Annotated in this window: 63 protein-coding genes (1 of these 63 only partly in view); 28 read left to right on the top strand and 35 right to left on the bottom strand. The window is 69.7% G+C overall.

All coding sequences use genetic code 11. The features are described 5' to 3' along the window. The first annotated feature begins 221 nt into the window (after nt 1-221). Nucleotides 222-1,166 (top strand): hypothetical protein, encoded by a 945-nt coding sequence (locus tag BN1701_RS02795; protein WP_054045181.1) that lies wholly within the window; start codon nt 222-224, stop codon nt 1,164-1,166. A 6-nt stretch (nt 1,167-1,172) separates the two neighbouring features. Here the strand turns inward: BN1701_RS02795 and BN1701_RS02790 are convergent, their stop codons facing one another. The 6 genes from BN1701_RS02790 to BN1701_RS02765 all read right to left on the bottom strand — a co-directional run bounded on the left by BN1701_RS02790 (nt 1,173) and on the right by BN1701_RS02765 (nt 6,886). After that, nucleotides 1,173-2,579, bottom strand: coding sequence for a glycine--tRNA ligase (locus tag BN1701_RS02790; protein WP_054045179.1), 1,407 nt, complete (start codon nt 2,577-2,579; stop codon nt 1,173-1,175). A 187-nt stretch (nt 2,580-2,766) separates the two neighbouring features. Then, nucleotides 2,767-3,501 carry a DUF1775 domain-containing protein gene (locus BN1701_RS02785; protein WP_054045177.1) on the bottom strand — a complete coding sequence of 245 codons (735 nt, stop codon included), beginning with the start codon at nt 3,499-3,501 and terminating at the stop codon, nt 2,767-2,769. A gap of 29 nt (nt 3,502-3,530) precedes the next feature. After that, nucleotides 3,531-5,072 (bottom strand): cytochrome D1 domain-containing protein, encoded by a 1,542-nt coding sequence (locus tag BN1701_RS02780; protein ID WP_054045174.1) that lies wholly within the window; start codon nt 5,070-5,072, stop codon nt 3,531-3,533. 82 nt (nt 5,073-5,154) lie between these two features. Next, the gene (locus BN1701_RS02775) at nt 5,155-5,805 is read right to left on the bottom strand and encodes a hypothetical protein (protein WP_054045172.1); all 651 of its coding nucleotides are present in this window, start codon (nt 5,803-5,805) and stop codon (nt 5,155-5,157) included. Next, entirely contained in the window at nt 5,790-6,371 is a 582-nt protein-coding gene (locus BN1701_RS02770; RefSeq protein WP_231949463.1) for a sigma-70 family RNA polymerase sigma factor, read from the bottom strand. Before BN1701_RS02770 ends, BN1701_RS02775 begins: the two co-directional genes overlap by 16 nt. Nucleotides 6,372-6,511: 140 nt before the next feature. Continuing rightward, entirely contained in the window at nt 6,512-6,886 is a 375-nt protein-coding gene (locus tag BN1701_RS02765; RefSeq protein WP_054045167.1) for an antibiotic biosynthesis monooxygenase, read from the bottom strand. Between the two features lie 67 nt (nt 6,887-6,953). On the opposite strand from BN1701_RS02765, the gene BN1701_RS02760 reads away from it, so the two are divergent. From BN1701_RS02760 to BN1701_RS02750, 3 genes are all read left to right on the top strand, one after another. Further along, nucleotides 6,954-7,226, top strand: a complete 273-nt coding sequence (locus BN1701_RS02760) for a hypothetical protein (RefSeq protein WP_231949462.1) — start codon at nt 6,954-6,956, stop codon at nt 7,224-7,226. Between the two features lie 122 nt (nt 7,227-7,348). Beyond that, on the top strand, nt 7,349-7,744 hold the full coding sequence (locus BN1701_RS02755; protein WP_054045165.1) for a metalloregulator ArsR/SmtB family transcription factor: 396 nt from the start codon (nt 7,349-7,351) through the stop codon (nt 7,742-7,744). Then, entirely contained in the window at nt 7,741-8,151 is a 411-nt protein-coding gene (locus BN1701_RS02750) for a Fur family transcriptional regulator (RefSeq protein ID WP_054045164.1), read from the top strand. Before BN1701_RS02755 ends, BN1701_RS02750 begins: the two co-directional genes overlap by 4 nt. Before the next feature lie 37 nt (nt 8,152-8,188). Here the strand turns inward: BN1701_RS02750 and BN1701_RS02745 are convergent, their stop codons facing one another. The 4 genes from BN1701_RS02745 to BN1701_RS02730 all read right to left on the bottom strand — a co-directional run bounded on the left by BN1701_RS02745 (nt 8,189) and on the right by BN1701_RS02730 (nt 11,485). Next, complete coding sequence (locus BN1701_RS02745) at nt 8,189-9,013, bottom strand: TIGR03943 family protein (protein ID WP_054045162.1); 825 nt, start codon at nt 9,011-9,013, stop codon at nt 8,189-8,191. Further along, nucleotides 9,013-10,128 (bottom strand): permease, encoded by a 1,116-nt coding sequence (locus BN1701_RS02740; protein ID WP_082859623.1) that lies wholly within the window; start codon nt 10,126-10,128, stop codon nt 9,013-9,015. The genes BN1701_RS02745 and BN1701_RS02740 overlap by 1 nt, the downstream gene beginning before the upstream one ends. A gap of 65 nt (nt 10,129-10,193) precedes the next feature. Next, nucleotides 10,194-10,643, bottom strand: a complete 450-nt coding sequence (locus BN1701_RS02735; protein ID WP_054045160.1) for a hypothetical protein — start codon at nt 10,641-10,643, stop codon at nt 10,194-10,196. Beyond that, nucleotides 10,640-11,485 carry an isoprenyl transferase gene (locus BN1701_RS02730; protein ID WP_054055565.1) on the bottom strand — a complete coding sequence of 282 codons (846 nt, stop codon included), beginning with the start codon at nt 11,483-11,485 and terminating at the stop codon, nt 10,640-10,642. The genes BN1701_RS02735 and BN1701_RS02730 overlap by 4 nt, the downstream gene beginning before the upstream one ends. Before the next feature lie 91 nt (nt 11,486-11,576). Here BN1701_RS02730 and BN1701_RS02725 point away from each other — a divergent pair, with 91 nt between their 5' ends. Continuing rightward, on the top strand, nt 11,577-12,083 hold the full coding sequence (locus tag BN1701_RS02725; RefSeq protein WP_157367742.1) for a hypothetical protein: 507 nt from the start codon (nt 11,577-11,579) through the stop codon (nt 12,081-12,083). Here BN1701_RS02725 and recO read toward each other — a convergent pair. The 12 genes from recO to hrcA form a co-directional block, all read right to left on the bottom strand. Next, entirely contained in the window at nt 12,016-12,783 is a 768-nt protein-coding gene (gene recO / locus BN1701_RS02720) for a DNA repair protein RecO (protein ID WP_054045157.1), read from the bottom strand. The genes BN1701_RS02725 and recO overlap by 68 nt on opposite strands. A 31-nt stretch (nt 12,784-12,814) precedes the next feature. Further along, nucleotides 12,815-13,261, bottom strand: a complete 447-nt coding sequence (locus tag BN1701_RS02715; RefSeq protein ID WP_054045156.1) for an RDD family protein — start codon at nt 13,259-13,261, stop codon at nt 12,815-12,817. Beyond that, nucleotides 13,262-14,170 carry a GTPase Era gene (gene era / locus BN1701_RS02710; protein WP_054045153.1) on the bottom strand — a complete coding sequence of 303 codons (909 nt, stop codon included), beginning with the start codon at nt 14,168-14,170 and terminating at the stop codon, nt 13,262-13,264. It lies immediately after the preceding gene. A 4-nt stretch (nt 14,171-14,174) separates the two neighbouring features. Continuing rightward, entirely contained in the window at nt 14,175-14,510 is a 336-nt protein-coding gene (locus BN1701_RS02705; protein WP_054045151.1) for a hypothetical protein, read from the bottom strand. Continuing rightward, the gene (locus BN1701_RS02700; RefSeq protein WP_054045149.1) at nt 14,507-14,842 is read right to left on the bottom strand and encodes a hypothetical protein; all 336 of its coding nucleotides are present in this window, start codon (nt 14,840-14,842) and stop codon (nt 14,507-14,509) included. Before BN1701_RS02700 ends, BN1701_RS02705 begins: the two co-directional genes overlap by 4 nt. Beyond that, complete coding sequence (locus tag BN1701_RS02695) at nt 14,835-16,139, bottom strand: hemolysin family protein (protein ID WP_054045148.1); 1,305 nt, start codon at nt 16,137-16,139, stop codon at nt 14,835-14,837. Before BN1701_RS02695 ends, BN1701_RS02700 begins: the two co-directional genes overlap by 8 nt. 4 nt (nt 16,140-16,143) lie before the next feature. After that, nucleotides 16,144-16,689 (bottom strand): rRNA maturation RNase YbeY, encoded by a 546-nt coding sequence (ybeY, locus tag BN1701_RS02690; RefSeq protein WP_054045145.1) that lies wholly within the window; start codon nt 16,687-16,689, stop codon nt 16,144-16,146. 18 nt (nt 16,690-16,707) lie between these two features. Beyond that, nucleotides 16,708-17,766: a PhoH family protein gene (locus BN1701_RS02685; protein WP_054045143.1), complete on the bottom strand. Its 1,059-nt coding sequence runs from the start codon at nt 17,764-17,766 to the stop codon at nt 16,708-16,710. Between the two features lie 89 nt (nt 17,767-17,855). Continuing rightward, entirely contained in the window at nt 17,856-18,203 is a 348-nt protein-coding gene (locus BN1701_RS02680) for a histidine triad nucleotide-binding protein (RefSeq protein WP_054045141.1), read from the bottom strand. Between the two features lie 452 nt (nt 18,204-18,655). Further along, nucleotides 18,656-19,387, bottom strand: coding sequence for a 16S rRNA (uracil(1498)-N(3))-methyltransferase (locus BN1701_RS02675; RefSeq protein WP_054045138.1), 732 nt, complete (start codon nt 19,385-19,387; stop codon nt 18,656-18,658). Continuing rightward, a complete protein-coding gene (gene dnaJ, locus BN1701_RS02670) occupies nt 19,384-20,541 on the bottom strand; it encodes a molecular chaperone DnaJ (RefSeq protein ID WP_054045136.1) in 1,158 nt (385 codons plus the stop codon). Before dnaJ ends, BN1701_RS02675 begins: the two co-directional genes overlap by 4 nt. A 51-nt stretch (nt 20,542-20,592) precedes the next feature. Next, a complete protein-coding gene (hrcA, locus tag BN1701_RS02665) occupies nt 20,593-21,615 on the bottom strand; it encodes a heat-inducible transcriptional repressor HrcA (RefSeq protein WP_054045134.1) in 1,023 nt (340 codons plus the stop codon). A gap of 142 nt (nt 21,616-21,757) precedes the next feature. Here hrcA and BN1701_RS02660 point away from each other — a divergent pair, with 142 nt between their 5' ends. Both BN1701_RS02660 and BN1701_RS02655 read left to right on the top strand, forming a co-directional pair. After that, nucleotides 21,758-22,627 carry a bile acid:sodium symporter family protein gene (locus tag BN1701_RS02660; RefSeq protein WP_054045133.1) on the top strand — a complete coding sequence of 290 codons (870 nt, stop codon included), beginning with the start codon at nt 21,758-21,760 and terminating at the stop codon, nt 22,625-22,627. A gap of 132 nt (nt 22,628-22,759) precedes the next feature. Continuing rightward, nucleotides 22,760-23,083: a permease-like cell division protein FtsX gene (locus tag BN1701_RS02655; protein ID WP_157367741.1), complete on the top strand. Its 324-nt coding sequence runs from the start codon at nt 22,760-22,762 to the stop codon at nt 23,081-23,083. A 41-nt stretch (nt 23,084-23,124) separates the two neighbouring features. On the opposite strand, the gene BN1701_RS02650 is transcribed toward BN1701_RS02655, so the two are convergent. Further along, on the bottom strand, nt 23,125-24,333 hold the full coding sequence (locus BN1701_RS02650; RefSeq protein WP_054045129.1) for a cytochrome P450: 1,209 nt from the start codon (nt 24,331-24,333) through the stop codon (nt 23,125-23,127). A gap of 58 nt (nt 24,334-24,391) precedes the next feature. On the opposite strand from BN1701_RS02650, the gene BN1701_RS02645 reads away from it, so the two are divergent. Next, complete coding sequence (locus tag BN1701_RS02645; protein WP_054055564.1) at nt 24,392-25,042, top strand: TetR/AcrR family transcriptional regulator; 651 nt, start codon at nt 24,392-24,394, stop codon at nt 25,040-25,042. Here the strand turns inward: BN1701_RS02645 and hemW are convergent. After that, complete coding sequence (gene hemW, locus BN1701_RS02640) at nt 24,995-26,209, bottom strand: radical SAM family heme chaperone HemW (RefSeq protein ID WP_054045127.1); 1,215 nt, start codon at nt 26,207-26,209, stop codon at nt 24,995-24,997. The genes BN1701_RS02645 and hemW overlap by 48 nt on opposite strands. A 119-nt stretch (nt 26,210-26,328) precedes the next feature. On the opposite strand from hemW, the gene BN1701_RS38060 reads away from it, so the two are divergent. The 14 genes from BN1701_RS38060 to BN1701_RS02575 all read left to right on the top strand — a co-directional run bounded on the left by BN1701_RS38060 (nt 26,329) and on the right by BN1701_RS02575 (nt 40,733). Continuing rightward, nucleotides 26,329-26,415 (top strand): putative leader peptide, encoded by an 87-nt coding sequence (locus BN1701_RS38060; protein WP_369800664.1) that lies wholly within the window; start codon nt 26,329-26,331, stop codon nt 26,413-26,415. 114 nt (nt 26,416-26,529) lie between these two features. After that, nucleotides 26,530-28,221 carry a nitrite/sulfite reductase gene (locus BN1701_RS02635; RefSeq protein ID WP_054045125.1) on the top strand — a complete coding sequence of 564 codons (1,692 nt, stop codon included), beginning with the start codon at nt 26,530-26,532 and terminating at the stop codon, nt 28,219-28,221. Beyond that, complete coding sequence (locus BN1701_RS37070; protein WP_054045124.1) at nt 28,218-28,376, top strand: hypothetical protein; 159 nt, start codon at nt 28,218-28,220, stop codon at nt 28,374-28,376. The genes BN1701_RS02635 and BN1701_RS37070 overlap by 4 nt, the downstream gene beginning before the upstream one ends. Next, a complete protein-coding gene (locus BN1701_RS02625; protein ID WP_054045122.1) occupies nt 28,373-29,056 on the top strand; it encodes a phosphoadenylyl-sulfate reductase in 684 nt (227 codons plus the stop codon). The genes BN1701_RS37070 and BN1701_RS02625 overlap by 4 nt, the downstream gene beginning before the upstream one ends. Before the next feature lie 5 nt (nt 29,057-29,061). Next, a complete protein-coding gene (gene cysD, locus BN1701_RS02620; RefSeq protein ID WP_054045120.1) occupies nt 29,062-29,973 on the top strand; it encodes a sulfate adenylyltransferase subunit CysD in 912 nt (303 codons plus the stop codon). Next, nucleotides 29,973-31,295, top strand: a complete 1,323-nt coding sequence (locus tag BN1701_RS02615; RefSeq protein ID WP_054045119.1) for a sulfate adenylyltransferase subunit 1 — start codon at nt 29,973-29,975, stop codon at nt 31,293-31,295. Before cysD ends, BN1701_RS02615 begins: the two co-directional genes overlap by 1 nt. A 28-nt stretch (nt 31,296-31,323) precedes the next feature. After that, nucleotides 31,324-32,403, top strand: coding sequence for an ABC transporter substrate-binding protein (locus BN1701_RS02610; protein ID WP_369800476.1), 1,080 nt, complete (start codon nt 31,324-31,326; stop codon nt 32,401-32,403). Nucleotides 32,404-32,462: 59 nt separating this feature from the next. After that, complete coding sequence (locus tag BN1701_RS02605; protein ID WP_054045116.1) at nt 32,463-33,257, top strand: ABC transporter ATP-binding protein; 795 nt, start codon at nt 32,463-32,465, stop codon at nt 33,255-33,257. After that, nucleotides 33,244-34,128, top strand: coding sequence for an ABC transporter permease (locus BN1701_RS02600; protein WP_054045114.1), 885 nt, complete (start codon nt 33,244-33,246; stop codon nt 34,126-34,128). Before BN1701_RS02605 ends, BN1701_RS02600 begins: the two co-directional genes overlap by 14 nt. A gap of 10 nt (nt 34,129-34,138) precedes the next feature. After that, nucleotides 34,139-34,873 carry a sirohydrochlorin chelatase gene (locus tag BN1701_RS02595; RefSeq protein WP_054045112.1) on the top strand — a complete coding sequence of 245 codons (735 nt, stop codon included), beginning with the start codon at nt 34,139-34,141 and terminating at the stop codon, nt 34,871-34,873. Between the two features lie 259 nt (nt 34,874-35,132). After that, complete coding sequence (locus BN1701_RS02590) at nt 35,133-36,779, top strand: P-loop ATPase, Sll1717 family (protein ID WP_054045110.1); 1,647 nt, start codon at nt 35,133-35,135, stop codon at nt 36,777-36,779. A gap of 15 nt (nt 36,780-36,794) precedes the next feature. Further along, nucleotides 36,795-38,978 (top strand): hypothetical protein, encoded by a 2,184-nt coding sequence (locus tag BN1701_RS02585; protein ID WP_054045107.1) that lies wholly within the window; start codon nt 36,795-36,797, stop codon nt 38,976-38,978. 310 nt (nt 38,979-39,288) lie between these two features. Further along, the gene (locus tag BN1701_RS02580) at nt 39,289-39,912 is read left to right on the top strand and encodes a hypothetical protein (protein WP_054045105.1); all 624 of its coding nucleotides are present in this window, start codon (nt 39,289-39,291) and stop codon (nt 39,910-39,912) included. Nucleotides 39,913-39,959: 47 nt separating this feature from the next. After that, entirely contained in the window at nt 39,960-40,733 is a 774-nt protein-coding gene (locus tag BN1701_RS02575; RefSeq protein ID WP_054045103.1) for an enoyl-CoA hydratase-related protein, read from the top strand. Nucleotides 40,734-40,781: 48 nt separating this feature from the next. Here BN1701_RS02575 and BN1701_RS02570 read toward each other — a convergent pair whose 3' ends face one another. Further along, on the bottom strand, nt 40,782-41,408 hold the full coding sequence (locus BN1701_RS02570; RefSeq protein ID WP_054045102.1) for a DUF998 domain-containing protein: 627 nt from the start codon (nt 41,406-41,408) through the stop codon (nt 40,782-40,784). A gap of 143 nt (nt 41,409-41,551) precedes the next feature. Between BN1701_RS02570 and BN1701_RS02565 the strand changes: the two genes are divergently transcribed. Together BN1701_RS02565 and BN1701_RS02560 are read left to right on the top strand one after the other, a co-directional pair. Then, a complete protein-coding gene (locus BN1701_RS02565; RefSeq protein WP_054045099.1) occupies nt 41,552-41,881 on the top strand; it encodes a YciI family protein in 330 nt (109 codons plus the stop codon). After that, complete coding sequence (locus BN1701_RS02560) at nt 41,878-43,845, top strand: sigma-70 family RNA polymerase sigma factor (RefSeq protein ID WP_054045097.1); 1,968 nt, start codon at nt 41,878-41,880, stop codon at nt 43,843-43,845. The genes BN1701_RS02565 and BN1701_RS02560 overlap by 4 nt, the downstream gene beginning before the upstream one ends. Here the strand turns inward: BN1701_RS02560 and BN1701_RS02555 are convergent. From BN1701_RS02555 to BN1701_RS02545, 3 genes are read right to left on the bottom strand one after another with little or no spacing between them, the layout of a single operon-like run. After that, nucleotides 43,823-44,128, bottom strand: a complete 306-nt coding sequence (locus tag BN1701_RS02555) for a barstar family protein (protein WP_054045095.1) — start codon at nt 44,126-44,128, stop codon at nt 43,823-43,825. The two genes, BN1701_RS02560 and BN1701_RS02555, sit on opposite strands and share 23 nt — an antisense overlap. Next, a complete protein-coding gene (locus tag BN1701_RS02550) occupies nt 44,125-44,559 on the bottom strand; it encodes a ribonuclease domain-containing protein (protein WP_054045093.1) in 435 nt (144 codons plus the stop codon). The genes BN1701_RS02555 and BN1701_RS02550 overlap by 4 nt, the downstream gene beginning before the upstream one ends. 9 nt (nt 44,560-44,568) lie before the next feature. Beyond that, nucleotides 44,569-44,784: a hypothetical protein gene (locus BN1701_RS02545; RefSeq protein WP_054045092.1), complete on the bottom strand. Its 216-nt coding sequence runs from the start codon at nt 44,782-44,784 to the stop codon at nt 44,569-44,571. Nucleotides 44,785-44,850: 66 nt separating this feature from the next. Here BN1701_RS02545 and BN1701_RS02540 point away from each other — a divergent pair, with 66 nt between their 5' ends. Together BN1701_RS02540 and BN1701_RS02535 are read left to right on the top strand one after the other, a co-directional pair. Beyond that, a complete protein-coding gene (locus BN1701_RS02540) occupies nt 44,851-45,816 on the top strand; it encodes a quinone oxidoreductase (protein WP_054045090.1) in 966 nt (321 codons plus the stop codon). 67 nt (nt 45,817-45,883) lie between these two features. Further along, the gene (locus BN1701_RS02535) at nt 45,884-46,735 is read left to right on the top strand and encodes an alpha/beta fold hydrolase (protein WP_067520492.1); all 852 of its coding nucleotides are present in this window, start codon (nt 45,884-45,886) and stop codon (nt 46,733-46,735) included. On the opposite strand, the gene BN1701_RS02530 is transcribed toward BN1701_RS02535, so the two are convergent. The 3 genes from BN1701_RS02530 to BN1701_RS02520 form a co-directional block, all read right to left on the bottom strand. Continuing rightward, a complete protein-coding gene (locus tag BN1701_RS02530) occupies nt 46,732-47,796 on the bottom strand; it encodes an alpha/beta fold hydrolase (protein WP_054045087.1) in 1,065 nt (354 codons plus the stop codon). The genes BN1701_RS02535 and BN1701_RS02530 overlap by 4 nt on opposite strands. A 115-nt stretch (nt 47,797-47,911) precedes the next feature. Beyond that, complete coding sequence (locus BN1701_RS02525; protein ID WP_082859622.1) at nt 47,912-48,949, bottom strand: nitronate monooxygenase; 1,038 nt, start codon at nt 48,947-48,949, stop codon at nt 47,912-47,914. 9 nt (nt 48,950-48,958) lie between these two features. Further along, nucleotides 48,959-49,870, bottom strand: a complete 912-nt coding sequence (locus BN1701_RS02520; protein WP_054045086.1) for a TIGR04222 domain-containing membrane protein — start codon at nt 49,868-49,870, stop codon at nt 48,959-48,961. Between the two features lie 82 nt (nt 49,871-49,952). On the opposite strand from BN1701_RS02520, the gene BN1701_RS02515 reads away from it, so the two are divergent. Continuing rightward, a complete protein-coding gene (locus BN1701_RS02515) occupies nt 49,953-50,378 on the top strand; it encodes an HD domain-containing protein (RefSeq protein ID WP_054045083.1) in 426 nt (141 codons plus the stop codon). A gap of 35 nt (nt 50,379-50,413) precedes the next feature. On the opposite strand, the gene BN1701_RS02510 is transcribed toward BN1701_RS02515, so the two are convergent. Both BN1701_RS02510 and BN1701_RS02505 read right to left on the bottom strand, forming a co-directional pair. Next, entirely contained in the window at nt 50,414-52,186 is a 1,773-nt protein-coding gene (locus BN1701_RS02510; RefSeq protein WP_157367740.1) for a hypothetical protein, read from the bottom strand. 172 nt (nt 52,187-52,358) lie between these two features. Next, on the bottom strand, nt 52,359-52,733 hold the full coding sequence (locus tag BN1701_RS02505) for an MmcQ/YjbR family DNA-binding protein (protein ID WP_054055561.1): 375 nt from the start codon (nt 52,731-52,733) through the stop codon (nt 52,359-52,361). A gap of 44 nt (nt 52,734-52,777) precedes the next feature. On the opposite strand from BN1701_RS02505, the gene BN1701_RS02500 reads away from it, so the two are divergent. Further along, nucleotides 52,778-53,194, top strand: a complete 417-nt coding sequence (locus BN1701_RS02500) for a DUF3224 domain-containing protein (protein WP_054045078.1) — start codon at nt 52,778-52,780, stop codon at nt 53,192-53,194. Between the two features lie 106 nt (nt 53,195-53,300). On the opposite strand, the gene lepA is transcribed toward BN1701_RS02500, so the two are convergent. Together lepA and BN1701_RS02490 are read right to left on the bottom strand one after the other, a co-directional pair. Continuing rightward, nucleotides 53,301-55,148: a translation elongation factor 4 gene (lepA, locus tag BN1701_RS02495; RefSeq protein WP_054045076.1), complete on the bottom strand. Its 1,848-nt coding sequence runs from the start codon at nt 55,146-55,148 to the stop codon at nt 53,301-53,303. A gap of 106 nt (nt 55,149-55,254) precedes the next feature. Beyond that, nucleotides 55,255-55,514, bottom strand: the final stretch of a protein-coding gene (locus BN1701_RS02490) for a hypothetical protein (RefSeq protein ID WP_054045074.1). Its footprint extends 280 nt past the window's final position; the window shows 260 of its 540 coding nt (coding positions 281-540); its start codon lies off the right edge, out of view — the gene reads right to left on this strand; its stop codon occupies nt 55,255-55,257.

Genomic DNA, 55,514 nt, shown 5'->3' with positions numbered 1-55,514 from the left:
GCCGACGAACAGCCGTCGCACGGCACGCAGGATGGGGCGGGGCTGAGCGGGCACGTTCCGCATCCTTTCAGACGAGGCACCCGGGTCGGCCCGGGCCACTGTACCTCGACCCGCCGACGATCCGATGGTCCGGCGGCCGAGTTGTCCACAATGGCCCAATTCATCCACAGGCGGCGGGTGACCCCTGGCGATCGCCGCCGCGTCCCGGTTTGCTCGAAGCCATGGAAACCAACCAAGCGGTACTCGACCTGGAAAGCCTTCCGTCCGTGTTCCCCCACGGTGTCGCCCGCGCGGCCCAACTCAACGCGCTCGGGCTGACGCGGGGCGACATTCGCGAGCTCTGCGGCGAGAACGGCCCCTGGCAACAGCTTCAGCCCGATGTTGCCCTGCTGAGCGACAGCCCGCCCACCCGAGCCCAACGTCTCCAAGCCGCACTGCACCTCGCCGGTGCGAACGGCGTGGTCACCGGCCGCGAGGCGATGTGGCTGCACGACTTGTCGACGCCGTCGCAAGGCGCGATCCATCTGCTCGTGTCGAGCCACGGGCCGCGCCGGTCCGATGGCTCAGTGCGGATCGAGCCGACCATCCGCCCGCCGAACCCGTTGTGGCGAAACGGGTTTCCCGTCGCGCCGCTGGCGCGGGCGACGGTCGACGCGTGCCGGGCGACCGCGTCCCATACCGAGGTTCGCGTGCTCGTGCTCGACGCCATACACGTGGGCGCCGTGCCGGTGGAGTCGTTGCGGCACGAACTCGACCGCGGCCGCAAGCAAGGAACAACGCTGCTGCGGCAAGTCCTCGCCGATGTCGACCGCGGATTTCGCTTGGCGGGCGGTCACATCGCGCGAGAACTCGTCGCGCGGGCAGGCCTGCCGCCGCCGGAATGGGGCATCCGGCTGAGCACGCCCGACAAAGTCCATCTGGGCATCGTCGACGCCTGGTGGGACGACGTCGGAATGGCGTGGGACTTCGACGCTCACCGGCCGTGGGCGGCGCGCACGGCACAGTCGGTGTCCGACCGGGCGGACCGGATGACCGCGCACGGTGTGGTGGCCGTGCACACGACAGCTCAGCGCGCCCAGAAGGACGCCGCGGCAGTCGTGGAGGATCTGCGGAATGCCTATCGGTCGGCCTCCGCCCGACCACGGCCGGAGGTGGTGGCCTCCTGAGCGAACTCAGCAGCCGATGAGCTGCCCGGCCAGGTAGGACTCCAACTGGTCGAGTGAGACACGGTCCTGCGACATGGTGTCGCGTTCGCGGATCGTCACGGCATGGTCGTTGAGGGTGTCGAAGTCGACGGTGACGCAGAACGGGGTACCGATCTCGTCCTGCCTGCGGTACCGGCGACCGATGGCACCGGCGTCGTCGAAGTCGACGTTCCAGTGCTTTCGCAGTGCCGCGGCGACGTCGCGGGCCTTCGGCGAGAGGTCCGCGTTGCGGGACAGCGGGAGCACGGCGACCTTGACCGGGGCGAGCCTGCGGTCGAGCCGGAGCACGATCCGCTTGTCGATCCCGCCCTTGGCGTTGGGCGCCTCGTCCTCGACGTAGGCGTCGAGCAGGAACGCCATCATCGGGCGGCCGACACCCGCGGCGGGCTCGATGACGAACGGCCGGTAACGGGAGTTCGTGGCCTGGTCGAAGTAGGACAGGTCCACGCCGGAGTGGTTGGAGTGGGTGGTCAGGTCGAAGTCGGCGCGGTTGGCGATGCCCTCCAGCTCACCCCACTCCTGGCCGCCGAACTGGAAGCGGTACTCGATGTCCACGGTCCGCTTGGAGTAGTGCGACAGCTTCTCTTGCGGGTGCTCATAGACACGGAGGTTGTCCTTGGCGATACCAAGATCGGTGTACCAGCGCATCCGCTCATCGATCCAGTACTGGTGCCACTCGTCGTCCGTGCCGGGTTCGACGAAGAACTCCATCTCCATCTGTTCGAACTCGCGGGTGCGGAAGATGAAGTTGCCGGGGGTGATCTCGTTGCGGAACGACTTGCCGATCTGACCGATGCCGAACGGCGGCTTGCGACGGGAGGTGGTCTGCACGTTCAGGAAGTTGACGAAGATGCCCTGCGCGGTCTCGGGGCGCAGGTAGTGCACTCCCTCGTCGGTCTCCACCGGGCCGAGGTGGGTCTTGAGCATCATGTTGAACTCGCGCGGCTCGGTGTACTGACCGCGGGTGCCGCAGTTCGGGCACGGCACGTCGGACAGGTCGTACACCGGGTTCGCCGAGGCGGCGCCCGGCAGGTCCTTGCCGGTCCGGGCGGCGTACTCCTCGGCCAGCTGATCGGCCCGGAAACGCTTGTGACAGGAGGTGCACTCGACCAACGGATCATGGAAGGCGGTGACGTGTCCGGATGCGACCCATACCTGGCGCGGCAGGATCACCGACGAGTCGAGACCCACGACGTCGTCGCGGCCCTGCACCATGGTCTTCCACCACGCGCGCTTGATGTTGTCCTTGAGTTCGACGCCAAGGGGTCCGTAGTCCCAGGCCGACCTGGTGCCGCCGTAGATCTCGCCGCACGGGTAGACGAAGCCTCTGCGCTTGCAGAGGCTGACGACGGTGTCGATCCGGTCGGCTGGCACTGACCCTCCATGCGGGAACTCAAGGTCGCAGGCCGCCAGGGTAGTCCGCGACCTTCCCGGTACCCGATCGGGGAGTCACTGTGGGCGCTCGTTCGACCACTCGACGATCACCGCGCGTGGCGGGCGGCCCGCGTACTGGGCAGGCAACGGGCGGGATCAGCGAGCGCCGTCCGACCCGAGCGGGGCACTACGAGCGCGCCGCCATCCTGCTCCTACGCCGTCGGAGCAGGATGGCGGTGACCACACCAACGAGCACCACGCCGAGACCGATACCACCCAAGAGCCCAGCGGACAGTCCCGTCTGTCCGGCACCTGTCGAGTCTCCCGCCACGTTGGCTATGGACGGCGCGGTGGACCCGGCGCCCGGGTGGGCGGTGCCGGTGGCTGGAGGGTGCCCCGCGTTCCCGGTGGGCGGGGCGGCCTCGGGGTTGATGATGAGCACTGGCGCGGGGAAAGGTGGCTCCTCGCCGCCGGTTTGCGGCTGGTTCCACGCGGCGACGGTGCCGTTGGAGTAGGTCTGCTCGGTGTTGAAGGTGAGGGAGCGCTGGTCGGGAACGGGCCCGACCAGCACCGGGAAGGTCGCGCTCTCAGCGGGCTGGATCTCGTGTCCCGGCTCGGCCGTCCACACCAACCGGGCGCCCTGGTCGGCAGGCCCGGGGATGGTCTCCGCCGTCCATCCTTCCTTCAGCGGCACTTCGGTGACCTCGACCTCTGGCGGCACGACGACGGCGATCCGCACCGTTGTCGCGTCGGCCAGTTCGCTGGGGACACGGAACTGGAGGGTGGCGGGCTGTCCGGGGATCACGTCGGCGATGACCCGGACGTGCGCCGCGGCCGGCCCGGCCAGGAGCACGAACGCTCCAGCCGCACTCGCGGCGATGGCGGTCAGGCGGGTGACGTGCCGTCGAGTGCGGCTGGGCATGGGAAAGTCCTCTCAGTTCGGGGTCGGGGTCAGCAGCAGTCGCAGTAGGTGAGGTCGGCGGTCGTCACCGAGTGGCCGTGGCCGCCATCGATCCGCGCGGCGAAGGCGGCCTTGCGAACGGGTGTCACCGCGCCCTGGGCCTCGATGGCGACGCTCTTGCCGTTGAAGACGCCGAAGGACAGCGCCATCGGGGTCGCGCCCTTGTCGTTGGTGGGGAAGGAGAACACCGGGGTCCTGCGGCCGTGGGCGTCCACGGAGTACGCCTGGTAGACGGTGTTCGGGGTGAGGCGGCGGGCCTGGATCTGGATCATGTCCAGGCCGCCGACCGGGCGGATGGTGGCCTCCAGGACGCGGCCTTTGACCGGGTCCAGGGTGTCGCCCGCGGTGCCGTCAGGCAGCGTGGTGGGGACATTGCGTGCCTGCTGGTCGAGCCCCTGACGGCCGAGGTTGAGGGCGCTGCCGGGCTTCGCGGCCCGCGGGGCGTAGACGACGGCCTGCGGCTCCTGACCCGTCTTGACAGTGTCGATCACCTTGTTGGTGGCGGTGTCGATGACGTCCACCGCGTCGGACTTCTCCAGGCCGACGTACATGCGGGTGCCGTCGCCGCTGGCCCATGCCCCATGCGGGGCGTGCCCGTTGTTCTTGACCTTGGCGACGGGGACGGGGTTCGCCCCGGTCCGGCGGTAGACCCAGGTCTCGTCCAGCCCGCCCATCGTCAGGTAGACGTACTTCCCGGTGCGGGTGTCGGCGAACTGCGGGTGGTTGGTGTCAGGGCCGGTTTCGAGGACGGAGACGACCTTGTTGCCCACCAGGTCGACCACAGAGACCTTGCCTGCACGCTTGTGGGCCGCCCACAGCTCCTTGCCGTCCGGCGAGATCGACTGGTCGGAGGAGAACGTGTCACCGAGGCCGGTGATGCGGTCCTTGACCTGGCGAGCGCGCACGTCGATCACGGTGATCTCGGGCTTGCTGATGTGGTTGACGTACGCCCACCTGCCGTTCGGGCTCATCAGCACCTTCGATGGGCCCGCACCCACGTCGAGGTTGGCCACGACACCGCCGCGCTCGGCGTCGACGATCGTGACCGTGTCTCGGCCCCGGTTCGCGACCCAGAACTGCCTGCCGTCGGCGGTGAAGCTGCCCTCGTGGGCGGCGCGGCCGACGTCGGTGGAGTTGAGGACCTTGTTTGACTCCGTGTCCACGATGTCGACGGTGTTGCTGGTGACGCTCACCACCGCCAGCCGCTGACGGTTCGGCGAGAACGCTAAGCCGTGCACCCCGACGTCGCCGAGGTACTGCGGACTCAGCGTGCTGCCCACTCGCTGGTCACCCAGCGCGATTGTGCCCAAAGTGGTGTTGGTGGACGGGTCGACCACCGTGACGGTGTTGGAGGTCTGGTCAGCCGTGTAGAGGCGATCCTTGCCCGAGATCGGAATCGGGAACTGCGAGGACGCCGCGGACGCAGCGGCGGGGTCGGGACTGGCCTGCGCGATGGAGGTGATGGCCAGCCCTACGGCTCCCACCCCCAGCGTGGCCACCGACAGCCACGTGGCAAGGCGTGCGGAACGCATTCTTTCTCCCTTGTTTCGATGTTTTGGGCGCGACGAATCGCCTGATCGCCCACGGGAACGCCAGGAAGCGTGTGTCGGGCCCTCAGGTCGTTGGGGGCGGCGCCACCGGAACGTGGATCACCGTGGCGCCCTCTTCGTCCTCGACGATCAGGGCGGTGATGGCGTCCCGACGCATGCCGGTCACCATGCGGGTCGAGACCGGTTCACCGGTTGCCGCCCGCACGCTGCCACCCGGCGCCCGCGCGCCCGCCGAGTTGACGGTCATCAGGCGGTAGATCTGTCCCGGCTGGAGCCCGGACAGGGACACGGGGACCTCAGTGCCCCACGGATGACTGATCATCGGCCCCTGCCGGACCAGTGTGGCCGCCGTGGCAGGTGGTTGTTCCGGGCCTGCGACAAGTGGGGCGACCACCGCGGTCGCGGCGACGATGGCAGCGGCGGCGACCGCCACCGCGAAGCGCCGTCTGCGCCGGGGTCGGGCCGCCGCTTGGACCACATCCCGAATTCGGTCGTCGAGCTCCCGCGACGGCCACTCGCGTGCGACCGCCTCGACACGTGGGTCGGTCCGCCGCAGTGACCGGACCACATCGCCGAGCTCGGACGCCTCGCGGGAACAGTCCTGGCACTGGTCGAGGTGCCGGGACACCGCCGCGGGCAACGGCGTCCCGAGCAGCAGACGCTCGGCCAGCACCGGACGGAAGGCGAAGCACTCGTCCTTCATGGCGCCAGCCACCCGTTCTCCTCCAGGACCAACCGCAACGCGCGCATCCCGTAGTACAGCCGACTGCGCATGGTGGAAGCCGGGATTCCCAGTTCCTCGCCCAGTTCGGCACAGGTGCGACCACCGAAATACACCCCGACCACCGCTTCCCGATGCTGCGGGCTCAACCGCCCCAACGCCTCGCCGAGCTGGATCTGCTCAAGAAGCTGATCAACATGGTCAAGTGCCGAGGGCGTATCGGGCAGGGCAGCGGCCGACGGGCTACCGGCACCCACCCGGCGCCGCCGGATGGCGTCGACAATCCCGTTCCGGGTTATGGCGAACAGCCAAGTCCGCATGCTGCCCTGGTGCGCGTCGAAGCCGTGCCGCGACCGCCAGGCACGGACGAACGTCTCCTGCACCACGTCCTCGGCGAGCTGCCGGTCGTCCAGTGCCTTGAACGCGAACCCGAACAGTTCCCCGCCGTAGGTTTCGTAGGCGGTCTGGACCTCGCGTTCGGTCCGCAACCCGGCGGGCTCCGGGCCTCGCGCCGCGGACCGCCCACGCAGCCACCGAAGGGGACTTCCTGGGACAGCCACGGTCACTCATGTCCCGTTCCGCACCGAAAAGCCATGAATCCCCCACTCCCGCAGACGACGTGTTCATCAAGGGATACGCAGTTCCGGCCTGGGGTGTCGAAACGGGAGACCCGGATCACATCCGACTCGGCGTGAGGCCGCTAGCGGGGCGTCGTCGGGCCGCCCGCCTCGCCGAGGCGGACGGTCGCCGCGTCGGCGGCGAGCAGGCTGGTGTGGCGGCGGACGTCGCCGGGGGCGGCCTCGATGACGACCTCGTACGCGGCGGGCTCGGTGGTGTCGGCCTCGGCGAGAAACGGGATCACGTGCTCACGGACGTCGAACGGAGACAGCGACTTGCGATAAGCCGACACCGACTCGAACTCGACGGTCAGCACCCAGCTGTCGGCGGACTCGGTGGACCGGACGAGCAGGCCGCGGCGGCAGCCCGGCTGGGCCAGCAGCAGTTCCAGCGCACGCTGCGCGCGAGCGGTGAACGACTCGGGCTCGGTGGCGGTGAACCTGGCGATCAGCAGCACGGTCGGCGGCCTTTCCGGGGGTGGTGCGAGGATGCAGCACCGTAGCCCAACCGATCCGGGAGGCACCGTGGGGCAAGGTCGATCGTTCAGGGCACCGCTGCTCGCCGGTCGGGGGCCGTTGGCCCGGATCCATCCGCTGGTGGTGTTCCTCCTGGTGGCGGGGCTGTTCGCGGCCGGGGTTCTGGTCCGCGGCGTGCTGGGAGCGGCGCTGCTTGGGGTGCTGGCGGCGGGGGTGGCCGTGCTGCTCGCGGCGACCTGGCGAGTGCAGACGGCGAGTCAGCGGGTGGGGCGGGTTCTGGTCCTCGGGCTGTTGGTCGCGATCGCTGTCTCGGTTCTCTGAAACGGTCGATATCGGTGCGCTGAGCGGTGTTGCCGTCGGGAAATAGGTCGACCGCCTAGGATGTTGAACACGGTAACCATCACCCGGACGTCGAAGCGGCGCTTGGGGCCTATGAGAGGACGATGTCGATCGTGACCTCGGACGCCGCGTCGCACGAGCTGCGGGCAGCCGCCGAGCAGCACGAACACTCGCCTGACCGTCCCCTGGTGCTGCCCGTTCACCGGCGGCCCGCGACGACGCTGACCGCGGCGGGCGACCTGCTGCGGGCGTTGGCCGCGCCGGTCCGCATCGCGATCGTGCTGGAGTTGCGCGAGGCTGATCGGTGCGTGCACGAACTGGTGGAGGCGCTTGGCGTGGCTCAGCCGCTGATCAGCCAGCACCTGCGGGTGCTGAAGTCGGCAGGGGTGGTCTACGGCGAGCGGCACGGCCGTGAGGTGGTTTACCGACTGGTGGATGAGCACTTGTCCCACATCGTCGTCGACGCTGTGGCGCACGTGGAGGAGGGCGACCCGCGGTGACCGCGACCGACCGTTCGGCGACCGTTCCCGGCAAGCGCTCCACGCGGCAGCGCACGGCGGTGTCGCAGCTGCTCGACCAGCTCGACGACTTCCGCTCGGCCCAGGAACTGCATGAGGAGCTGCGCAAGCGGGGCGAGGGCATCGGCCTGACCACCGTGTATCGCACCCTGCAGTCGCTGGCCGACGCGGGCGAGATCGACGTGCTGCGCACCGACTCGGGTGAGGCGATCTACCGGCGGTGCTCGAGTCACCACCACCATCACCTGGTGTGCAGGTCGTGTGGGCACACCGTCGAGGTGGAGGGTCCCGCGGTGGAGCGGTGGGCAGACCGGGTCGCGGCCGAGAACGGGTTCTCCGAGGTCAGCCACACCGTGGAGATCTTCGGGACCTGCGCGAACTGCACCTGAGGTCCTCCGGCCCGCGTGGGGCCGGAGGACGCCAGGGTCACGCCTCGTACGGGTTCTCCGGCTGGGGGATCTGGACCATGCCGTCGACGGTCAACGACGGGACGTAGTCGGTGTCCTTCGTGGCCGTGCCTGGCTGGACCTGACCGGTCACCTCAAGCCAGGTGTCGTTGGCCAGTCCGCCTGCACCGGGGCCGTCGAGCTTGACCTTGACCGGGAACGCGTCGGCCGCGCAGCAGGCGATGGACAGGCGGGCCAGGTACCTGGTCTCGCCCTGAGCGACGACGAAGCCGGTCAGCTTGACGGTGCGGTTGTCGAGGGACTTGCCGGAGTCCCATGCCGCGCGGGCGGCGAAGTCGCTCATCGCGATGGAGACGACGTCGCCCTTGGGCAGGGGCGGGAAAAGCGACGATCCGTCGGTACCCGACGAGCGGCTGGCCGCGGCGCGGTTGTCGTTGCGCATGACCGAGTCGGCGCCGAGGGCGGGCGGGGCGATGAGGAAGATCGCCAGCACCGGCATCAGCAGCAGCCAGGCGCTACGGGCCGGGTGGTGGTGTTCACCGTCGTCGTCGTGATCATGACCGGCGTGCCCGGAATCGTCATGGCCCGCGGCGTGCCCGTCCGCGGCGAACTCGGCCGTCGAGTCGCCGTCGGTCGATGCCGTGGACACAGCCGCGGTCGGCTTGGCGGGCCACAGGTCGCGGGCGATGGAGACCGCCGCGAGGATGACCATGACCAGGCCGCCTCCGATAAGCCACGGCTGGTGGGCGGGCTTGACGTAGAGCAGGTAGGTGCTGGTGAAGGAGATCTTCAACAGCGCCCCGCCGACCAGGATCAGCAGGATGTTCTGGGTTTCCCGCCGCATCAGACACCCCCGAGGAAGATCAGGCCGGAGCCGACCGCGCACGCGATCGCCACGACCAGCGTGGCGGGCGCGAAGCGGATGGCGAACGAGCGGCCGAACGTGCCCGCCTGCAGGGCGAACAGCTTGACGTCGATGGCCGGTCCGACGACGAGGAACACCAATTTCGGCAGCAGCGGCATCCCCGAGATCGACGCCGCGACGAACGCGTCGGCCTCGCTGCACAGGGCAAGCACGACCGCGAGCGCGGCCATCACGATGACACCGAGGACGATCTGCTCGCCCAGGGTGTTGACCCATTCGCGGGGGATCGCCACGTTGAGGACGGCGGCGGTGAAGCCGCCGAGAACGAGGAAGCCGCCCGCGTCGACCAAGTCCGCGCGGGAGGTCTCGAAGAACACGCGCCAGCGGTTGCGGCCCTCGGCCTGCGGCGCGCGGCGCAGTGCGCGTTCGACGATCCACTCGGCCTTGCCGAAGCGGGCCCACAGCCAGCCCATGATGATCGCGGTGGCCAGCGAGGCCGCCAGGCGGGCCCAGACCATGCCGGGGTTGTTCGGGAACGCCACGTTGGTGGCGACCAGGACGATCGGGTTGACCGCGGGCGCGGCGAGCAGGAAGGCCAGCGCCACGGACTGCGGCACGCCCTGCTGCATCAGGCGCCGGGCGACCGGCACCGCGGCGCACTCACAGGTCGGCAGCGCGACCCCGGCGACGCCCGCGATGGGCACCGCGACGGCCTGCTTCTTGGGCAGCAGCCGGTTGAGCAGGGTCGCGGGGACGAACGCGGCGATCGCGCCGCTGATCAGGACGCCGAGGACGAGGAACGGCAGCGCCTGGACGCAGACGGCCACGAAGATGGTGGACCCGGTCTGGATGGCGGGGTTGTCGAACCAGGACGTGATCCACTGCTGGCCGACCAGCGCGACGACGAGCAGACCACACAGCACTTCCAGCGAGGTGATCCCACGCTTGGGCTCGTCCGCCTTGCCCTTGGGGGCGCGCTCGGCGACCGCCACGGCGCCGCCGAACGACGGGCTCGCGGGCGACTCGCCAGCCGCGCCGGGGTCGTCGGACGCGGGCGCCGCGGGCTGGTCGGCGGCCTTGGGTTCGTCACTCATCGGCGCCTGCCATGGGTCGGTACCGTCGAAGGGTCATCACGGGCGGAATGATGCCAGGATGCCCATCACGTTGGGGACCCGCCGCTTGAACTTTGTTCACCACCGTCTGTTCCCAACAGTTCGGCCCGCAACTGGGAAGCCGTCGACACGACCAGCATGAGCAAAGTGCCCAGGGCGGGGGCGGCGAGGCCCTCGGCCGGGAACGCATAGCGCAAGGTCACGTCCATCCCCCGCTCGGTGTGCACGACACCCAGGGTGCCGAACAGGCCCTGGCCCGCGCGCTCGGCCGCGGAGACCGCCAGCGTGCCGTCCTCGGGCAGGTCCCACGCCACGACACAGGTCAGGCTGAGCACCGTCAGGCCCTCGGCCAGCTGCATCGCCTGGACCGCGCACGGCACGTCGCCGTGGCGGAAGGTCAGGGCGCCGTCGTCGTCGACGCGGACATCGTGGTAGCTCTCCAGGGCCTCGCGGGCCCGGGTGAGCAGGTCGGCCTCGGTGACGGCCTCGCTGGTCATGCCTCTCCTTCAACGTTGAGCCGGGCGGCGACCTCGGCGGAGTCCTCGGCCGCGCCGAAGCGCCGGTCGCGGCGGGCATAGGTCTCGATGGCCTGCCACAGGTGCAGGCGGTCGAAGTCGGGCCACAGCACGTCCTGGAACACCAGTTCGGCGTACGCGGACTGCCAGAGCATGAAGTTCGACGTCCGCTCCTCCCCCGAGGGGCGGATGAACAGGTCGACGTCGGGCATTTCCGGCTGGTAGAGGTACTTGGCGACGGTGCGCTCGTCCACCTTGTCCGGGTTGATCTTGCCCGCGGCGGCCAGGCGGGCGATCTCGCGGGCGGCGTCGCCGATCTCGGCACGGCCGCCGTAGTTGATGCACATCGCCAGGTTGAGGACGTCGTTGCGCTTGGTGCGCTCCTCGGCTTCCTCCAGCGTGCCGATGACGCTGCGCCACAGCCGGGGCTTGCGGCCCGACCAGCGCACCCGCACGCCCAGCTCGTCGAGTTCGTCGGTGCGGTGGTGGATGACGTCACGGGAGAATCCCATGAGGAAGCGGACCTCCTCGGGGCTGCGCCGCCAGTTCTCGGTGGAGAACGCGTAGAGCGACAGCCACTTCACGCCCATCTCGATGCACCCGCGCGCCGCCTCGACGACCTGGGCCTCGCCGCGCTTGTGGCCCTCGATGCGGGTCAGGCCGCGCTGGTTGGCCCAGCGGCCGTTGCCGTCCATGACGATCGCGATGTGCTTGGGCACGAACTCGGCCGGGATCGCGGGTGGTCGGGCTCCCGACGGGTGTGGCTGCGGTGGCGACACCGGCCGCCCCGCGTCGAGCCTGCTGATCCGCCGCCGTCGCAGCACCGTCCACTCCTTCACGTCGTTCGATGACCCGAACGACCCTACTGACCCAATTGGAATGACACGCACCTCGGCCCTGTCGCACCCTGTACCGGTGAACGCGGAATCGGCGCGGGAGAACCTGCGCGAGACCATCGCACTGTGGCACGCCCACGAGCGGACCGCGTTCGACGTGGTCCTGGCGGCTTGTGACCTGCTCGCCGCCGGTGCGGGCGGCATGGCACTGTGCACCCTCGCCGCGGTATCGCCTGGAAATGCTGAGCAAGAGGTCAGGGAACTGCTGGCGGCCGCCGTTCGGGACGCGCGCCTTCCCTTCCACGAAGAAGGCTCCGCTGCGGCGCTCCGTGCGGCATTGGAGGCAAAGGCACGGCTGGTGTTGTCGGGCGAGATCGCACCCCATGTCCTGGTCTCGTGGGCATCGGAGACACTCCAGGAGATGCCGTGGGCGGTGGTGGACCGGCTGAACGATCTCGAATACGAGTACGACTTGGCCGACCACACCGGTCGCGGGCTCGACGAGGTCGCAGCCTTGGTCATGGCTGAGGCGCGGCAGGTGGTCGATCTTCCACTCGACGGCGTTCCACCAGCGGCAGCGACCTGAGCTGACGTTCCAGGTGCCATTGCAGCAGCGCGGCGACCAGTCCGCTGGCCTCGCGGCGGGAGGACTCCGTCGAGCGTTCCGCGGTGTCCCAGCCGCCGGTGGCCAGCGCGTCCATCAGGTTGAGCACCTCGAACGGCGGGCTCGCCGAGCCCGGCGGCTTGCACCGGGGGCAGACCGAGCCGCCCGCGTGGACGCTGAACGCGCGGTGCGGGCCCGGGTCGCCGCAGCGGGCGCACTCGGTGAGGGCGGGCGACCAGCCCGCGATAGCCATGGCGCGCAACAGGAACGCGTCGAGCACGAGGGACGCGTCGCGCTGTCCGTCGGCCAACGCCCGCAGGGCGCCCGCGACCAGCAGGTACAGGCGTAAGACCGGTTCGCCTTCCTCGGCGGACAGCCGGTCGGCGGTCTCCAGGACCGCGCAGCCCGCGGTGTACCGCTGGTAGTCGTTGACGATGCCCGCGCCGAACGCGTCGAGGGTCTGCACCTGGGTGATCACGTCGAGGGTGCGGCCGGTGTAGAACTGCACGTCGACGTGGGCGAACGGCTCGACCCGGGCGCCCAGGCGCGAGGTCGTGCGGCGCACGCCCTTGGCCACGGCGCGCACCTTGCCGTGCTTCTGGGTGATGAGGGTGATGATCCGGTCGGCCTCACCGAGTTTCTGCACGCGCAAGACCACACCGGTGTCGCGGTACAGGCTCACGGACGCATTCTCCCACCAGGGTCAGACAGTGTTAGCCGCCGACAGGCCGCAACACGACGATGGTGCCCGCGGCCAGGTCGTGCCAGCCCCGCCGCAGCCGCTCGTCGATCAGCAGAATGCTCAGGGTGGTCATCGGGACGGCCCAGAACACCAGCGTGCGCAGGAACGCGTCGCCCGGGCCAGGTGCGCCGCCGGTGGTCAAGTCGGCGATCTCGATCCGCAGCAGCGACTTGCCCGGGGTCGTCCCGCGGACCGCCACCAGCGTGAACTCGTAGGCGAACACCGCCAGCAGCGTGAACAGCAGCCGCATGACCCAGGATCCGTCCGGCCAGATCAGCACCGCGGCGAGCCACCCTGGCACACCGGCGACCACGGTGTCGATCACCCTGGCGGCGAACCGGCCCCCCGGGGTGGCGACGGCGACCTCGCCCAACTCGCCGACCTCGGTGTGTTCGAGGTCGGCGCGGTGTGCTGACATTCAGAACCCCAGACGGCGTAGTTGCTTCGGGTCGCGCTGCCAGTCCTTGGCGACCTTCACGTGCAGATCCAGGTATACACGGGTGCCCAGCAGCGCCTCGATGTGCTTGCGAGCGGTGGTCCCAACGTGCTTGAGGCGCTCGCCGCGGTGGCCGAGGATGATCCCCTTCTGGCTGGACCGCTCCACATATAGCAGCGCGTGGATCTCCAGCATGTCGTCGCGGCCCTCGCGCGGGACCATCTCCTCGATGGTGACCGCGATCGAGTGCGGCAGCTCGTCGCGCACACCCTCCAGCGCGGCCTCGCGGATCAGCTCGGCGACCAGGGTGGCCTCCGGCTCGTCGGTCAACTCGCCGCCCGGATAGAGCTGCGGGCCCTCGGGCAGCCGGTTGACCAGCAGGTCGGCCAGGGTGGCCACCTGGAATCCGTCGACCGCCGAGACCGGGATCAGCTCCGCGAACTCCATCACGTCCTGCAGGGCGAGCAGCTGCTGGACGACCTGTTCCGGCGCGACGAGGTCGGTCTTGGTGATCACGCCGACGACCGGGGTGCGCTTGGCGACCTTGGCCAGTTCGGCGGCGATGAACTTGTCACCTGGCCCGACCTTCTGGTCGGCCGGGACACAGAAGCCGACGACGTCCACTTCGGACCACGTCTCGCGCACGATGTCGTTGAGCCGCTGGCCCAGCAGCGTGCGCGGCCGGTGCAGGCCGGGAGTGTCGACGATGACGAGTTGGGCGTCCGGCCGGTGGACGATGCCGCGGATGGCGTGCCGGGTGGTCTGCGGCTTGCTGGACGTGATCGCGACCTTGCTGCCGACGAGCGCGTTGGTGAGTGTGGATTTACCCGCGTTGGGTCTGCCGACGAAACAGGCGAAACCGGACCTATGGCCTTCGGTGCTGCTGGTCACCGAGTCATTGTGCCTTCCGCAGTCCCGGTGCTGTGATTCGGTGCAGTTCAAGGGTGTCGGAAAGCGGCGCCACACCGGGCCCGCCCGCCTTGAGCCAGTCCTCGATGTCGGTGATCGCGTCGTCGCCGAGCACGAAGCCCAGCCAGACCGGCTTGACGCCCTTCGCCTGGACCACGACGACGTTGGAGGTCTCACACGTGTCGAGGCACTCGACCACCGTCACAGTGGCTCCGACCTCGGCGGCGACGGCCCGCAGCCGGGACAGGTGCTTGCCGTGGTTCACCGTCGGATGCTTCTTGACCGTCCCGCAGCAGCAGTCCCGACAGACCGTGATCCTCACCTGAGGACGTCGGCGACGGTGCCGGACGCGTCGGCCCGGTACACCGGCGCGTCGGGCGTCAGGTCGCGCACGGCGGCCAGGGAGTCGCCGTCGATTTCACCCGCGTCGGTGACAACGGCGGCGGCTTCGATGCCTTCGGCGCCGCTGGACACCGCGGCGGCGACGGCGGCCTGGAGCGCGGTCAGCTTGAGCGAGGGCAGCGCGACCGTGGCGGCGGCGTAGGTGCGGCCGTCGGTGTCGCGCACCGCGGCCCCCTCGGCGGCACCGGTCCTGGCCCGGCTCGACCGGGCCAGGGTCACGATCTTGGCGTCCTCGGGGTCCAGCTCAGCCACGCTCGGGGCTCCTCTCGTGTTCGTCGTCGGCGTCGGCGCGGCGGACGACCACGGAGGTGATGCGCACCCGGCCGCGGTTGTCCTTGCCGCCCTCGGCTCGGAACCGTAGCCCGGTGATCTCCGCTTCGGCACCGGGCAGTGGCACACGTCCCAGTCGCTGGGCGAGCAGGCCGCCGACGGTCTCCACGTCCTGCCCGTCGAGGAGCAGGCCGAACAGCGCGCCCAGGTCTTCCACCGGGAGCCGGGAGCTGACCCGGACGCCGCCGTCATCGAGGTGTTCGACCGGCGGGCGGTCGTCGGTGTCGGACTCGTCGGTGATCTCGCCGACGATCTCCTCCAGGATGTCCTCGATCGTGAGCAGGCCCGCGGTACCGCCGTATTCGTCCACCAGGACCGCGAGGTGGTTCTTCGACAGCTGCATCTCGCGCAGCAGGTCGTCGACGCGCTTGGTGTCGGGCACGAACGTGGCGGTGCCCATCAGCTCGGTCACCGCCTGGGTGTCGGCCTCGGCGTCGACCCAGGCGCGGACCAGGTCTTTGAGGTTGACCACGCCGACGACGTCGTCCACGCTCTCGCCGATCACCGGCAGGCGGGTGTAGCCGGTGCGCAGCGACAGCATCAGCGCCTGCCGGACCGTCTTCGCCTGCTCGATCCACACCATCTCGGTGCGCGGCACCATGACCTCGCGCGCGATCGTGCCGCGCAGCTCGAACACCGAGTGGATCATCTCGCGCTCGTCGGCGTCGACCACGCCACGTTCCTCGGCGAGGTCGACCAGTTCGCGCAGCTCGACCTCCGAGGAGAACGGGCCCTCGCGGAAGCCCTTGCCGGGCGTGATCGCGTTACCGACCAGGATCAAGACCTTCGACAGCGGTCCGAGCACCGTGCCCAGAGCGCGAACCGGACCGGCGGCGATCAGGCCGACGCCATACGGGTGCTGTCGGCCGATGGTGCGCGGGCCGACGCCGACGAGGACGTAGGACACCACGATCATGCCCAGCGCCGCGACGAGGCCCGCGACCCAGCCGGACGTGATCGATCGGAGGCAGACGACGGCGACGAGCACTGTTGCGGCGAGCTCGCAGCTCAGCCGCAGCAGGAGCAGCAGGTTGATGTGCCGGGGCCGGTCGTTGACCACGGCGAGGAGCTGACGGGAGCCCGTCCGGCCCGCGCGCAGGAGACCCTCGACCCTGGCCTTGGACACCGCCGACAGCGCGGCGTCCGCGGCGGCGAAGCAGCCCGCCGCGAGGATCAGCAGTACGGCGATGACAAGGAGACCGGCGGAATCCGCTGACACGGGCTCAGTTTTCCTTGTCGGTCTCGCCCAGACCGACGGTGCCGAGCAGCTTGTCGTCCTCGACGCGCTGCGCCGCGCGGCGCTTGGCCTCCGAGCTCGCGGCGCGGAAGTCGGCGAGGATGCGCTTCTGCAGGGTGAACATCTCGCGTTCCTCCGCGGGCTCGGCGTGGTCGTAGCCGAGCAGGTGGAGCACGCCGTGCACGGTCAGCAGGTGCAGTTCGTCGATGAGGCTGTGGCCCGCCTTGCGCGCCTGGTCCTTGGCGAAGGCCGGGCACAGCACGATGTCGCCCAGCAGCGCCGGACCCGCCTCGGGCGCGTCGGGTCTGCGGGCGGACTCCAGCTCGTCCATGGGGAAGGCCATGACGTCGGTCGGTCCGGGCAGGTCCATCCAGCGCTCGTGCAGGTCGGACATCACGTCCAGCTCGACGAGCAGCACCGACAGCTCGGCGAGCTTGCTGACGTTCATCCGATCCAGGGCGAAGCGGGCCGCCGCGACGATGGACGCCTCGTCGACCGCCACCCCGGACTCGTTGGCGATCTCGATACTCACGAAGTCATTGTCTCCGGTTCAGCGCCCGGGCCTGCGACCACCCGCGCGAACCGGGCCGCGGTGGGTCTGCTCGGCGGCGTCCTGCGCGTCCTGCCAGCGCTCGTAGGCGTCGACGATATCGCCGACGAGCCGGTGGCGCACGACGTCCTGGCTGGTCAGCTGGGCGAAGTGGATGTCGTCGACACCGGTGAGGATGTCCTTGACGACCTTGAGCCCGCTGCGCTGGCCGCCGGGAAGGTCGATCTGGGTGATGTCGCCGGTGACGACGACTTTGGAGCCGAAGCCCAGGCGGGTGAGGAACATCTTCATCTGCTCGGGCGTGGTGTTCTGCGCCTCGTCCAGGATGATGAACGCCTCATTCAAGGTACGGCCACGCATGTATGCGAGCGGGGCGACCTCGATCGTGCCCGCCTGCATCAGGCGCGGGATCGACTCCGGCTCGATCATGTCGTGCAGCGCGTCGTAGAGGGGGCGTAGGTATGGGTCGATCTTGTCGAACAGGGTGCCGGGCAGGAAGCCAAGGCGCTCCCCCGCCTCGACCGCGGGCCTGGTCAGGATGATGCGAGTGACCTGCTTGGCCTGCAGTGCCTGCACGGCCTTGGCCATCGCCAGGTAGGTCTTGCCGGTGCCTGCGGGGCCGATGCCGAAGACGATGGTGTTGGCGTCGATCGAGTCGACGTAGCGCTTCTGGTTGAGCGTCTTGGGCCGGATCGTGCGGCCGCGCCGGGACAGGATGTCGAGGCTGAGGACGTCGGCGGGCGACTCGGCCTGGTCGCCGGAGAGCATGGCGATGGTGCGGCGGACCGTGTCCGGGCCGACCTGCTGGCCGCGGGTGGCCAGGGTCGCGAGTTCGGTGAACACCCGCTCGGCGAACGCGACGTCGGCGGGGGCGCCGGAGAGGGTCACCTCGTTGCCGCGGACGTGAACGTCGGCGTCGAGCAGGTCTTCGGCGATGCGGAGGTTCTCGTCGCGGGACCCGAGCAGGGCGAGGACGGCACCGTCCGGGATCGTGAACCGAGACTGGGCATCGTGCTGTGGGGTGGGCGCGTCGGAAGAACGGGGGTCTGTGCCGGTCACGTGCTCTCGGTCCTGCCTTCGCGCTCGATGTCAGGTGCTGAATTCGATGCTAGACCCAGCGACCGACAGGGCGCACCGGAGAAACGGTGTCACCGGCCGAAGCCCGCGAGCTGTTCCCCGCCGAGAACGTGCAGGTGGGCGTGGAAAACCGTGCGGCACGCGTCGTCGCCGGTGTTGAACACGAATCGGTATCCGGACTCGTCGATTCCCTCGATCCTGGCGACCTCGGTCCCCGCGATGATCACCTCGGCGAGCAGCTTGGGATCGGCCGCGGCGAGTACGCCCGCGTCCTCGTGGTGCTCGCGGGGTACGACTAGCACGTGCACCCGGGACTGGGGACCGATGTCGCGGAAGGCGTAGACGGCGTCGTTCTGATAGACGACCGTCGAGGGGATGTCACCGGCGATGATCTTGCAGAAGAGGCAGTCCGCGGTCATGACCGACACCCTATCGGCGGACGACTCAGAGTTCCTCGCCGCGCAGCGACCGCAGGAGCACCGAGCACGTTTCGATTGGCTACACACCCCGCCCGCCTCCAGCTACGGATGCCGGGCACGGCTGGCTCGCGAGAGTACGCACCGTGGGCGACTCGGCTATTGGTTACACCCCGCCCACCGCCAGCTACGGATGCGGGGCACGGCTGGTTCGCGAGAGTACGCACCGTGGGGGTCTGGGGGCTCGGCCCCCAGAGGGAACGCAGACGACAAGGCGAGCCGTCAGGCGAGCAGGGGGAGGCAGAGGATGCCGCGCGGGCGGTGAAGCCTGGGGGTCGCCCCACCGCCCCGCGCGGCGGCCGCTGGACCGAGGGGGGAGGTGTCCAGCGGTTGCTGTGCGGGCGATCGAATTGCGTGATCGCGTTGCAGGACAAAGGGTAGACCCTCGCTAAGGGTCAGCGCCACCTTGCGGTGCGTACTCCTATGGCCCCTAATGCGACCGCGGCGGCCGTGGAGGTGCGCAGAACGGCGGGGCCGAGGCGGACCGCGCGGGATCGTGCCTGCTCAAAGGCGTTGATCTCGTCTTCGGTGATGCCGCCTTCCGGGCCGACGATCAGTAGTACGTCTCCGGATTCCGGTAATTCGACTTCGGCCATCCGGGTGGATCGGCCTGCTTCCAACACCAGTGTCAGCGCTACTTCTCTTGCCTTATCAACAAGTGCACGAGTCGACATGGGTTCGGTGACAATGGGGATCCAGGCGCGGCGCGCTTGTTTCGCCGCTTCGCGGACGGTGGCTCGCCATTTCGTGAGGGCTTTGTCGCCGCGGGGGCCGTCGTCCCATTTGGTGATCGAGCAGGCGGCACGCCACGGGATGATCTCGTCGGCGCCCGCCTCGGTGGCCAGTTCCACGGCGAGCTCGCCGCGATCTCCCTTGGCGAGGGCCTGGGCGATGATCACGCGGGGCGACGGCGGCGGTTCGTCCCAGCGGCGGGTGATCGTCAGGTCTAGCGAGTCGCGCCCGGCCGCGGCGACGACGCAGTGGGCCACCGCTCCCCGGCCGTCGGACACCAGCAGTTCCTCACCGACCCGCAGACGGCGGACCGCCGCGGCGTGCCTGCCCTCCGGCCCGTCCAGGGTGAACGGGCCGGAAGGCAGGTCGTCGATCAGGAACAGCGCCAGGGTCATCGGGCGTGGCGCTGGCGCAGCCGGGAGAACAGCCCGCCTGTGCGGGCGCTGGCCGCGGCCAGGGTGTGCTCTTCCTCGCCACGCAGTTCGGCGAGCTCGCGCAGCAGCTCGGTCTGGCGGGCGTCGAGCTTCGTGGGGACCTCGACCTCGATGTGCACGTGCAGGTCGCCGCGACCGTCGACGCGGCCGGTTGAGCGCAGGCGGGGCAGGCCCCGGCCGGTCATGACCAGCTCGGTCTCGGGCTGGGTGCCCGGTTCCAGCTCGATGTCGAGCGGACCGTCGAGGGTCTCCAATGGCACGACCGCGCCCAGGGCCGCCGTGGTCATCGGGACGCGCAGGGTGCAGTGCAGGTCGGCGCCCGCGCGTTCGAACGTCGAGTGCGGAAGTTCCTCGACCTCGACGTACAGGTCGCCGGCGGGGCCGCCGCCGGGGCCGACCTCGCCTTGGCCGGACAGCCGAACCCGCATGCCGTCGGCGACACCGGGCGGGATCTTCGCGGTGATCGTCCGGCGGGCGCGCACGCGGCCCTCCCCCGCGCACTGCCGACACGGGTCGGGGATGACCTCGCCGAGGCCGCGGCACACCGGGCACGCGCGGGCGGTGACGACCTGGCCCAGGAACGACCGCTGCACTGACTGGACCTCGCCGCGGCCGTGGCAGGTGTCGCAGGTGGTGGGCGAGGTGCCATCGGCGCAGCCGGAGCCGCGGCACAGGTCGCACAGGATCGCCGTCTCGACGGCGATCTCCCGGCTGACGCCGGTGGCGCACTCCTCCAGCGTCATCTGGATGCGCAGCAGGGCATCCGAGCCGGGCTGCACCCGGCTGCGCGGACCGCGTCCGCCACCGCCGCCGCCCGCGGCGCCGAAGAACGCGTCCATGATGTCGCCGAGGCCGAACCCGCCGAACGGGTCCTGGCCGCCGCCACCGCCGCCGCCGTTGGACAGCGGGTCGCCGCCCATGTCGACGATCTTGCGCTTCTGCGGGTCCGAAAGGACCTCGTAAGCGGCGGTGACCTCGCGGAAGCGCGTCTGCGCCGCCTCGTCCGGATTGATGTCCGGGTGCAGCTCGCGCGCGAGCTTGCGGTAGGCGCGCTTGATCTCGTCGGAGCTCGCGTCCCTCCGCACTCCGAGCGCGCCGTAGTAGTCCCTCGCCACCGTGTCAGTCCTCCTGCCCCGGGCACCCCGGGGCACCTCGATTGCCCTTGCCTACTTGCCGAGAATGTCCCCGACGTAGTTCGCCACCGCGCGGACCGCGGCGATGTTCGTGGGGTAGTCCATGCGGGTCGGCCCGACCACGCCCATGCCACCGAGCAGGGTCGCACGAGTGCCGTACCCGATGGAAACCACCGACGTGCTGCGCATCTCCTCGGCCTCGTTCTCCTCGCCGATGCGCACCACAATGGTGCCAGGGTCGGTGGTCGCGGCGAGCAGCTTGAGCACCACGACCTGCTCTTCGAGCGCTTCGAGCACCTGGCGCAGCGAGTGCGGGAAGTCGGCGGCGTTGCGCGTGAGGTTCGCGGTGCCGCCCAGGACGAGCCGCTCCTCGGGGTGCTCGACCAGGGACTCGACCAGCACGGTCGACAGCCTGGTCATCGCGTCGCGCAGGTCGCCGGGGGCGGCCTCGGGCAGCTCGGCGACCTTGGCGGCGGCGTCGGTGAGACGCTTGCCCGCCAGGGTCGAGTTGAGGATCGTGCGCAGCCGGGCGATCGACTCGTCGGCGATCACGTCGCCGAGGTCGACCATGCGCTGGTCGACGCGGCCGGTGTCGGTGATGAGGACCATCATGATCCGGGCCGGGGTGATGCTGACCAGCTCGACGTGGCGCACTGTCGACGTGGTCAGCGTCGGGTACTGGATGACCGCGACCTGCCTGGTCAGCTGGGCCAGCAGGCGAACGCTGCGGCGCATGACGTCGTCGAGGTCGATGGCGCCCTCGAGGAAACTCTGGATCGCCCGCCGCTCGGCGGTGCTGAGCGGCTTGACGTCGCTGAGGCGGTCGACGAACAGGCGGTAGCCCTTGTCGGTGGGGATGCGGCCTGCGCTGGTGTGCGGCTGGGTGATGTAGCCGTCTTCCTCCAGCGAGGCCATGTCGTTGCGCACCGTCGCGCTGGACACGCCCAGGTTGTGCCGCTCTACGATCGCTTTGGACGCGACGGGCTCCTGGTTGTGCACGTAGTCGGCCACGATGGCACGCAGGACCTCGAGCCTGCGCTCCTCCGAACTGACCACGTGACACCTCCCTTTCCGTCAAGTTTACGGAGCGGCGGCGGCCGCTGGGCGAGTCGGTGCCGGGATCACGTTTCGGACATGCCTATTGCGACTTTGTCCGGTTTATCTGAACCATTCTCGCACCGGATGCGAGGGAGTGACCATGGCTTCATCGACCTTGACCACTGTGTTCCTGCCGATCGCACTCGCGATCGTGATGTTCGGCCTCGGCCTGTCACTGACGATCGCCGACTTCACCCGCGTAGCCCGCTTCCCCCGCGCCGCCCTGGTGGCGCTGGGAGTCCAGGTGCTGGTGTTGCCGGTGTTGTGCTTGGGCCTGGTGTTGCTGTTCGACCTGTCCCCGGTACTGGCGGTCGGCATGATGCTGCTGGCGGCGTCTCCTGGCGGGACGACGGCGAACATCTTCAGCCACCTGGCGGGCGGGGACGTCGCGCTCAACATCACGCTGACGGCGATCAACTCCGTGCTGGCGGTCTTCACCCTGCCGATCGTGGTCAACCTGTCGGTGGCCGGCTTCATGGACGACGACACGTCGCTCGGTCTGCAGCCCGCCAAGATGCTCACGGTGTTCGCGATCGTGCTGATCCCGGTGGCGATCGGGATGGCGGTGAACCGGCGGTTCCCGGAGTTCGCGGAGCGGATGCGCAAGCCGGTGAAGATCGCGTCGATCGTGGTGCTGGTGGCGGTGATCGTCGGGGCCTTGGTGGCGGAGCGGGCCAACCTCGCCGGGTACCTGCGTGATGTCGGCATCGTGGCGTTGCTGCTGTGCGTGCTGAGCCTGGCGCTTGGGTACTTCGTGCCGCGGTTGGTGAAGGTGAGCGAGAAGCAGGCGATCGCTTCGGCTTTCGAGGTGGGCATCCACAACAGCACGTTGGCGATCACGATCGCTTTGACCGTCATGAACAACTCGGCGTTGGCGGTGCCTGGGGCGGTTTACGGCGTGCTGATGTTCTTCCCAGCGGGTTTGCTGGCGTGGTGGATCACGCGTCGGCGGGCACACGCGGAGGTGTGACAGAGTGCGGCCATGCGCCTCGCTTTTCTGGTTGTCGCCGTCTTCGCGCTCGCCGCATGTGCCCCTTCGTCCGAGTCTTTGGCGAAGACACCTGCTGCGGGCATAGATGAGTGCCAGAACTATCCAGACCAGATGGTGATCTACCTGAACACCGACGCGGAAATGGAGTCGGTGACCACCGAGCTTCGAGCGGACAAGCGGGTCGGCGCGATTAAGGCCGAGACGAAGGCCCAAGGGTACGAGCGGTTCAAAGTGATATTCAAGGACCAGCCGGAATTGGTGAAGCTCGCCCGCGTGGAGGCGATCCCCGCGTCAGTGATCATCGGAGTGGCGCACGGGGTGGATCGGGCCAGGTTCGCCGAGGAGCTGCGGACGAAGTTCCCTACGGCTGACGAAGTACGGGCCGACGCGTGTAGTCAGGAACCTCCAGACCGCTCACCGGCGCCGACGAGCTGACCCAGCCCGCGGGACGATCTTCGCGGGCTGGGGCATCGGGTTCAGACTGTCACCGGGACCTTCGCCGCGCCGCGCAGGTTGATTCGGCCGTTCCACTCCACCGGGCCGTCCAGTGCCAAGTCGGGGAAGCGTTCGACCAGCCTGCCGAGAGCGATCCGACCTTCCAGCCGGGCCAGGGCCGCACCGAGGCAGTGGTGCGGCCCGGCGCCGAAGGAGACGTGGTGGCGGGCGTTGGGGCGGTCCAGGCGCAGGTCGCCCGCGTCGGGGCCCCAGTGGTCCGGGTCGTGGTTGGCCGAGGCGAGGCCCGCGATCACGAAGATGCCCGCCGGGATCTCGCGGCCCGCCAACTCGAAGGCCGACGTGGTGATGCGGCGGCTCAGCTGAACCGGGCTGTCGTAGCGCAGGAGTTCCTCGACCGCGTTGTCGATCAGCGTCGGGTCGGCGCGTAGGGCGGCCAGTTGGTCCGGGTTACGCAGCAGCGCGACGACGCCGTTGGAGATCAGGTTGACCGTGGTCTCGTGGCCCGCCACGTACAGCAGGCCGACCTGGGCGATCAGTTCGTCGTCGCTGAGGACATCGCCTTCGTGTTCGGCGTCGATGAGGGCGGTGAGCAGGTCGTCGGCGGGGTTGGCGCGCTTCCAGGCGATGGCCTCGGCGGTGAGCATGGCGAACTCGCGGTCGGACTCGCCGATGCGGGTGGCCAGTTCGGGGTCGACCACCGGTTCCAGTGACCGGACCAGGGTGCCGGTGAGCTCGCGCAGCCGGGCCTCGTCGGTGGGCGGCATGCCCATCATGTCGGTGATCACCGCGAACGGCAGCGGGAAGGCCAACTCGTCCACCACATCGAACCGGCCGAGGTCGGCCATCCGATCCAACGCCGCGTCGACCAGTGCCGTGATGCGGGGTTCGAGCGCGTTGATCGCGCGGGGGGTGAAGACCTTCGCGACCAGGCCGCGCAGGCGGGTGTGGTCTGGCGGGTCGCGGTCGAGCATCGAGAGGCCGCCCAGGCGCCAGTCGCCGTCGCCCGCGGCGGCCTTGCGCATCTCGTCGCGGACCGGGTGCGGGGCGAGGTGGCGCGGCTCGACCGACAGGCCGGACCGCAGGAGGGTGGTGACGTCCTCGAAGCGGGAGACGTACCAGAACCCCAACGGGTGTTCCTGGACCGCGTCGGCCGACCGCAGTTCGGCGTAGTGCGGATAAGGATTCTCATCGAACCCAGGCGCGAAGGGGTTGAACAACGTCTCTGTCATCGCTTCACCTTCCCTGCGTTGGTCACATACACCGTGTATGTCACTATCGTTCTACACCATGTCGACCGTCAAGAGCAGGCGCGAGCAGTACTCCGACGCCACCCGCGCCGCCTTGATCGAGGCCGCGACCAGGCGGTTCGCCGAATTCGGGTTCGCCAAAACCGCACTTGAGGACGTGGCCGCGGACATCAACGCGACCCGCGGCGCGGTCTACCACCACTTCAGCAACAAGCAGGCCCTGTTCCGCGCGGTGCACGACACCCTGGAATCGGCCGCCGTCGACAACGTGACGCGGCTCGCGGCCACGGCGAGCGACCCGTGGGAGGGCGCGCTCTGGGCGCTCGACGCGTTCCTCGACCAGTGCCTCGACCCGACCTACAGCCGGATCGTCTGGCGGGAGGCGCCCACCGCGCTGGGCTGGCCGGAGTGGCACCTGGCCGAGGGGACCTACGCCTACGGGATCATCGAGAAGCTGATCACCGCGCTGATCGCGACCAAGGAGATCGATCCGGTGCCGCTGGACACGGCCACCCGGATCATGTTCTCCATGCTCGGTTCCGCGGGAACGACGCTGGCCGAGGCCGCCCCGGCGGACCAGCGGCGGCTGCGCGACGAGTACAGCTACCTGATCAGCCGGATGATCAAGGGCTGGCGGACCCCGTCAGGTCAGGCGGCGGACCACGGCGTCGGCGAGCAGACGCCCGCGTGAGGTGAGGACACAGCGGCCCGCCGACAGCGACGGGGCGTCGAGCAGTCCGTCGCGCGCGGCCAGTTCGGCTTGGGCGCGGCCCGACTCGTCGAGCGCGTCCAGCGGAAGGCCCTCGGCAAGCCTCAGTTCGAGCAGGACACGCTCCACCCGCTGGTCGTCGGCCGAGAGCCGCTCCCGGCCCGCCGCGGGCGACGAGCCGTCGGCCAGCAGTTCGGCGTAGCGGGCGGGGTGCTTGACGTTCCACCAGCGCACGCCGCCGACGTGGCTGTGCGCGCCGGGGCCCGCGCCCCACCAGTCGCCGCCGAGCCAGTAGCCCAGGTTGTGGCGGCAGCGGGCGGCGTCCGACGAGGCCCAGTTCGACACCTCGTACCAGGTCAGCCCAGCCGCCGACAGTGTGTCGTCCACTTGCTCGTAGCGGTCGGCGAGCACGTCGTCGTCCGGCGCGGGCAGATCACCGCGGCGGATGCGGCGGGCCAGCGCCGTGCCTTCCTCGATGATCAGCGCGTAGGCCGAGACGTGGTCGACCCCGGCGGCGAGGACCGCGTCCAGCGAGGCGGCCAAGTCCTCGGGCCGCTCCCCCGGCGTGCCGTAGATGAGGTCGAGGTTGACGTGCTCGATGCCCGCGGCCCGCGCCTCCCGCGCCGCGTCGACCGCGCGGCCGGGCGTGTGGGTCCGGTCGAGGACAGCCAGCACGTGTCGTGCGGCGGACTGCATGCCAAGGGAGATCCGCGTGTACCCGGCGTCGCTGATGCCCGCGAAGAACTCCGGCGATGTCGACTCGGGGTTGGACTCGGTGGTCACCTCGGCGCCCTCGGCCAGCCCGAAGGTCGACCGGACCGCCGCCAGCACCTCGCCCAGCCCGTCGGCGCCCAGCAGCGACGGGGTGCCGCCGCCGACGAAGACCGTGTCGGCCGCGGGCGGGGTGCCCAGCACCCGGGCGGCCAGGTCGAGTTCGCGCTTGAGCCCCTCCAGCCAGGACGACGGCGACGCCGACGTGCCCAGCTCGCCCGGCGTGTAGGTGTTGAAGTCGCAGTAGCCGCAGCGGGTGGCGCAGAACGGCACGTGGACGTAGACGCCGAAGGGGCGCGCGCCCAGTCCCGCGAGCGCGGTCGCGGGCAACACGCCGTCGGTGGGCGCGGGTTCGCCATCAGGCAGGACGGAGGGCACGCCACCATCCTCGCAGGCGCGGTGAGAACGACATATTCCCGCCGGCGCAAGTGCGTGACGTCCATCCCAGCATGCGGATGGCTGTGGACCACACCGTGGACGCGTGAGAGCCTTGACCCATGTCAGCGACCGAAGTCTTCCTCGTGGCCCGCCGCCACGTCGACTTCCGTCGCGTCTCCAGCGCGATGTGCCGTCAGGACATCTGACCCGTCGCCGCTATCTCATGATTCAGCAGGCGCTCGGGCACGTCGGCTGAGTTCCCTGTCCTAACCAAGGGTCCTGGTCGGCGCGCGCGGCGCCCCAACCCCGGAGGACAGCCGGTGTCTCCCACCACACCTCAGAAGACCGCCCCGGCCCGCACTCCGGTCCGCCGGGGTGAGGGCCAGTGGGCGCTCGGCTACCGAGAACCGCTGAATCCCAACGAGCGGTCCAAGAAGGACGACAACCCGCTGCACGTGCGGGAGCGCATCGAGAACATCTACGCCAAGGGCGGCTTCGACAGCATCGACCCGGGCGACCTGCGGGGACGTTTCCGCTGGTACGGGCTCTACACCCAGCGCAAGCCAGGGATCGACGGCGGCCGGACCGCGACCCTGGAGCCAGAAGAGCTCGACGACGAGTACTTCATGCTCCGCATCCGCATCGACGGCGGCGCGGTGACCACCCAGCAGTTGCAGGTCATCGGCGAGGTGTCGCAGACCTACGCGCGCGACACCGCCGACATCACCGACCGGCAGAACATCCAGTACCACTGGATCCGGGTCGAGGACATGCCCACCATCTGGGCCAAGCTCGAAGGCGCGGGCCTGACCACGATGGAGGCCTGCGGCGACAGCCCGCGCGTCGTCCTCGGTTCGCCGGTGGCGGGCATCGCCGAGGACGAGGTGATCGACGGCACCCCGGCCATCGAGGAGATCAAGCGCCGCTTCATCGGCGACAAGGCGTTCTCGAACCTGCCGCGCAAGTTCAAGTCCGCGGTCTCCGGCCTGCCGGACGTGGCCCACGAGATCCACGATGTCGCGTTCGTCGGCGTCAACCACCCCGAGCACGGCCCCGGCTTCGACGTCTGGGTCGGCGGCGGCCTGTCGACCAACCCGATGATCGCCCAGCGTCTCGGCGCCTGGGTGCCGCTGGAGGAGGTCGCCGACGTCTACGGCGCGGTGATCAGCGTCTTCCGCGACTACGGCTACCGCCGCCTGCGCCACCGCGCGCGCATCAAGTTCCTGGTCAAGGACTGGGGTGCGGCCAAGTTCCGCGAGGTCATGGAGGAGAAGTACCTGGGGCGCAAGCTGATCGACGGCCCGGCGCCCGAGGTCCCGGCGGTCCCGCGTGACCACATCGGCGTGCACAGGCAGAAGGACGGCAAGTTCTACGTCGGCGCCGCTCCCATCGCGGGCCGGGTGTCCGGCTCGGTGCTGGTCGAGGTGGCCAAGGCGGTGGAGCGCGCGGGGTCGAACCGGGTGACCTTCACCCCGCAGCAGAAGCTCGTGGTGCTCGACGTGCCCGAGTCCGAGGTCTCCGCCCTGCAACTCGAACTGTCGAAGCTGGGCCTGCAGACCGAGCCGTCGGTGTGGCGGCGCGGCGTGATGGCGTGCACCGGCATCGAGTTCTGCAAGCTGGCGATCGTCGAGACCAAGGCGCGCGCGCTGGATCTGGTCACCAAGCTCGAAGCCAACCTGGTCGACATCACCGACGGGATCACCGCGCCGATCTCGGTGCACATCAACGGCTGCTCGAACTCCTGCGCGCGCATCCAGACCGCCGACATCGGGGTCAAGGGCCAGATCGTCACCGACGCCGACGGCAACCAGGTCGAGGGCTTCCAGGTGCACCTCGGCGGCGGCCTCGGCCTCGACGCGGGCTTCGGCCGCAAGCTGCGTGGCCACAAGGTCACCGCCGTCGAGCTGCCCGAGTACGTCGAGCGGGTCGTGCGCAACTTCGTGGCCAAGCGTCAGTCTGACGAGCGGTTCGCCCAGTGGGTCACCCGCGCGGACGAGGCGGACCTGCGATGAGCGAGAGGGCGACGCCGTTCCACTGCCCCTACTGCGGCGACGAGGACCTGCGCCCGCAGGAGGAGCCGCACGCGGCGTGGCTGTGCACGAGTTGTAGGCGCGTTTTCACGGTCAAGTTCGTGGGTCTCAATCTGCCAACGGGGGTGGCTAAGTGACGGAGCTGAAGAAGCTCGCCGAGTGGGCCGAGAAGGAACTGGCCGACGTCGACGCCGGGGAGGCGCTGGCGTGGGTGCGCGACACGTTCGGCGACCGCTGGATCGTGGCGTCCAACATGCAGGACGCGGTGCTGATCGACCTGGCGTACCAGGCGAAGCGCGAGATCGACGTGCTCTTCCTGGAGACCGGCTATCACTTCCCGGAGACCATCGGCACCCGCGACGCGGTGGCGGCGGTGTACCCCGAGGTGCGCATCGTCAACGCCGAGGCCGAGCAGTCGGTGGCCGACCAGGAGGCCGAGTTCGGCCTGCTGAACCAGACCGACCCGACCCAGTGCTGCTTCCTGCGCAAGGTGGTACCGCTGCAGAACACGCTCAAGGGCTATGACGCGTGGGTGACCGGCGTGCGCCGGGTCGACGCGCCGACGCGGGCCAACACGCCGATCGTGCAGTGGGACGACCGCAACGGACTGGTGAAGATCAACCCGATCGCCGCGTGGTCGGACGACCGCTTCAACGGCTACATCGCCGACCACGGGATCTTGGAGAACCCGCTCGTCAGCATCGGCTATCTCTCCATCGGCTGCGCGCCGTGCACCGCCCTGCCCAAGCCGGGCGAGGACGCGCGCAGCGGCCGGTGGGCGGGCCAGTCGAAGACCGAGTGCGGATTGCACGGGTAGAGGACATGACACAGACACTTTCCAAGCACCAGGACGCGCTCGACCGGCTGGAGTCCGAGGCGATCCACATCTTCCGCGAGGTCGCGGGCGAGTTCGACCGGCCGGTGATCCTGTTCTCCGGCGGCAAGGACTCCACGGTCCTGCTGCACCTGGCGGTCAAGGCGTTCTGGCCCGCGCCGGTCCCGTTCCCGCTGCTGCACGTCGACACCGGGCACAACCTCGACGAGGTCATCGAGTTCCGCGACCGCACCGTCGAGCGCTACGGCCTGCGCCTTGTCGTGGCCAGCGTGCAGGACTTCATCGACGACGGTCGGCTGGAGGAGCGTCCGGACGGGACGCGCAACCCGCTGCAAACCGTGCCGCTGCTGGATTCCATCACGAGCAACAAGTTCGACGCGGTCTTCGGCGGCGGCCGCCGCGACGAGGAGCGCGCGCGGGCCAAGGAGCGCATCTTCAGCCTGCGCAACGCCTTCGGTCAGTGGGAGCCGCGCAGGCAGCGTCCCGAACTGTGGAACCTGTACAACGGCAGGCACCGCGCGGGAGAGCATGTGCGGGTGTTCCCGCTGTCCAACTGGACTGAACTCGACGTCTGGCGCTACATCGAGCGCGAGAACATCGACCTGCCCTCGATCTACTTCGCCCACCAGCGGGAGGTCTTCCAACGCGACGGCATGTGGCTGACGGCCGGTCCGTGGTTCGGCCCGAACGCCGACGAGCCGGTGCAGGAACTGACGGTCCGCTACCGGACTGTTGGTGACGGCTCGTGCACCGGGGCGATCCTGTCCGACGCTTCCGACATCGAGGCGGTCATCGCCGAGGTGTCGGCCAGCAGGCTCACCGAGCGCGGCGCCACCCGGGCCGACGACCGGCTTTCCGAAGCAGCCATGGAAGACCGCAAGCGAGAGGGCTACTTCTGATGAGCGATCTTCTTCGGCTCGCCACCGCTGGAAGCGTCGATGACGGGAAGTCGACGCTGGTCGGCCGCCTGCTCTACGACACCAAGTCCGTCCTCGCCGACACGCTCGACGCCGTGCACCGCGCGTCCGTCGACAAAGGACTGTCCACTCCGGACCTCTCGCTACTGGTCGACGGCCTGCGCAGCGAGCGGGAGCAGGGCATCACCATCGACGTGGCCTACCGCTACTTCGCCACGCCCAAGCGGTCCTTCGTGCTCGCCGACACCCCCGGCCACGTGCAGTACACCCGCAACACCGTGACCGGCGCGTCCACCGCGCAGCTCGCGGTGCTGCTGGTCGACGCGCGCAAGGGCGTGCTGGAGCAGACCCGCCGCCACGCCGCCGTGCTCGCCCTGCTGGGCGTGCCGCGGCTGGTGCTCGCGGTCAACAAGATCGACCTGGTGGACTACGACGAGAGCGTCTTCGAGGTCATCGCCAAGGAGTTCACCGACCACGCCACCGCTCTGGGCTACCCGATCGGCTCGGTGCTGTCGATCCCGGTCTCGGCCCTGGTCGGCGACAACGTGGTCGACCGCTCCGCGCACACCCCCTGGTACGTCGGCCCGACGCTGCTGGAGCACCTGGAGACAGTGCCGGTCGAGCCCGACCCGCACGACGCCGCGTTCCGCTTCCCGGTCCAGTACGTCATCCGCACCAACACCGACGAGCACCGCGACTACCGCGGTTACGCGGGCCAGATCGCGGCGGGCACGGTAGCCAAGGGCGACGAGATCGTGGTGCTGCCCGCGGGCCTGCGCACGACCGTCGCGCGGATCGACACCCCGGACGGCGAGCTCGACGAGGCGGAGGCGGGCCGGTCGGTCACCCTCGTGCTGACCGACGAGATCGACATCTCCCGCGGCGACCTCATCGCCGCGGCCACCGAGTCCCCCGCGGTGACCGACGAGTTCGCCGCGACACTGGCGTGGCTGTCGGAGAAGCCACTCAAGCCGGGCGCGCGCGTGCTGGTCAAGCACGGCGCCCGGACCGTCCAGGCGTTCGTCGGCGAGCTGTCGGCTCGCTTCGACGAGCAGAAGCTGACCACTGTGGACAGCCCGGACGACCTGAAGCTCAACGAGATCGGGCAGGTCGGCCTCCGCACCGCGGAGCCGCTCCCGGTCGACGACTACGCCGTCAACCGGCGCACCGGGGCGTTCCTGGTGATCGACCCGGCGGACGGCTCCACGTTGGCAGCGGGCCTGGTCGGGGCGGGCCTGCGGGCATTGGAGACCGGCGAGAGCTGTACCGGCGGCGGAGAGGCCGCCGTCTCGCCCGGTCCGTAATCCCCTCCCCCACCGAAAGGGCCCACCCGTGAAGACCCGCTTGTCCCGACCGCGCTTGGTCCTGCAAGCCGGAGCAGTCGCGATCTCGCTCCTCGCCGTCGGCTGCTCCCGCGCCGAGACCCCCGCCGACTCCGCTCCGGCGGGCCAGAGCACCGACAAGGGCCCCGCGGCCGAGCTGCGGCTGGGCTACTTCCCCAACGTCACGCACGCCTCGGCGCTGATCGGCTTGGAGAAGGGCCTCTACGCCAAGGAACTGGGCAGCACCAAGCTCGTCCCGACCAAGTTCAACGACGGCCCCACCGAGGTCAGCGCGTTCCTCGGCGGCTCGCTCGACGCGGGCTTCATCGGCTCCGGGCCTGCGATCAACGCCTTCGCCAAGTCCAACGGCGAAGCCGTGCGCCTGGTCGCGGGCGGCACGTCCGGCGGCGCCCAGCTCGTGGTGGCCGCGGACATCAACACGCCGGAGGACCTGGCGGGCAAGGTCGTCGTCACCCCGGCGCTGGGCAACACCCAGGACGTCTCGCTGAAGAAGTGGCTGGTCGAGAAGGGCCTCAAGGACAAGGTCCAGGTCACCAACCGGGAGAACGGGCAGACGCTCGACGCGTTCAAGAAGGGCGAGGTGCAGGCGGCGTGGCTGCCCGAGCCGTGGGCCTCGCGCCTAGTGCTCGACGCGGGCGCCAAGGTCCTGCTCGACGAGAAGGAACTGTGGCGCGACGGCAAGTTCCCGACCACCGTGCTGCTGGTCCGCACGCAGTTCCTCAAGGACCACCCGAAGACGGTCGAGGCACTGCTGCGCGGCCTGCTCGCCTCGAACGACTACGCCAAGGCCAATGCGGCCGACGCCAAGGCCGCGGTGAACAAGCAGCTGGAGGCGCTGACCGGCAAGGGCCTGGGCGCCAAGGTGATCGACCGCGCGTTCGCCGCGATCACGCTGGACCCGGACCCGCTGGCGAGCACCTTCCCGCAGCTGTCCAAGGACGCCGTCACCGCGGGCATCGCGCAGAAGGAGACCGACCTGTCCGGCTTCGTCGACCTGACCGCGCTCAACGCGGTGCTCAAGGCCGCGGGCAAGCCGGAGGCCAACGCAGCAGGCCTGGACAAGAAGTAGCAGCGCTAACCAAAGACAACGGCACGCTGAGACATTCGAGACTGGAAGGCAGGCGAACCATGACCGCGACGCTCGAGACCCCCGCGCCCACCGCCACCGACGATGTGGTGCGGCTGACCAGTGTCCGCAAGTCCTTCGGTCACGGCGCGCGCGCCGTGACCGCGCTCGACGGGATCGACCTGACCGTCGCCCCCGGCGAGTTCGTCTGCCTCCTCGGTGCGTCCGGCTGCGGCAAGACCACCGTGCTCAACCTGGTGGCGGGCCTGGACAAGCCGACCTCCGGCGACATCCAGCTCTCCACCACCCGGCCCGCGGTGATGTTCCAGGAGGCCGCGCTCATGCCGTGGCTGACCGCCGCGCGCAACGTCGAGCTGCCGCTGCGGCTGGCCGGGGTCGGCCGGGCCGACCGCCGAGCCAAGACCGCTGACCTGCTCGAACTGGTCCGCCTCGGCGGCGTCGGCGACAAGCGCCCGCACGAGCTGTCCGGCGGCATGCGCCAGCGCGTCGCCCTGGCGCGCGCGCTGGCCTCGGCCATCGCGGGCGACGGCGGCGAGGCATCGTCGCTGCTGCTCATGGACGAACCGTTCTCCGCGCTCGACGCGATCACCCGCGACGTGCTGCAGGGCGAGCTGCTGCGGGTGTGGGAGGCCACCGGTGCCGCGGTCGTCTTCGTCACCCACGACGTGCGCGAGGCCGTGCGCCTGGGCCAGCGCGTCGTGCTGCTGTCGTCCAAGCCGGGCCGCGTCGTGCAGGAGTGGAACGTCGACGGTCTCTCCGCGGCCGCAGAGGCCGAGGCCGTCACCAAGATCAACGCCAAGCTCCGCGAGGTGATCAGCAGCCATGCCGCAGCATGACGTGACCACTCGGGACGATGAGGCGGCCGTCGAGGCGGGCCTCGACGCGCTCGACACGCCGCCGAGTGCCACCCGCAGCGCTGGTCGGCGCAACCTGCTGCGCACCACGCTCGCCCCGATCGTCGCGCTGATCGCGATCGTGGCGGTCTGGCAGGTCCTGTGGTCGCGGGCGATCTGGCCGGAGTACCAGCTGCCCGCACCGCTCGCGGTGTGGGAGCAGATCCAGAAGGTGATCGAGAACGGCGACGTGTGGGAGTTCCTCTGGGTCTCCGTCCACCGCGCCGTGATCGGGTTCATGATCGCGGTGGCCGTGGCCACGCCGCTGGGCCTGCTGCTGGCCAAGGTGCCGCTGGTCCGGGCCGCGTTCGGCCCGCTGATCTCGGGTCTGCAGAGCCTGCCGTCGGTGGCGTGGGTGCCCGCCGCGGTCCTGTGGTTCGGCCTGACCGACGCCGCGATCTACACCGTCGTGCTGCTCGGCGCGGTGCCGTCGATCGCCAACGGCCTGGTCGCCGGGATCGACCAGATCCCGCCGATCCTGCCCCGAGTCGGCAAGGTGCTCGGCGCGGGCCGCATCGACACCGCCCGCTTCATCCTGCTTCCCGCCGCGCTGCCGGGATACCTGGCAGGCCTCAAGCAGGGCTGGGCGTTCTCCTGGCGGTCGCTCATGGCCGCCGAGCTGATCGCCACCTCGCCGCAGCTCGGATTCGGCCTCGGCCAGTACCTGCACAACGGCATGTCCCTGTCGGACATGTCGATGGTGATGGCGGGCATCCTGCTGATCTTCTTCGTCGGCGTCGGCATCGAACTGCTCGTGTTCCGCCCCCTGGAACGCGCCGTGTTGCGGGCCCGCGGGCTCACCGGGGCACTGTGAGGACGGCTCAGTGACGCCGCTTGTCGCTGTCGCCCACGGCAGCCGCGACCCGCGCTCGGCCGCCACGGTGGCCGAGCTGCTCGACGTGGTCCGTGCCCGACGCCCCGACCTGGACGTGCGCGGCGCGTTCCTCGACCTGTCGGTACCGCTGCTGACCGACGTACTGGCGACGTTGCACGCCGAGGGCCACCGCGACGTCGTGGTCGCTCCCCTGCTGCTGGGCCGGGCGTTCCACGCGCGCGTGGACCTTCCCGCCCTGATCGCCGAGACCGAGGCGCGGCTGCCGCTGCTCTCGGTGACCGTGACCGACGTGCTCGGCCCGGACGCGCGGTTGGAAGCCGCAGCCCTGCGCAGGCTCACCGAGATCGACGTGGTCCCCGGGGACCCGGACCTCGGCGTGGTCCTCGCGGCCACCGGCTCGTCACACGCGCCCGCCAACGCCCGCGTGCACGAGGTGGCCGAACGGTGGTCCCGGGTCATGGGTTGGTCCGGGGTCCGCGCGGCCTTCGCGTCGGCCACCGACCCGGACGTGTCCAGCGCGATCGCCGCCCTGCGCGCCAGAGGCGCGAAACGGGTCGCCGTCGCGTCCTGGTTCCTGGCGCCGGGACTGCTACCCGATCGGGTGATCGCCCAGGCAGGTCCGACGGTCCGGGTGGCCGCCCCACTGGGCGCTGCCGTCGAGGTGGCGGACCTGGTATTGGACCGCTATGACTCGGTCGAACGGGCCCAAGTCCGCAGCGCCTGAGCGAAGTGTCGGCCATGCTGTGCCCATGCGTCTGCACATAAGCATCGACGACACACTGGTCGAAGAACTTGATCAGCGAGTCGGCGCGCGAGGGCGCAGCGGGTTCATCGAGCGCGCTATTCGACCAGGACGCCTCTGGACCGCTACGACGAATCCGTGGTCGTGCGTGTTCGCAGCGCGTGACTTTGTCCTGCCATTGGCGTAACGGCCCAGTCCAAACGGACGAGTTCCAGGCATACCCTCCACCCTGGAGACCGCCGTGGACCACTACACCGACCTGGTCGACCCGACCAGACTGCGCGAAGTCCTCACGCCGAACCAGCCGTTCGGCCCCGGCTACACCGAGGCCATCGATCACTTCGGGCACGAACTCGCCCAGCAGCTGTTCGACCGGTCCAATGTCATCTACGCCCAGGCCGACGCGCATCCGACCTACATCATCGGCCGCAAGGGCTCCGGAAAGACCGCGTTCCTCGTCTGCTCGCTGTTCGGCGACGCGCCAGGCCACGAGATCCTCAAGACCGAGAACGTCTACCTCGAGATGCTCCGGGTCCTGCACGCCCACGACCGCAGACACGGCAGGCCGTTCGTCGACCAGGTGTCCGACATCTGGACCGCGGCGTTCGACCAGGTCGCGATCTTCCACACGTGGCGGACGGCGTCGCCGACGGACGCGCACCGCGAACTGCAGACCATCACCGACTTCCTGCACCGTGACGGCACCAGACCGACCGACTCGACGCACGCGGTCGAACACTTCCTGCGCGACCTGACCCGGCGGATCAACGACGACACCGCGTTCGGACTCGACGAGGTCATCGCGGGTGTCAGCGCGGGCGGGGTCACCTTCGAGCAGGCCCGCACGGCGATGCGGGCCCTGCTGGCCCAGCGCGCCCAGCCGGTGATCATCGTGATGGACAACCTGGAGGACCTGCAACTGCGGCTGCACGAACTGACCGAGGTGCTGGCGGGCCTGTTCCGGTGCGCGGGCCGGGTGGTCGCCCGGCACGCGTCGAGTCAGCCCTACGGGCTGCAGATCTGTCTGCCGTCCGAGCTCTACGACAAGATCCACGATCTGGCCGCGGCTCCGGAGAAGGACCTGCAAGGCAACCATCTCAAGATCTTCTGGACCGCGCCGGAGCTGCTGCACCTGGCGGGGTCCAGGCTGGATCTGTTCCTGCGGCTCAACCACCCGGAGGAGTGGAAGGAACTGCGCGCGAAAGCGGGCGACGTCGACGGGCCGGACCGCAACATCGCGCTGCTGCGGGCGGCGCTGCCCAAGCGCATCTACGGCCACCTGCAGATCGAGGAAGACCCGCTGGCCTATCTGCTGCGGCACACCCAACTGCTGCCCCGGCACCTGATCGAGATCCTCAACCGGGTGTTCCGCCGGACCGACGACGGTTCGCGGCCGTGGGCGGTGACGCCCCACGCGATCAGCACCGGCACCAGGAGCGCCGAGCGGATGCTGGTCAGCGGCATCCTGAGCGCCTACAAGGCCTCCTATCCCGAGGCGGCGGACGCGCTGCGCAGGCTGGCGGGCAAGCTCGACCTCTGTTTCCCGGTCCGGACCCTGCACAAGATCTACAACCAGCAGGGGATCCGCAACCTCACCCGACTGGACTTCGACGAGTTCGTGTCGATGCTGTTCGCGCTCGGGGTGCTCGGCGTCCGGTTCGACCAGACCGGCCGCTACAACAAGACCTACTTCCAGTACACCTTCGATCACGGGCTCAACTGCGAGGAAGACCGCGACTACCTGTGCATCCACCCGCTCTTCACCCGGCACCTGCTGGAGCAGTCGATGTCGCGGCTGCGCCGTGAGAAGGCGCACGCGACCTACCCCTACGGGTGCGAGCTGAGGGGCGAGGACTACCGCCGGGCGTTCGGCTACATCACGAATTGACCATCGGAGACGGCCATGACCGCGTCCACAGGAGAGGCCAAGGATCTGCCCAAAGTGGAGGGTGAGTACCTCCTGGAGGCCACCGACGGCAATCGGATCGGAATCGCGCTGTCCGGTGGCGGGATCCGGTCGGCCGCCTTCAATCTCGGCGCGTTGCAGGCTTTGCAGGCCCACCACGTGCTCGAGAACTCCAGCTACCTCGCCGCGGTCTCCGGTGGGAACTACATCGCCAGCGCCCTGACGATCTCGGCGAAGTACTCGGTGCCCGTCGCGGAGGGCGACAAGCCGCTGTGGGCCAGTGGGTCTCCCGAGGAGCGGTATCTGCGGCAGAACACCGACTACCTCGCCTCCGGCGCCTCCGGCAAGCTGTGGATGGCCGCGAGCATCGTGTTCGGGTTCTTGCTCAACTATCTGCCGTTCATGCTCTGCATCCTGATCGCGGGCCGGGTCACGGGATGGCTGCTGTACGCCGCTGGAGTCGATCTCTCGGATCTGCGCCTCAACGGCTTGCAGTGGCCCGATTCCCCGGCCGTCCAGTGGCCGCTCGGGGCGGCGTTGGGCTGCGTCGCGGCCGCCCTGCTCTGTGTCGCGCTGCGGCGGTTCAGGGACAAACCCCGCGAGTTCGCCAAAAGGCGGGCGGAGCAGAGGACCGCGGGCTTCCTTGTCGCCACCGGGGTCATCGTGGTGATCATGGCACTGCCCGCGCTGGCCGAACTGTATCGCGCGGCCGCGCTTCTGGTGCTGACAAAGGTCTTCGGCAGCGACCCCGGGATCTTCGATGAGTTCTTCGGCCGTGCGGTGGCGATCGCCTTCTGGCTCACGGTGTCCCTGGTGATGGCGTCGGCCGCGCTGGTTCTCGGGCGCCGGTTCCGTGCGCTGCGCTTGATGCTCACCCTGTCCTACGTCGCCAGCGCGGGCCTGCTGCTCGTGCCGCTGCTCTCCGCGCTGGAGCACGCCAGCAGGCACGGAGTCGACTCACCATGGGATGTCATCTGGGTGGCCGTGTTCGCGCTGGTCGTGTCGGTGATGGCGGTCGCGGTCCACAATCGCCTCTACTCGATGCACAACCACTACCGGGAACGGCTCTGCATCCCGTTCGCCGTGCAGCGGCAGGTCGAGGGCGAACCGGGGCGACGGAAGCTCGTGGTCCGCCCCATCGACTACAAGACGAGTGTGTACTTCTCCGCGACACCGCCCAACAAGGACAGACATCTTCCCGAGCTGGTCGTGTGCTGCGCGGTCAACCTCACCGGCAGGGAGACTCCCACCGGCCGTTACGCGGCGTCGTTCACCTTCGAGCGGGAGCGGAGCGGCGGACCCGCGCTTGGCGAGCGCCCCTCGACCAAGGACATCGAGAACCACGGCGGAGTCGCGGGCAGCAACCTGACCCTGCCCTCACTCATGGCGATGTCCGGCGCGGCGCTGTCGCCGCTGATGGGTCGGCACACCTACCCACCGGTGCGGTTCCTGATGGCACTGACCAACATCCGGCTCGGTGTCTGGATCAAGAACTTCAACCACGCCCGGTGGAGCGACCCGCCCAAGCCGCCGACGACCGCCGTCGGCAAGGCGTTCACCTGGATAAGGGACGGGTGGCACGAGCCGGGCGCGCTCTACGTGCTGCGGGAGGCCATGGGCATCACCAAGTCCAACCACCGTTACATCTACCTGACCGACGGTGGCCACTGGGAGAACCTGGGACTCGTCGAGCTGCTGCGCAGGCGGTGCACCCACGTGCTGTGCTTCGACGCCAGCTGCGACATCAAGGGCGCGGGGCTGGACATCGGCCGCGCCATCGCCCTGGCCCGCAGCGACCTCGACGCCGAGGTGCGGCTCGATCCGACCGCGGTGCTGCCCGACTGTGACGGGGTCAGCACGTCCATGGTCGCCGCGGGCAACGTCACCTATCCCGACCGCAGGACCGCGAAACTGGTGTACGCGAAGGCGGTCATGACCAAGGGCGCCAGCTGGGACCTGCACGCGTTCAAGGCGCGTGACACCCGCTTCCCCAACCACGCCACCACCCAGCAGACCTTCACCGACGAGCAGTTCGAGGCCTACCGCGCTCTCGGGCACGCGGCGGGATGCGCGGCGGCCAACACCCTGAACCTGACGCTGCCGGGCACGGCCAGCGGCAACGGCAGCCGGGGGGACAACGGGGCCTCGGCGTGGAAGTGCGCCACCTGCGCCCGCGCGTAGTCGGCAGGCCTCATCCATGTGCCGGTAAACGGGCGTAACACGTATCCACCCACCTGGCCTTACGCCGACCGTCTCACGCCACTCATCGTGGACCGGTCAGGTGATCCACCACGCCGATGGACGGAAATCGATCACCTGCTTGCCGCAACGAGCGAGAGGTGAATCCGGTTCGTCGTTTCGGACAGTTGTCGACCGGAAGTTTGTCAATACCGTGAGAATTTGACCTGAAAGATACTCGCAAGTAAGTATCACGGTGCCGCGGCCGACCACTGTTTCAACTCGTCCACCAGCACATTCGAGGTGACCCGAGATGACATCGACCCTGCGTCGAGCCCTGTCCATCGCCGCCCTAGTTGCCGTGCCGATCGTGGCGTTCGCGCCGCTGGCGGCGGCCGTGCCGACCACCGTCAACTTCGCCTGCCAAGGCAGCACACCCGCCGGGCCGCAGAACTTCACGCTGCAGCAGAACGCCGAGGTGACCGCCCCGGCGACGGTCGCCCCCGGCGGCGCGCTGACCATCGTGATCGACCCGGCGCCGAACACGATTCCCGGCAGTGTCAACGGCTACACCGTCCGGCGGGTGCACACCATGGCACTGAAGGTGCCGATCCCGGCGAACTCGACCTACGTCTCGGCCACGCTGTCCGGCGGCTCGAACGTGGGCACGACCAACATCAGCGTCGCCAACGGGATCGCCACGGTCACCGCGACCGGGCCGATCAGCGGCGGCGCCACGTTCGAGCTGCCTACCGTCACCGCGAACCTGACGGCGGGCCCGTCCGGGACCATCCAGACCAAGCTGTACGGCACCGGCTACACCAACCCCGGCCTGACCTTCACCGCCGTGGTCCGGTCGTTCCTTGGCGACATCAACGTGCCCACGAAGTGCTACCCCAACCCCAACCCGGTGATCACGACCACCACGATCGCCTGACGAAGCGGGCCGGGTCGACCACGACCCGGCCCGTTTAGGGTGACCCCATGGCTGACGAGTTGGTGCACTACGACGTGTCCCGCGGCATCGCCCGGATCACGCTGGACTCCCCACACAACCGCAACGCGCTGTCCCGGCAGCTGCGCGGCGAGCTGCGCGACCACCTGACCGCCGCGATCGCCGACGACGCCGTGCGGGTGGTCGTGCTCGACCACACCGGCCCGGTGTTCTGCGCGGGCATGGACCTCAAGGAAGCGGGGGGCGCGGCCTCCGGCGACCAGGGCGTCAACGAGTTCCCGGCGATCCTGGAGCAGATCTGGACCAGCCCGAAGCCCGTGGTGGCCAAGCTGGCGGGCCCGGCCCGCGCGGGCGGGGTCGGCATCGTGGCGGCCTGCGACATCGCGGTCTCGGTCGACAGCGCGACGTTCGCGTTCACCGAGGTCCGCATCGGCGTGGTGCCCGCGGTCATCTCCGTGACCGTGCTCCCCCGCCTGCTCCCCCGCGCCGCACACGAGCTGTTCCTCACCGGCGAATCCTTCGACGCCCACCGCGCGGTGCAGATCGGGCTCATCAACTCCGCGGTCCCGGCCGACGGGCTCGACGCCGAGGTCGACCGCTACACCGGCATGCTCGCGCTGGGCGGCCCGGTCGCGCTGTCGGCGACCAAGGAGATGTTGCGGCGGACACCCGCCGCCGACCTGACCACGGACTTCGCCGAGATGCTGACTCTGTCGGCGGGCTTCTTCGCCAGCGCCGAGGGCCAAGAGGGCATCACCGCCTTCGCCCAGAAGCGCAAGCCAAGCTGGGTCCCCGCCGACTAGAACGCACAGCGCCCCAGTGCCTCGGCACTGGGGCGCTGGCGTGCGGTGTCAGAACCGCGAGCGGGCGGCGACAACGCTGATCCAGAGCATCGCGGTGATGACCCCCACGGCCAGGACCAGCGAACCGGCCACGCCGCCGGACATGGCCCAGACGTTGCCGACCAGCGCGGCCGTGCCCGCCACCCGTGAGGCGATGGCGTCGCGGCGCTCGCCTCGACGGCTGAAGTGGCGGCCGAGGACGTAGCAGGCGGCGATCAACGCGATGAAGGTGATCGACCCCGCGGCGAGGTGGACGGCGGCCTGCGCGCTCAGCGTGGTGGGCGGGCCGAACGGGGTGCCCACGGGGAAACCGTCGCCCGGATCCATGACGAAGGCTCCGGCTGCGATCATGCCGAGGCCGTAGACGGTGGCCAGTCGGGGAACCCAACGACTGGTCGGCAGCGCCCGACGGAATCCGACCGCGCCGACGACGGCCAACACGCCCGCGACCACGAAGTTGGCGATCTGCAGCCAACCGAGCGAGCCGTTGCTCAGCACGCTGAGCGGGTGGCGGGTGAGGTCGAATCCCTCGCGGGTGGCCGCCTGGGCCAGCGAGACCGCCGCCCACAGCGGTCCGGCGACGGCGCCGCAGGTGAGCAAGGAGCGGGTGGTGGCGGGAGCCAGGGTGGTGGTCATGTCCGGGCCTCTCTTCGTGATTCCGATGGGGACACCACCACGTCGATCCAGCGATGTGACAGGGAACGGCTACCATTCCCTGTCACATCGCCGGTTCGACGTTGACATGTCAGCCACAGCGATCACGAACCAAGGAGCACGACATGCGTTTCCTGATGACGTCCAGGGCCACCGACACCACTCCCGAGCCCGACGAGACCCTGTTCGTCGAGATGGGCAAGTTCATCGAGGAGCTGAGCGCCGCGGGCATCCTGCTGGCCACCGGCGGCCTGGAGGCCGGTGGCCTGCGGATGACGTCGACCGGCGGCGAGATCACGCTGACCGACGGTCCGTTCACCGAGGCCAAGGAGGCCATCGCGGGCTTCGCGCTGATCGAGGTCCGCTCCAGAGAAGAGGCCGTCGAGATCGGCCGCCGGTTCCTCAAGATCACCGGCGACGGCTCCAGCACCATCCAGGAGGTCTTCGGCCCATGACCACCGGCGGGCACCGCCCTGGACGCCAGGGCGGTGCGGTCATCGGCGGCACGATCGACGCGGTCTGGAAGCTGGAGTCCGCGAAGATCATCGCGGGCCTGACCCGGATCGTCCGAGACGTCGGCCTCGCCGAGGAACTGGCGCAGGACGCCCTGGTCGCCGCCCTTGAGCAGTGGCCCACGTCCGGCGTCCCGGACAACCCCGGCGCCTGGCTGATGGCCATCGCCAAGCGCCGCGCGGTCGACCACATCCGGCGCGCGCAGCGCCTCGAACGCAGGCAGGAACAGCTCGCCCACGAGGCCGACCAGCCGCGGGAACCCGAGCGCGACGACGTCCTGCGGCTGATGTTCATCACCTGCCACCCGGTGCTGCCCACCTCCGCGCGGGTCGCGCTGACCCTGCGGCTGGTCGGCGGGCTCACCGCCGCGGAGATCGCGCGCGCGTTCCTGGTCTCCGATCAGGTGATCGCGCAACGCGTCAGCGGGGCCAAGCGGACACTGGCCGAGGAACGGGTGCCGTTCGAGCTTCCCGACGGCGCCGAACTGTCCGAGCGCCTGTCCTCGGTGCTCGACGTCATCTACTTGATCTTCAACGAGGGGTACTCGGCGACGTCCGGGTCCGACCTGATCCGGCTGGACCTGTGTCTGGAGGCGCTGCGCCTGGGCAGGCTGCTCGGCGAGCTGGCACCGCGCGAGGCCGAGGTGCACGGGCTGGTGGCGCTGATGGAGATCCAGGCGTCCCGCTCGGCGACCCGCACCGGTCCGGCAGGCGAGCCCGTCCAGCTGCACGAGCAGGACCGGGGGCGCTGGGACCAGCTGCTCATCCGCCGCGGGTTCACCGCCATGCTGCGGGCCCGCGACCTCGGCGGTCCGCCTGGTCCGTATGTGCTGCAGGCCGCGATCGCCGTCTGCCACGCGCAGGCGCGCAGCGCGCAGGACACCGACTGGCCCCAGATCGCCGCGCTCTACGAGGCGTTGGCCAGGCTGTTGCCCACGCCGGTCGTCCAGCTCAACCGCGCGGTCGCGATCAGCAAGGCCCAGGGGCCCCAAGCGGGCCTAGACCTGGTCGACACCCTGCTCGGCGACCCGACGCTGCGCGACTACCACCTGCTGCCTGGTGTCCGCGGCGACCTGCTTGTCCACTTGGGACGGTTCAGGGAGGCGCGGCTGGAGTTCGATCGGGCCGCCGCGCTCGCCCGCAACGCCGCCGAACGGGACTTCCTGCGCCGACGTGCCGCCGAGCTTCCCGCCGACCACCCCACCGCCGTCACGCTCGGCACCGCCGCCCACGACTTCCTTGCCCGCGACGACCTGGACCCGCACACGATCCGCTCCTACGGGCAGACCCTTCGCCGCCTGCGGCTGGCCATCGGCGACCGGCTGCCGCTCACCTCGCTCACCGCCGACGCGGTCGCGCGCGCGTTCGAGACAGCATGGGGTGACGCGGCCGCCGCGACGTGGAACCGGCACCGAGCGACGGTCCGGTCGTTCGGCGCCTGGGTGTCCATGGACATCGCCTCAGGACTCGACCGGCGCGTCGAGACCCGGCCGAGGACGCCGCCGATCGACGCGGCGCACCTCGACGCGCTGTGGGCGCGGCCCGACCTGCGCCTGCGGGACCGGACGCTGTGGCGGCTCCTGCACGAGTCGGGCGCCGGAGTGCGGACGGTGCTGTCGATCGACGTCGAACACCTCGACCTGGACGACCGCCGGGCCCGCGTCGCGGGGACCTGGGTGACGTGGCGCGCGGGCACCGCCCGCCTGCTCCCCGACCTCGTCGCGGGCCGGACCAGCGGCCCACTGTTCCTGGCCGACCGCCGCCCGGCACCGGCCCGCCCGGTGGCACCGGGCGACCTGTGCCCGGAGACGGGCCGGGGACGGCTGTCCTACGAACGGGCGGAGTACCTGTTCAAGCAGGCCACCGGCCACACCCTGCGTCAGCTCAAGCCTGGTCCCGGGCGATGACCAGCTCGATGGTGCGGTCGCTGCCCGCCGCGCCCTCCACGGCGTCGTCGAGCACCTCGCGGATCGCGCGGTAGCCGGGCGGGTCGGCCTTGGCCAGCACCTGCGAGTGCGTCCAGATCAGCACGTGGTGGTCGGCGGGCAGCCACGACAGGTCGGTCAGGCAGTCGTAGAGCGCGTCGAGGTTGTGGCCGAACCAGTCGGGGAACTTCAGCGTGTCCGCCAGCGCGGTGAACATCGCGCGCTTGCTGCGGATCTTCGTGCCGTCCAGCACGTGTTCGATCATCGGGTCGCGTCCACGACGACGAACGACCCGTAGTGGTCGGCGGTGTAGTACAGCTCTTTCTCTGACCCGGAGATCAGGCGGCGGGCGCCGCGATCCGGGCTTCCTGGCGTTGGCACGGTGTACTCCCGGTAGTAGCCCGAGGACTTCGCGGGCAGCAGCTTCTCGCGGTTCTGGAACGTCGTGCCGTCGTTGCGGGGATACGGGAACGGACCGCCGCGCTGGATGAGCCGCCAGGTGGCGGCGGCCTCGGCGGGCAGCTCGGACAGCGGGCGCACGGACAGGCCGGACGCCGCTCCCGGCACCGCGGTGCCCGACACCGGTGCGGGCCCGGGCGCGGCGGTGCCGGAACCCAACTCCCGGACCAGCCAGCCCACGAGGACCAGCACGACCAGGCCGACGAGCGCGGCGGTGATGCGTTTTCTCGAACCCACCCCACCAGCCTACGAATCCGTCTTGGCGCGCGACCCCAGCGGGTGCTCGGCGCGGGTCCGGCCGAAGCGGGCGCGGGCGAAGTGGATGCCCCAGTCGATCGCCCGGTCGATGAACCAGGCCGCCACCACACACAACGGCAGCAGCACGGCCATCACCAGGGTGAACTGCAGGGCGAACGGAAGCTGGATGACCCACAGCTCGACGTCATCCCACCAGTCAGGCACAACAAGGAGAGTAGACCTTGACCACTTCCGGGCGCGTGCCACGGTCGCGGTCGATATGTTTCGGCCATGTTCGCCGTCTACGCGTCCGCGCCCAGTCCCGAAGATCCACTGGCCTCGCTCACCGTCGGGGAGCGCCCGGAACCCGAGGTGCCCGACGGCTGGGTGGCGGTGAAGGTCATGGCCGCCAGCCTCAACATGCACGACCTGTGGACGCTGCGGGGTGTGGGCATCAAGGCCGAGTCGTTCCCGATGATCCTGGGCTGCGACGGCGCGGGCACACTGGCCGACGGCACCGAGGTGGTGCTGCACTCGGTCATCGGCGATCCGGCCTGGGTCGGCGACGAGACGCTCGACCCGAAGCGGACCCTGCTCACCGAGAAGCACCAGGGCACCTTCGCCGAGACCGTCGTCGTGCCCGCCCGCAACGCGCTGCCCAAGCCGGCGGGCCTGAGTTTCGCCGAGGCCGCGTGCATGGGCACGGCGTGGCTGACCGCCTACCGGATGCTGTTCGTGAAGTCCGAGCTGCGCCCCGGTCAGACCATGCTCGTCCAGGGCGCCTCCGGTGGCGTGTCGACGGCGCTGATCGAGCTGGGCAAGGCCGCTGGCATGCGGGTGTGGGTCACCGGCCGCACCGAGGAGAAGCGCGCGCTGGCCGCCGAGCTAGGCGCGCACGCGACCTTCGAGTCGGGCGCGCGGCTGCCGGAGAAGGTCGACGCGGTGTTCGAGACCGTCGGCAAGGCCACCTGGTCGCACTCGATGAAGGCGCTCAAGCCCGGCGGGATCATCGTGGTGTCGGGCTCCACCAGCGGCCCGGACCCCAGCGCCGACCTGCAGCGGCTGTTCTTCCTGCAGCTGCGCGTGGTCGGCTCGACCATGGGCACCCGCGAGGAACTGGGCGACCTGATGCGCTTCTGCGACCTGGCCGGGATCAAGCCGAAGATCGGCACCCAGCTGTCATTGTCGCAGGCCAAGGAGGGTTTCGAGCAGATGCTCAACGGCGAGACGGCCGGGAAGATCGTCTTCGCGCGCTGAACCGCCGCCGGTTTGTTACCGGTGCGTGTCGAGACATTTTCAGGTTCGCCCTTTAGCCTCTGTCGCTATGTCGTCCATTCGAGTGAGCCTGCGCACAGTCGGTGGGGTGCGGACCAGGGTGCTATCGGTCGGCAGACGCCCCCGCGTCGTGCTGCTGCACGGGTTCGGCGACTCGGCGGACACCTGGCGAGGCGTGCTGGCGGACTTCGCCGAGCGCGGGCTGGCGGCCATGGCGGTCGACCTGCCCGGCTTCGGCGAGGCCGACGACCTGGCGCCGGGCCCGATCCTGCCCCAACTCGACGCGTTCCTGGCCGACCTGGTCACCGGTCGCGGCGGCCCGGTCGTGCTGGTCGGCAACTCGATGGGCGGCACGGCCGCGCTGCGAGCCGCGCAGAACCCGGGCCTGCCGCTGGCGGGCGTCGTCTCGATCGCCGCTCCCGGCCTGCACGACTCGTGGATGCTGCGGGCGCTGGACACCAACGCGCTGCCGGTGTGGCTGTACTCGGCGCTGCCCGTCCCCGCCGTCGCGGTGCGCACGGTGGCCTCGGCGGTCATCCCGAGGATCCTCTACGCCCGCCCCGGCTCGGCCTGCCCCGACACCGTCGCCCGCTTCGCCGACCTCGTCCGCGACGACCAGTCGACCAAGGCGCTGCTGGTCAAGGGGCGCACCCTGCTGTCGGAACTGCGCGACGCCTACCGGCCGCAGGACATCCGCTGCCCGCTCACCGTGGTGGTCGGCCGCAAGGACAAGCTCGTCGCCACCCAGTCCGGCAAGCGTCTGCACGCCGAGGTCCCCCACAGCGAACTGCGCGTCCTGGACGACTGCGGCCACTGCCCCCAACTCGACGACCCGGCCGGGACCGCCGACCTCATCGCCGACTTCGCCTCGGGCGCCCGCGAACGAACGCTGGTCTCCTAGGCGTCGTGCCGGGCCTGGAACGCGTCGATCAGCGGCCAAGTCCCCCGGCGCGCGCCGCGTCCGGTCAGCACGCCGAGGTGGCCGCCGGGCGCCGTCGCGAACCGGACCTCGGCGGCTTCCGGCAGCAGTTCGGTGAGCCTGCGGACCGCGCGCGGCGGCGCGAGGTTGTCGCCCGTCCCCGCGATCACCAGGGTCGGCTGCTTCACCGCGGCGGTGTCCACCTCGACGCCGCCGAGCGTCACCCGGCCGTCGGCCAGGTCGTTCGCGCGGAAGAAGCGGTGATAGAGCTGGGCGAACGTGCGGCCGGGGTAGGCGACCATGTTCGCGGTGAACCGGTCGACCGCCTCGATCTGGGCCAGGAAGTCCCGGTCGCCGAGGTTGCGGGCGATCGCGACCGGCTTGGTCACGTGCTTGCTCAACCCGCTGATCTGGAACGCCCGGCGCACCAGCGGAGCCGGAACGCCCCCGAAAGCCCGGTAGAGCGGCGTGAGCGCGTATCCGCCGGTCGCCTCGACCAGGGGCCGGAACGCGGAGATCAGCGGAATGGCGCGGAAGTCGAACGGACTGGCCACCACCGTCACCGACGCGATCGGCCACGCGCCCATCCGCGCGGCGGTGAGGATCGACATGATCCCGCCGAGGCACCAGCCAACGAGGTGCACCGGCCTGCCCCCGGAGTGCTCGTGCACCGCCCGGATCGCCGTCGGCAGCACGTCCTCGACCCAGTGCTCCAGCCCCAGCGCGCGGTCGCCGAACCCGATGGCGCCGTACTCCACGACGTAGGTCGGCCTGCCGCCGGAGATCAGGTGCTCGACCACGCTGCACCCGCGGCGCAGGTCGAAGCAGTAGTCGGGCACGGCGAGCGGCGGCACCAGCAGCGTCGGATCGCCGTCGGCGGCCACGCCTTCCGGCAGGTGGTAATTGAAGACCGACCGCGTGCGACCCGAATCGATCGCGGTGCGCGGCAGCGGCCGAAAATCGGCGAAACCGCCGACCAGGGCACGGTGGGCGACATTGCCCGCCGCGGCGCGAACAGTGTCCAGTGTCGGCAGTCCGACCATGCGACGGCCTCCGGGATTGTTGGCTGTCCGCAAAGGTTAGCCGCGGACATCGGCGCTCGTGGACAAGTCTGTGGGCAACCGCACAGCGTCCACATAAGACGAAACTTTCTGGAAACTAACCCGTTCGCGGCACCCGATGGGCCAAACGAGTTACCGCTTCTTCGAATTCGTGGGAAAGTGCGTCGATCACTTCGGCGACCGGCAATTCGCGCGCCAGCCGATAGCCCTGGCCCGCCCACAGCGCCATCGCCTCCTGGTCGCCCGCCCGCGCCGCCGCGGCCCGCACCGGGCGGGTCAGGTGGTGGATCTGCGGGTAGGCCGCCGGGGCGTGCGGGCCGTACTCGGCGATGAACCGGTTGGCCATCCCGCGCGCGGGCCGCCCGCTGAACGCGCGGGTGACCACGGTGTCGCGCTCCCCTGCCGCCAGCGCCGCCCGGTGGGCGGGTTGGGTGCCCGCCTCGGGACAGCGCAGGAACGCGGTGCCCAACTGCGCGGCGACCGCACCGGCTGCGATCACGGCGGCCACGTCGGCGCCGTGCATGAGCCCGCCCGTGGCGATCAGCGGCTGGTCGGTCTCGGCCGCGATCAGGCGCAGCAGCGGGAGCAGGTCGTAGAGGTGGACTTCGTTGGCGAAGGACCCGCGGTGCGCGCCCGCGGCGCCGCCCTGGACACACAGCGCGTCCACGGCACGCGCCGCGCGGGCCTCCGCGGGCGTGGTGACCGTCGCGACGGTGACGACGCCCGCCGACCGCAGCCGGTCGAGGTCGGCGGACGAGGGCAGCCCGAAGGTGAACGACACGACCGGGATCCGCGCGTCGAGCACCACGTCGAGCTTGGCGGCGAACTGGTCGTCGTCCCACGCGGGATTCCCCGGCTCGACCCCCAGCCGCGCGGCCTCCCTGCCGACGAGGTCGCGGTACGGCTCCAGGTCGTCGGCCGACTCCGCGCCGGGGACGAACAGGTTGACGCCGAACGGCTTGCCGGTCAGCGCGCGGGTCGCGTCGATCTGGGCCCGCAGCGCGTCCGCGGTGAGGTAGCCCGCGGCGAGGAAGGCGAACGCACCCGCGTCGACCGCGCCCGCCACCAGCTCCGGGGTGCTCGGACCGCCCGCCATCGGCGCGACGATCACCGGGATGGTCAGCTCAGCGATCACCCACCGACCTTAGCCGCCGCAGCCGCCGCCACCGCAACTGCTGCCGCTGCTGCAACTGCTGCCACCGCTGCTGCTGCTCGAACTGGAGCACGAACTCGCCGAGCACCCGCTGCCGCAGCCGCTGCCGCTGTCCGAGCTCGACGTCGTCCTGTCCGCCGCGAACGCCGCGCTCAGCTCGTCGTCGGGGTACGCGGTCAGCCCCCAGAGCGCGACCGGGCCCAGCACCGCGAACCCGGCCATGGCGCCGACGCCCACCGTGCGGGGATACCGCGACCGCGCGTCGAGCAGCGCGGACCTGCCGCGCTTGGTGACCCGGCTGCGCGCCCGACCCAGGATCGCGCGGCAGAAGATCCAGATCCACAGGGTGGCGAACACCGACAGGAACAGGAACACGCTGGGCCGGTCCAGCTGGATGCCGTTGTAGGCCCGGTACCCGCCGACTGCGATGATCACCAGGAACACCCAGTGCACCCGGTTGAGCCGCCGCGCGCGGTGCAACGAAGTCATGTATCCGCGCCGGGTCAGGCCGTCGATCAACTGCCTGCCGAGCGCGCTGTCGCCGAAACCGAGGCCCGCCAGTCGCGGCAGCCTGCCCGAGGTCGGGACCCGGCCGAGTACGTAGTCCTGCACCGCGTCGGCGGGCCCGGGACCGCCGTGCGGGCGGGTAACCTCGCCGGTCCGGTTCACCCGGATCGCGCCCCGCGACACCAGGCCCGCCATCGCGGTCTGCTCGACCCGCGCGGGCCCCGCCGTCAGCAGGGCGAGTTGGTACGGGTCCAGATCGCCGCGGTCGTGCGGATCTCCCGACGCCGCGGTCCGCGCGCGGATCTTGGCGACCACCACCAGCACCACCGCGAGACCGATGGCTATCCAATACAGCCTCAAGAACTCCGGTCCGGACAGTCCCCACGGTTCGTCCACTGCGGCCTCCCTCCCTGTCGCGCTGTCACCAGGACGTGTGTGATCGACGTGCGGTTCCGGTCCTGTTGGTTAGATTCTCGACATGTTCACCGTCGATGACGCCATCCGCATCGCGCGCGAGGCACACCGGGGCCAGGTCGACAAATCCGGGCGACCCTATATCGGCCACCCGCTGCGTGTCATGGACCGCGTGAGCGGCGACCACGAGCGCATGACCGCCGTGCTGCACGACGTCGTCGAGGACACCCACGTCACCGCCGCCGACCTGCTCGCCGCGGGCTGCCCGGCGGAGGTCGTCGCCGCCGTGGTCGCCATCAGCAAGGTCCCCGGCGAGGACCAGCAGACCTACCTGGCCAGGGTCGCGGCCAATCCGATCGCGCTGACGGTGAAGTTCGCCGACATCGCCGACAACTCATCCCCGGAACGCCTGCACTACCTCGACGAACACACCCAGGTACGCCTGCGGGCCAAGTACCGGGCCGCGCTGGCGTACCTGAGTGTGAGCTGACGGGCCGAGGACACCGAACTCCTCGACCCGCTCCCTCAGCCGTTGTCGATCGTGAAGTGCTCGACGCCGCACGCCGAGGTCGCCGCCTCGTTGTTGGCGTCACCGGTGTAGGTGACCAGCCACCGCCAGGTGCCCTCGGCGGAGGCGAAGAAGGTCGTGTTCGTCGTGGCGTACGTGCCGTTGCCGGACACCGCGACCGTCTCGGTCAGCGAGGCCGCACCCGAACAGGTCCCGTCGGCCGGGCTGAACAGCTTGAACGTGATCGATCCGCCCGCGTTCGCGGTCGCGCCGGTCAGCGTCGAGTTGTCGTTGGGCAGCAGGTTCTGCGCGGTCGTCATCCCCGGCTGGTTCTTGACGATGACGACGATCTCGCTCGTGCAGACGCTGATCGCTGGGTTGTTGTTCGCGTCGCCGCTGTAGGTGACCTGCCAGTAGAAGGTCCCCGCGGAGTTGAACGTGATCCCGTTGGAGTCCGGCACGACCCCGTTGGTCACGTTCACCGTGCCCGCGTCCTGCGGGTTCTGCGAGCAGCCGGTGTCGGTGTAGACGGTGTACGTCGCGGTCCCGCCCGCGGTGGCGGAGGCGCCGGACAGCGCCGCCGAGTCGTGGACCGTCGTCCCGATCGGCGCGGACGTCGCCGAGAGGGTCGTGGTGATGGTCGGGCTCAGCTTTGTGTGGTTGGTGTAGGTGCACTCGACGAGCCCGTCACCGGCCATGGTGATGTTGGCCGTCGCCGAACTGGTCGTGACGCTGGTGCCCGCGCCGGTGGCGGCGCACACCAGGCTCTGCAGCGTCCAGCCCGCGGGCGGGGCGCTCTCGGTCACGCCGTACGAACCGGAGGCGACGTCGACGTAGGTCCGCGTGCCACCGTTGGACAGGGTGAATCCGGACGGGCTCAAGCCACCCGTCGTGGTGTAGGAGAAGGTGTCGTCCCCGTTGACGGTGACCTTGTGGATGACGATCGAACCGCAGTTGCTGATGTTGACCGGGACCGGCGCGATGAAGTCCTTCACCGCGGCGGTGAACGAGTCGGACGCGCGGCTCTTGAGGTAGGCCGAGCCGAAGGTCTTGCACACGTTCGGCGGCAGGATGCCGGAGTCGGTCAGGTTGACCGCGGCCTCACCGAAGGTGCGCACGCTCAGCGTGCGCGGCGGGCCAGGTGGGATCGGGTCGCTCACCGGCACGGTGTTGATCGCGCCCTCGAAGTTGCCGGACAAGGACTGCACCGTGCCCCAACACGGCACCGAGTTGTTGGCCTCGCACACCACGGCGGGATCACCGGCGGTGACCCAGAGGTGGTAGCCGAGGTTCGGGTTGACCCCGCCCTGAGAGAGGTCGTACTTGATCAGCACGTCACCGGCGGTGCGAACCGGCGTGACCCCGTTGGCGGAGGCGGTGGAGTTCTGGTTGAACTCGAAGTCCATGTTGGTGGTGCCGTTGGGCTCCTGCACGCGCTCCCAAGCCAGGTACAGGAATTCCTTGGCGCCGACTTTCTCGTTGGCCACATACAGCCGGGTCAGGTCGCTCTTGTTGTTCGGGATGGACCCGGTGACGACCGTCGGGACCGGGGTGTCCTCTTTCGTGCCCTGGCCGAAGGAGTTGTCGTTCTGACCTGTGGGCAGGTCGACGCCGACCTGTCGGTTCGGGGCGTTCACCCAGTCCTGCGTCTCGTCGTTGAGGACGAGGTTGCCGTCACCCGCGTCGAACGGGCTTCCGGCCAGATTCGCGACGGCGGCGGGCAGGTAGCCGACCACCAGCGCCATGGCCGCGACCGGGATGACCGCGAGCCGAGACCTGCGAAGGGACATCAATGCCTCCAGCGTCGGCAAAGCGTCGCGAAGAGGCAGATCCCCGAGTCTCTTCTCGGCAAGGTTGACGAGCACCCAAATGGGTCTCGTTGCTGTGGTCTGCTCACGCAAAGTCACGTAAGCCACAGACGGTTATGCCACTTGTTCCCCCGGTCAGATAGGGGCGAAGTGCCTACGCACCACGAGCGTCCAGTTCGGCCACCAGCCGTTTGGGCGCGATGAGGCGATATGCCTGGTCGACGATCTCGGCGATTTCGGCCCAGTCGACCTCGACGTCCACATAGACCCCGAGCCAGCCCCGGTGCCCGACGTAGGGCGGCCGGAAGAACCGCTCCGGGTCCTCGGCCACCAACTCCTCCTGCGCCCCCGGCGGCGCGGCGCACCAGAAGGCGACGCGGTCGTCGTGGTGGTTGTTCGCATAGGTCACGAACGTCTTTTTCTCCCGGACGAACCACGTCGGCTCGCCGTGGCTGACCCGTTCGGTCGCCTCCGGAAAGGCCAGGCAGATCGCGCGCAGGGCCGGGAGCGGGTCGGGCTTGTCGGTCATGACTGACATGATGCACACCAACCACGACACTTGCGGGAGACCTGATGGCCGAGCACGTCACCGGCGCGTTTGTGATCGACAGCTGGAACGCCGAGGACCCGTACGACGACCACGGCGGCACGGCGATCGGCCACGTGACGCTGTCGAAGACGTTCTCCGGCGGGCTGGTCGGCACCAGTGAGGTCCACATGATCGGCGCCCAGAACCCGGAGACCGGCGGCAGTGCCTACGTGGCGTTCGAGCGCTTCCACGGCGACCTCGACGGTCGCGCGGGCAGTTTCGTGCTCCACCACTCGGCCACAGCGGACAGTTCCGGCCAGACAGTCAGCGTGACGGTGGTGCCGGGAACAGGCACCAACGAACTCGCCGGTCTGACCGGAGAACTGGTCATCAGCCGAGACGACAACGGCGCCCACACCTACACCTTCGACTACGCAGTCCCGCCTCCCCGGAGTTTCTAGGCTTGGTCACCTGCCGAGCGAAGGTGCCGAACAGGCGGTGACCGTGGTCAGCCGCCGTCACGGTGCCCCTTGGGTGCGGTTGATCGGATGCGAAGTCGCGGACGAGTTATTTCTTGCCCTTGGCCTTGTCCGGGGACTCGTCGGTGGACAGCGCGGCGACGAAGGCCTCCTGGGGGACCTCGACCCGGCCGACCATCTTCATCCGCTTCTTGCCTTCCTTCTGCTTCTCCAGCAGCTTGCGCTTACGGCTGATGTCACCGCCGTAGCACTTGGCAAGGACGTCCTTGCGTATCGCGCGGATGGTCTCGCGGGCGATGACGCGGGAGCCGATGGCGGCCTGGATGGGCACCTCGAACTGCTGGCGCGGGATCAGCTCGCGCAGCTTCGTGGTCATCCTGGTGCCGTAGCCGTAGGCGGAGTCGCGGTGCACGATCGAGCTGAACGCGTCGACCGCCTCACCCTGCAGCAGGATGTCCACCTTGACCAGGTCCGCCGCCTGCTCGCCGGACTCCTCGTAGTCCAGCGAGGCGTAGCCGCGGGTGCGCGACTTCAGGGTGTCGAAGAAGTCGAAGATGATCTCGGCCATCGGCATGGTGTAGCGCAGTTCCACGCGCTCCTCGGACAGGTAGTCCATGCCGCCGAGCTGGCCGCGCTTGCCCTGGCACAGCTCCATGATCACGCCGATGAACTCGCTCGGCGAGATGATGGTGCACTTGGTGATCGGCTCGTAGACCTCGGCGATCTTGCCGACCGGCCAGTCCGACGGGTTGGTCACGGTCAGCTCGGAGCCGTCGTCCAGCTTGACCCGGTAGACCACGTTGGGCGCGGTGGAGATCAGGTCGAGGCCGAACTCGCGCTCGAGCCGGTCGCGGGTGATCTCCAGGTGCAGCAGGCCGAGGAAGCCGCAGCGGAAGCCGAAGCCGAGCGCGGCGGAGGTCTCGGGCTCGTAGGTCAGCGCGGCGTCGTTGAGCTGGAGCTTGTCCAGCGCCTCACGCAGGTCGGGGTAGTCCGAACCGTCCACTGGGTACAGTCCCGAGTAGACCATCGGACGCGGCTCGCGGTAACCCGCCAGCGCCTCGGTGGCGCCCTTGCGCTCGGACGTGACCGTGTCACCGACTCGGGACTGGCGGACATCCTTCACGCCGGTGATCAGGTAGCCCACTTCGCCGACGCCGAGGCCGACGCTGGGCTTGGGCTCCGGGGAGATGATCCCGACTTCCAGCAGCTCGTGCGTGGCGCCGGTGGACATCATCTTGATCCGCTCGCGCGGGGTGATCTTGCCGTCGACCACGCGGATGTAGGTGACCACGCCGCGGTAGGTGTCGTAGACCGAGTCGAAGATCATCGCCCGCGCGGGCGCGTCGGCCTGGCCGACCGGCGCCGGAACCTTTTTGACGACCTCGTCGAGCAGTTCGCTGACCCCGAACCCGGTCTTCGCGGAGACCCGCAGCACGTCATCCGGCTCGCACCCGATGATGTGCGCGATCTCGGCGGCGTACTTGTCCGGGTCGGCCGCGGGCAGGTCGATCTTGTTCAGCACCGGGATGATCGTCAGGTCGCGGTCGAGCGCCATGTACAGGTTGGCCAGCGTCTGCGCCTCGATCCCCTGCGCCGCGTCGACCAGCAGCACCGCCCCCTCACACGCGTCGAGCGCGCGGGAGACCTCATAGGTGAAGTCGACGTGCCCCGGGGTGTCGATCATGTGCAGGACGTGCTCGGACCCGTCGACCACCCACGGCAGCCGCACGTTCTGCGCCTTGATCGTGATGCCGCGCTCGCGCTCGATGTCCATCCGGTCGAGGTACTGCGCCCGCATGTCCCGCGCCTCGACGACGCCGGTGATCTGCAGCATGCGGTCGGCCAGGGTCGACTTGCCGTGGTCGATGTGCGCGATGATGCAGAAGTTCCGGATCAGCTCCGGTGTCGTGAAGGTCTTGTCAGCGAACGTAGCCACTCAGGTCCTCGCATGGTCAAGGGATGCGTACATCGTCCCATGCCGCCCGCCCGGGCCTGACCGGGAGCGCTCGCACACCTCCCAGCGATGACCCGGTCACCCGCTGTCACAGCGCTGGCAGACGCTCCCCAGTGTGCGGGGCTCGGCCGGTATCCAGCCAGAACAGATATCCGCGCAGGTATCGATCCAGTCCGCCGTCCACATAGTTCGCGAATTCACGCAGGCCGCCCTCGGTGTCCTGGTTGTCAGGCGATCCGTCGGGCGTGCCGTCCGCGAACTCCGCCAGCCGCGCCGCGACCCACTCCCGCAACCGCCCGCGGTCCCTCCACCACCCGCGCACCGCGGCAACCGTCCAGTGGTTGTCCC

It is taken from the genome of Alloactinosynnema sp. L-07 (assembly GCF_900070365.1).
In the GTDB taxonomy this organism is placed as follows: domain Bacteria; phylum Actinomycetota; class Actinomycetes; order Mycobacteriales; family Pseudonocardiaceae; genus Actinokineospora.
Note: the sequence above shows the minus strand (reverse complement) of the source record. Positions and strands in the feature narration are given on the sequence as shown.

Bases quoted from the DNA above. Each gene is read 5' to 3' on its own strand.
- BN1701_RS02535 (WP_067520492.1), top strand. From the start codon at position 45,884: ATGTCGTCCATTCGAGTGAGCCTGCGCACAGTCGGTGGGGTGCGGACC.
- BN1701_RS02740 (WP_082859623.1), bottom strand. From the start codon at position 10,128: ATGAGTGACGAACCCAAGGCCGCCGACCAGCCCGCGGCGCCCGCGTCC.
- BN1701_RS02515 (WP_054045083.1), top strand. From the start codon at position 49,953: ATGTTCACCGTCGATGACGCCATCCGCATCGCGCGCGAGGCACACCGG.
- cysD (WP_054045120.1), top strand. From the start codon at position 29,062: ATGACACAGACACTTTCCAAGCACCAGGACGCGCTCGACCGGCTGGAG.
- BN1701_RS37070 (WP_054045124.1), top strand. From the start codon at position 28,218: ATGAGCGAGAGGGCGACGCCGTTCCACTGCCCCTACTGCGGCGACGAG.
- BN1701_RS02555 (WP_054045095.1), bottom strand. From the start codon at position 44,128: ATGATCGAACACGTGCTGGACGGCACGAAGATCCGCAGCAAGCGCGCG.
- BN1701_RS02560 (WP_054045097.1), top strand. From the start codon at position 41,878: ATGACCACCGGCGGGCACCGCCCTGGACGCCAGGGCGGTGCGGTCATC.
- BN1701_RS02575 (WP_054045103.1), top strand. From the start codon at position 39,960: ATGGCTGACGAGTTGGTGCACTACGACGTGTCCCGCGGCATCGCCCGG.
- BN1701_RS02500 (WP_054045078.1), top strand. From the start codon at position 52,778: ATGGCCGAGCACGTCACCGGCGCGTTTGTGATCGACAGCTGGAACGCC.
- BN1701_RS02540 (WP_054045090.1), top strand. From the start codon at position 44,851: ATGTTCGCCGTCTACGCGTCCGCGCCCAGTCCCGAAGATCCACTGGCC.
- BN1701_RS02585 (WP_054045107.1), top strand. From the start codon at position 36,795: ATGACCGCGTCCACAGGAGAGGCCAAGGATCTGCCCAAAGTGGAGGGT.
- BN1701_RS02580 (WP_054045105.1), top strand. From the start codon at position 39,289: ATGACATCGACCCTGCGTCGAGCCCTGTCCATCGCCGCCCTAGTTGCC.
- BN1701_RS02755 (WP_054045165.1), top strand. From the start codon at position 7,349: ATGTCGATCGTGACCTCGGACGCCGCGTCGCACGAGCTGCGGGCAGCC.
- BN1701_RS02795 (WP_054045181.1), top strand. From the start codon at position 222: ATGGAAACCAACCAAGCGGTACTCGACCTGGAAAGCCTTCCGTCCGTG.
- BN1701_RS02715 (WP_054045156.1), bottom strand. From the start codon at position 13,261: ATGTCAGCACACCGCGCCGACCTCGAACACACCGAGGTCGGCGAGTTG.
- BN1701_RS02605 (WP_054045116.1), top strand. From the start codon at position 32,463: ATGACCGCGACGCTCGAGACCCCCGCGCCCACCGCCACCGACGATGTG.
- BN1701_RS02785 (WP_054045177.1), bottom strand. From the start codon at position 3,501: ATGCCCAGCCGCACTCGACGGCACGTCACCCGCCTGACCGCCATCGCC.
- BN1701_RS02645 (WP_054055564.1), top strand. From the start codon at position 24,392: ATGTCGACCGTCAAGAGCAGGCGCGAGCAGTACTCCGACGCCACCCGC.
- BN1701_RS02510 (WP_157367740.1), bottom strand. From the start codon at position 52,186: ATGTCCCTTCGCAGGTCTCGGCTCGCGGTCATCCCGGTCGCGGCCATG.
- BN1701_RS02675 (WP_054045138.1), bottom strand. From the start codon at position 19,387: ATGACCCTGGCGCTGTTCCTGATCGACGACCTGCCTTCCGGCCCGTTC.
- BN1701_RS02660 (WP_054045133.1), top strand. From the start codon at position 21,758: ATGGCTTCATCGACCTTGACCACTGTGTTCCTGCCGATCGCACTCGCG.
- BN1701_RS02655 (WP_157367741.1), top strand. From the start codon at position 22,760: ATGGTGATCTACCTGAACACCGACGCGGAAATGGAGTCGGTGACCACC.
- BN1701_RS02735 (WP_054045160.1), bottom strand. From the start codon at position 10,643: ATGACCAGCGAGGCCGTCACCGAGGCCGACCTGCTCACCCGGGCCCGC.
- BN1701_RS02650 (WP_054045129.1), bottom strand. From the start codon at position 24,333: ATGACAGAGACGTTGTTCAACCCCTTCGCGCCTGGGTTCGATGAGAAT.
- BN1701_RS02505 (WP_054055561.1), bottom strand. From the start codon at position 52,733: ATGACCGACAAGCCCGACCCGCTCCCGGCCCTGCGCGCGATCTGCCTG.
- BN1701_RS02615 (WP_054045119.1), top strand. From the start codon at position 29,973: ATGAGCGATCTTCTTCGGCTCGCCACCGCTGGAAGCGTCGATGACGGG.
- BN1701_RS02745 (WP_054045162.1), bottom strand. From the start codon at position 9,013: ATGCGGCGGGAAACCCAGAACATCCTGCTGATCCTGGTCGGCGGGGCG.
- BN1701_RS02530 (WP_054045087.1), bottom strand. From the start codon at position 47,796: ATGGTCGGACTGCCGACACTGGACACTGTTCGCGCCGCGGCGGGCAAT.
- BN1701_RS02780 (WP_054045174.1), bottom strand. From the start codon at position 5,072: ATGCGTTCCGCACGCCTTGCCACGTGGCTGTCGGTGGCCACGCTGGGG.
- BN1701_RS02570 (WP_054045102.1), bottom strand. From the start codon at position 41,408: ATGACCACCACCCTGGCTCCCGCCACCACCCGCTCCTTGCTCACCTGC.
- BN1701_RS02565 (WP_054045099.1), top strand. From the start codon at position 41,552: ATGCGTTTCCTGATGACGTCCAGGGCCACCGACACCACTCCCGAGCCC.
- BN1701_RS02600 (WP_054045114.1), top strand. From the start codon at position 33,244: ATGCCGCAGCATGACGTGACCACTCGGGACGATGAGGCGGCCGTCGAG.
- BN1701_RS02680 (WP_054045141.1), bottom strand. From the start codon at position 18,203: ATGACCGCGGACTGCCTCTTCTGCAAGATCATCGCCGGTGACATCCCC.
- BN1701_RS38060 (WP_369800664.1), top strand. From the start codon at position 26,329: ATGTCAGCGACCGAAGTCTTCCTCGTGGCCCGCCGCCACGTCGACTTC.